The organism is Lysinibacillus sp. G1-3, assembly GCF_056322905.1.
Genome location: NZ_JBWHYQ010000001.1, coordinates 288,358 through 346,028, shown reverse-complemented (window position 1 = coordinate 346,028; position 57,671 = coordinate 288,358). Strand labels below are relative to the sequence as shown.

General features: G+C 38.2%; 56 protein-coding genes and 1 pseudogene (1 of these 57 running past the window's edge). All 57 read right to left on the bottom strand.

Features of this window, described 5'->3' with window-relative positions:
* Positions 1–604: 604 nt before the first annotated feature.
* Positions 605–3,532, bottom strand: a pseudogene (locus tag ACVYAD_RS01650) (PolC-type DNA polymerase III); the annotation flags it as partial.
* Positions 3,533–4,232: 700 nt separating this feature from the next.
* On the bottom strand, positions 4,233–5,939 hold the full coding sequence (locus tag ACVYAD_RS01645; RefSeq protein WP_476424169.1) for a proline--tRNA ligase: 1,707 nt from the start codon (positions 5,937–5,939) through the stop codon (positions 4,233–4,235).
* Between the two features lie 166 nt (positions 5,940–6,105).
* Complete coding sequence (gene rseP / locus ACVYAD_RS01640; protein ID WP_476424167.1) at positions 6,106–7,365, bottom strand: RIP metalloprotease RseP; 1,260 nt, start codon at positions 7,363–7,365, stop codon at positions 6,106–6,108.
* Between the two features lie 45 nt (positions 7,366–7,410).
* Positions 7,411–8,556: a 1-deoxy-D-xylulose-5-phosphate reductoisomerase gene (gene dxr, locus ACVYAD_RS01635; protein WP_349660880.1), complete on the bottom strand. Its 1,146-nt coding sequence runs from the start codon at positions 8,554–8,556 to the stop codon at positions 7,411–7,413.
* A 167-nt stretch (positions 8,557–8,723) separates the two neighbouring features.
* Positions 8,724–9,524: a phosphatidate cytidylyltransferase gene (locus ACVYAD_RS01630; RefSeq protein WP_476424164.1), complete on the bottom strand. Its 801-nt coding sequence runs from the start codon at positions 9,522–9,524 to the stop codon at positions 8,724–8,726.
* Positions 9,521–10,315 carry an isoprenyl transferase gene (locus tag ACVYAD_RS01625; protein ID WP_079560490.1) on the bottom strand — a complete coding sequence of 265 codons (795 nt, stop codon included), beginning with the start codon at positions 10,313–10,315 and terminating at the stop codon, positions 9,521–9,523. The genes ACVYAD_RS01630 and ACVYAD_RS01625 overlap by 4 nt, the downstream gene beginning before the upstream one ends.
* Positions 10,316–11,186: 871 nt before the next feature.
* Positions 11,187–11,744 (bottom strand): ribosome recycling factor, encoded by a 558-nt coding sequence (frr, locus tag ACVYAD_RS01620; RefSeq protein ID WP_053594236.1) that lies wholly within the window; start codon positions 11,742–11,744, stop codon positions 11,187–11,189.
* A complete protein-coding gene (pyrH, locus tag ACVYAD_RS01615; protein WP_249073104.1) occupies positions 11,744–12,469 on the bottom strand; it encodes a UMP kinase in 726 nt (241 codons plus the stop codon). Before pyrH ends, frr begins: the two co-directional genes overlap by 1 nt.
* A gap of 316 nt (positions 12,470–12,785) precedes the next feature.
* Positions 12,786–13,673 carry a translation elongation factor Ts gene (gene tsf, locus ACVYAD_RS01610; protein ID WP_349660878.1) on the bottom strand — a complete coding sequence of 296 codons (888 nt, stop codon included), beginning with the start codon at positions 13,671–13,673 and terminating at the stop codon, positions 12,786–12,788.
* A gap of 101 nt (positions 13,674–13,774) precedes the next feature.
* The gene (gene rpsB, locus ACVYAD_RS01605) at positions 13,775–14,494 is read right to left on the bottom strand and encodes a 30S ribosomal protein S2 (RefSeq protein ID WP_349660877.1); all 720 of its coding nucleotides are present in this window, start codon (positions 14,492–14,494) and stop codon (positions 13,775–13,777) included.
* Positions 14,495–14,651: 157 nt separating this feature from the next.
* Positions 14,652–15,242, bottom strand: coding sequence for a hypothetical protein (locus tag ACVYAD_RS01600; RefSeq protein ID WP_476424162.1), 591 nt, complete (start codon positions 15,240–15,242; stop codon positions 14,652–14,654).
* A gap of 9 nt (positions 15,243–15,251) precedes the next feature.
* Positions 15,252–15,560, bottom strand: a complete 309-nt coding sequence (locus ACVYAD_RS01595) for an RNA polymerase subunit sigma (protein ID WP_349660875.1) — start codon at positions 15,558–15,560, stop codon at positions 15,252–15,254.
* Between the two features lie 36 nt (positions 15,561–15,596).
* Positions 15,597–16,367: a FliA/WhiG family RNA polymerase sigma factor gene (locus ACVYAD_RS01590; protein WP_349660874.1), complete on the bottom strand. Its 771-nt coding sequence runs from the start codon at positions 16,365–16,367 to the stop codon at positions 15,597–15,599.
* 480 nt (positions 16,368–16,847) lie between these two features.
* Positions 16,848–18,173, bottom strand: a complete 1,326-nt coding sequence (locus ACVYAD_RS01585; protein ID WP_476424160.1) for a GntP family permease — start codon at positions 18,171–18,173, stop codon at positions 16,848–16,850.
* A gap of 141 nt (positions 18,174–18,314) precedes the next feature.
* Positions 18,315–19,028: a GntR family transcriptional regulator gene (locus ACVYAD_RS01580; protein WP_476424158.1), complete on the bottom strand. Its 714-nt coding sequence runs from the start codon at positions 19,026–19,028 to the stop codon at positions 18,315–18,317.
* An 11-nt stretch (positions 19,029–19,039) separates the two neighbouring features.
* Complete coding sequence (locus ACVYAD_RS01575) at positions 19,040–20,059, bottom strand: sugar kinase (protein ID WP_476424250.1); 1,020 nt, start codon at positions 20,057–20,059, stop codon at positions 19,040–19,042.
* Positions 20,052–20,807, bottom strand: a complete 756-nt coding sequence (dagF, locus tag ACVYAD_RS01570) for a 2-dehydro-3-deoxy-phosphogluconate aldolase (RefSeq protein WP_476424157.1) — start codon at positions 20,805–20,807, stop codon at positions 20,052–20,054. The genes ACVYAD_RS01575 and dagF overlap by 8 nt, the downstream gene beginning before the upstream one ends.
* A gap of 1 nt (position 20,808) precedes the next feature.
* Positions 20,809–21,912: a DgaE family pyridoxal phosphate-dependent ammonia lyase gene (locus tag ACVYAD_RS01565; protein ID WP_476424156.1), complete on the bottom strand. Its 1,104-nt coding sequence runs from the start codon at positions 21,910–21,912 to the stop codon at positions 20,809–20,811.
* Complete coding sequence (locus ACVYAD_RS01560) at positions 21,890–22,996, bottom strand: amidohydrolase/deacetylase family metallohydrolase (RefSeq protein ID WP_476424248.1); 1,107 nt, start codon at positions 22,994–22,996, stop codon at positions 21,890–21,892. The genes ACVYAD_RS01565 and ACVYAD_RS01560 overlap by 23 nt, the downstream gene beginning before the upstream one ends.
* Positions 22,997–23,406: 410 nt before the next feature.
* Complete coding sequence (locus ACVYAD_RS01555; protein WP_476424154.1) at positions 23,407–23,781, bottom strand: hypothetical protein; 375 nt, start codon at positions 23,779–23,781, stop codon at positions 23,407–23,409.
* Positions 23,781–24,284 (bottom strand): chemotaxis protein CheD, encoded by a 504-nt coding sequence (locus ACVYAD_RS01550; protein ID WP_349660913.1) that lies wholly within the window; start codon positions 24,282–24,284, stop codon positions 23,781–23,783. Before ACVYAD_RS01550 ends, ACVYAD_RS01555 begins: the two co-directional genes overlap by 1 nt.
* A 3-nt stretch (positions 24,285–24,287) precedes the next feature.
* Positions 24,288–24,920: a chemotaxis protein CheC gene (locus ACVYAD_RS01545; protein ID WP_349660872.1), complete on the bottom strand. Its 633-nt coding sequence runs from the start codon at positions 24,918–24,920 to the stop codon at positions 24,288–24,290.
* Positions 24,921–24,929: 9 nt separating this feature from the next.
* The gene (locus tag ACVYAD_RS01540; RefSeq protein ID WP_079560480.1) at positions 24,930–25,376 is read right to left on the bottom strand and encodes a chemotaxis protein CheW; all 447 of its coding nucleotides are present in this window, start codon (positions 25,374–25,376) and stop codon (positions 24,930–24,932) included.
* A 27-nt stretch (positions 25,377–25,403) separates the two neighbouring features.
* Positions 25,404–27,470 (bottom strand): chemotaxis protein CheW, encoded by a 2,067-nt coding sequence (locus tag ACVYAD_RS01535; protein ID WP_476424152.1) that lies wholly within the window; start codon positions 27,468–27,470, stop codon positions 25,404–25,406.
* 14 nt (positions 27,471–27,484) lie between these two features.
* Positions 27,485–28,639, bottom strand: a complete 1,155-nt coding sequence (locus ACVYAD_RS01530) for a protein-glutamate methylesterase/protein-glutamine glutaminase (protein WP_476424150.1) — start codon at positions 28,637–28,639, stop codon at positions 27,485–27,487.
* On the bottom strand, positions 28,640–29,515 hold the full coding sequence (locus ACVYAD_RS01525; RefSeq protein ID WP_427482578.1) for a MinD/ParA family protein: 876 nt from the start codon (positions 29,513–29,515) through the stop codon (positions 28,640–28,642).
* Entirely contained in the window at positions 29,512–30,708 is a 1,197-nt protein-coding gene (gene flhF, locus ACVYAD_RS01520) for a flagellar biosynthesis protein FlhF (protein WP_349660868.1), read from the bottom strand. The genes ACVYAD_RS01525 and flhF overlap by 4 nt, the downstream gene beginning before the upstream one ends.
* Positions 30,705–32,738, bottom strand: a complete 2,034-nt coding sequence (gene flhA / locus ACVYAD_RS01515) for a flagellar biosynthesis protein FlhA (RefSeq protein WP_476424148.1) — start codon at positions 32,736–32,738, stop codon at positions 30,705–30,707. The genes flhF and flhA overlap by 4 nt, the downstream gene beginning before the upstream one ends.
* A 26-nt stretch (positions 32,739–32,764) precedes the next feature.
* Entirely contained in the window at positions 32,765–33,853 is a 1,089-nt protein-coding gene (gene flhB / locus ACVYAD_RS01510) for a flagellar biosynthesis protein FlhB (protein ID WP_349660866.1), read from the bottom strand.
* A 1-nt stretch (position 33,854) separates the two neighbouring features.
* A complete protein-coding gene (gene fliR / locus ACVYAD_RS01505; RefSeq protein WP_197141921.1) occupies positions 33,855–34,631 on the bottom strand; it encodes a flagellar biosynthetic protein FliR in 777 nt (258 codons plus the stop codon).
* 4 nt (positions 34,632–34,635) lie between these two features.
* Entirely contained in the window at positions 34,636–34,905 is a 270-nt protein-coding gene (gene fliQ / locus ACVYAD_RS01500) for a flagellar biosynthesis protein FliQ (protein WP_197141919.1), read from the bottom strand.
* A gap of 13 nt (positions 34,906–34,918) precedes the next feature.
* Complete coding sequence (gene fliP, locus ACVYAD_RS01495; RefSeq protein ID WP_349660865.1) at positions 34,919–35,584, bottom strand: flagellar type III secretion system pore protein FliP; 666 nt, start codon at positions 35,582–35,584, stop codon at positions 34,919–34,921.
* A complete protein-coding gene (locus ACVYAD_RS01490; RefSeq protein WP_476424146.1) occupies positions 35,581–36,246 on the bottom strand; it encodes a flagellar biosynthetic protein FliO in 666 nt (221 codons plus the stop codon). The genes fliP and ACVYAD_RS01490 overlap by 4 nt, the downstream gene beginning before the upstream one ends.
* A 10-nt stretch (positions 36,247–36,256) precedes the next feature.
* Positions 36,257–36,619, bottom strand: a complete 363-nt coding sequence (locus ACVYAD_RS01485) for a response regulator (protein WP_079560469.1) — start codon at positions 36,617–36,619, stop codon at positions 36,257–36,259.
* Between the two features lie 21 nt (positions 36,620–36,640).
* A complete protein-coding gene (gene fliY, locus ACVYAD_RS01480; RefSeq protein WP_476424143.1) occupies positions 36,641–37,879 on the bottom strand; it encodes a flagellar motor switch phosphatase FliY in 1,239 nt (412 codons plus the stop codon).
* Positions 37,872–38,867 (bottom strand): flagellar motor switch protein FliM, encoded by a 996-nt coding sequence (gene fliM, locus ACVYAD_RS01475; protein WP_079560467.1) that lies wholly within the window; start codon positions 38,865–38,867, stop codon positions 37,872–37,874. The genes fliY and fliM overlap by 8 nt, the downstream gene beginning before the upstream one ends.
* 31 nt (positions 38,868–38,898) lie before the next feature.
* A complete protein-coding gene (fliL, locus tag ACVYAD_RS01470; protein ID WP_079560466.1) occupies positions 38,899–39,327 on the bottom strand; it encodes a flagellar basal body-associated protein FliL in 429 nt (142 codons plus the stop codon).
* The gene (locus tag ACVYAD_RS01465) at positions 39,317–39,538 is read right to left on the bottom strand and encodes a flagellar FlbD family protein (RefSeq protein WP_197141904.1); all 222 of its coding nucleotides are present in this window, start codon (positions 39,536–39,538) and stop codon (positions 39,317–39,319) included. The genes fliL and ACVYAD_RS01465 overlap by 11 nt, the downstream gene beginning before the upstream one ends.
* A 115-nt stretch (positions 39,539–39,653) precedes the next feature.
* Positions 39,654–40,619 (bottom strand): flagellar hook-basal body complex protein, encoded by a 966-nt coding sequence (locus tag ACVYAD_RS01460; RefSeq protein ID WP_476424141.1) that lies wholly within the window; start codon positions 40,617–40,619, stop codon positions 39,654–39,656.
* Between the two features lie 79 nt (positions 40,620–40,698).
* Positions 40,699–41,070 carry a TIGR02530 family flagellar biosynthesis protein gene (locus tag ACVYAD_RS01455; protein WP_476424246.1) on the bottom strand — a complete coding sequence of 124 codons (372 nt, stop codon included), beginning with the start codon at positions 41,068–41,070 and terminating at the stop codon, positions 40,699–40,701.
* 15 nt (positions 41,071–41,085) lie between these two features.
* A complete protein-coding gene (gene flgD, locus ACVYAD_RS01450; RefSeq protein ID WP_476424140.1) occupies positions 41,086–41,775 on the bottom strand; it encodes a flagellar hook assembly protein FlgD in 690 nt (229 codons plus the stop codon).
* Positions 41,776–41,777: 2 nt separating this feature from the next.
* Positions 41,778–43,061 carry a flagellar hook-length control protein FliK gene (locus tag ACVYAD_RS01445; RefSeq protein ID WP_476424138.1) on the bottom strand — a complete coding sequence of 428 codons (1,284 nt, stop codon included), beginning with the start codon at positions 43,059–43,061 and terminating at the stop codon, positions 41,778–41,780.
* Between the two features lie 21 nt (positions 43,062–43,082).
* Positions 43,083–43,691 carry a MotE family protein gene (locus ACVYAD_RS01440; protein ID WP_476424245.1) on the bottom strand — a complete coding sequence of 203 codons (609 nt, stop codon included), beginning with the start codon at positions 43,689–43,691 and terminating at the stop codon, positions 43,083–43,085.
* Between the two features lie 4 nt (positions 43,692–43,695).
* Entirely contained in the window at positions 43,696–44,145 is a 450-nt protein-coding gene (gene fliJ / locus ACVYAD_RS01435) for a flagellar export protein FliJ (protein WP_349660858.1), read from the bottom strand.
* 1 nt (position 44,146) lies between these two features.
* Positions 44,147–45,472: a flagellar protein export ATPase FliI gene (gene fliI, locus ACVYAD_RS01430; RefSeq protein ID WP_349660857.1), complete on the bottom strand. Its 1,326-nt coding sequence runs from the start codon at positions 45,470–45,472 to the stop codon at positions 44,147–44,149.
* A gap of 5 nt (positions 45,473–45,477) precedes the next feature.
* Positions 45,478–46,266 (bottom strand): flagellar assembly protein FliH, encoded by a 789-nt coding sequence (gene fliH, locus ACVYAD_RS01425; protein WP_476424136.1) that lies wholly within the window; start codon positions 46,264–46,266, stop codon positions 45,478–45,480.
* On the bottom strand, positions 46,259–47,272 hold the full coding sequence (fliG, locus tag ACVYAD_RS01420; RefSeq protein ID WP_349660855.1) for a flagellar motor switch protein FliG: 1,014 nt from the start codon (positions 47,270–47,272) through the stop codon (positions 46,259–46,261). The genes fliH and fliG overlap by 8 nt, the downstream gene beginning before the upstream one ends.
* Before the next feature lie 15 nt (positions 47,273–47,287).
* The gene (gene fliF, locus ACVYAD_RS01415; protein WP_476424134.1) at positions 47,288–48,877 is read right to left on the bottom strand and encodes a flagellar basal-body MS-ring/collar protein FliF; all 1,590 of its coding nucleotides are present in this window, start codon (positions 48,875–48,877) and stop codon (positions 47,288–47,290) included.
* Between the two features lie 342 nt (positions 48,878–49,219).
* Positions 49,220–49,525, bottom strand: a complete 306-nt coding sequence (gene fliE, locus ACVYAD_RS01410) for a flagellar hook-basal body complex protein FliE (RefSeq protein WP_197141891.1) — start codon at positions 49,523–49,525, stop codon at positions 49,220–49,222.
* Positions 49,526–49,548: 23 nt separating this feature from the next.
* Positions 49,549–50,010, bottom strand: coding sequence for a flagellar basal body rod protein FlgC (gene flgC / locus ACVYAD_RS01405; RefSeq protein WP_197141889.1), 462 nt, complete (start codon positions 50,008–50,010; stop codon positions 49,549–49,551).
* Between the two features lie 3 nt (positions 50,011–50,013).
* Positions 50,014–50,406, bottom strand: coding sequence for a flagellar basal body rod protein FlgB (flgB, locus tag ACVYAD_RS01400; RefSeq protein ID WP_386826810.1), 393 nt, complete (start codon positions 50,404–50,406; stop codon positions 50,014–50,016).
* Positions 50,407–51,347: 941 nt separating this feature from the next.
* Positions 51,348–52,127, bottom strand: coding sequence for a GTP-sensing pleiotropic transcriptional regulator CodY (codY, locus tag ACVYAD_RS01395; RefSeq protein ID WP_049668434.1), 780 nt, complete (start codon positions 52,125–52,127; stop codon positions 51,348–51,350).
* Positions 52,128–52,215: 88 nt separating this feature from the next.
* Positions 52,216–53,616 carry an ATP-dependent protease ATPase subunit HslU gene (hslU, locus tag ACVYAD_RS01390; protein WP_349660851.1) on the bottom strand — a complete coding sequence of 467 codons (1,401 nt, stop codon included), beginning with the start codon at positions 53,614–53,616 and terminating at the stop codon, positions 52,216–52,218.
* Positions 53,616–54,161: an ATP-dependent protease subunit HslV gene (gene hslV / locus ACVYAD_RS01385; RefSeq protein WP_323645175.1), complete on the bottom strand. Its 546-nt coding sequence runs from the start codon at positions 54,159–54,161 to the stop codon at positions 53,616–53,618. The genes hslU and hslV overlap by 1 nt, the downstream gene beginning before the upstream one ends.
* Before the next feature lie 20 nt (positions 54,162–54,181).
* Positions 54,182–55,081: a tyrosine recombinase XerC gene (xerC, locus tag ACVYAD_RS01380; protein ID WP_476424131.1), complete on the bottom strand. Its 900-nt coding sequence runs from the start codon at positions 55,079–55,081 to the stop codon at positions 54,182–54,184.
* A gap of 662 nt (positions 55,082–55,743) precedes the next feature.
* Positions 55,744–57,057: an FADH(2)-oxidizing methylenetetrahydrofolate--tRNA-(uracil(54)-C(5))-methyltransferase TrmFO gene (gene trmFO / locus ACVYAD_RS01375; protein ID WP_197141882.1), complete on the bottom strand. Its 1,314-nt coding sequence runs from the start codon at positions 57,055–57,057 to the stop codon at positions 55,744–55,746.
* Between the two features lie 18 nt (positions 57,058–57,075).
* A protein-coding gene (gene topA / locus ACVYAD_RS01370; protein ID WP_349660849.1) for a type I DNA topoisomerase crosses the window boundary here: on the bottom strand, positions 57,076–57,671 show its end. It continues 1,483 nt past the right edge of the window; only the last 596 of its 2,079 coding nucleotides appear in the window; its start codon lies beyond the right edge, outside the window; it ends in the stop codon at positions 57,076–57,078.

Below are 57,671 nucleotides of genomic sequence, written 5' to 3'. Positions count from 1 at the left end.
ATTGGTTATTCAGTCATCAACAGCATTTCTTCGTCAGTACTACGGCACTACTGCCACTCCTTTAAAGTATGTTATAGCCATTTTGCCTTTCCATACACCGTCGTCATTGAAGTGCAATCTTCTCTTACGTTAGGAGCTTCACACGTTCCACTATTTCTATCTGTACATAATTCCCTTAGGCTCCCTCTAAATTCCGCTAGGCTGGATTGTGCCTGTAACACAATATGGATTTTCATAACCTAACACTTACTCATCCACACCTAGAAGTCCTAACTGGACCCCGTAGCATTTCTACTACGTGACATTCACGAAAAGTCAGTCAAGGGTTCGTCTCGGTTATTCTACCGCTTCTAACCATAGGAATTTTATAGACACCAGGCCTATCATTCACAAGAGATTTCTATCTCTCTTTCCACAGCCGAACTGTTTGGGTGAACTTCAGCCCACTTTAACGAGCTTCAAACGTTTTTGGTGTTTGCAATACCATCTACGCTTGTCGTAGCTTCAGCGAGTGTGTTTCAAGGCGTTACTCTCTCATTCCACACTTCGAAATAGCAGTTCTACCAACTAAGGTGGTTAACCTTTTCAGTTAACAACGTGTCGCACTCAAATCTATATCAGGTACCTTGTCTCCTTTAAAGCCAAGGAACGTTTCGAATGGGATATCTTGTCCATCCTTTTTATACGGTGATCCACATTCCGGACAATCTTTATTTGGTAAGTCATAGCCCGAGCTTACTGAACCATCATTAAAAAACTCTGAATGCTTACAATCTGGGCAAATATAATGAGGAGGAAGTGGATTTACTTCAGTAATTTCCATAAAGGTTGCCACTAATGAAGACCCAACTGAACCACGGGAACCTACTAAATAGCCATCAGCTAATGATTTTTTCACAAGCTTCGCAGAAATTAAGTAAATTACTCCGAAACCATGGCCTAAAATCGACTTTAATTCTTTTTCAATTCGGGCCTTCACGATTTCTGGTAGCTCTTCTCCGTATATACTATGAGCCATTTCATAAGTTAAATTTGTGACCTCATCATCTGAGCCTTCAATTTTTGGTGTGTATAAATCATCTTTAATGGGCTTAACATCACCAATCATATTTGCGACTTTTTGAGAGTTGGTAACAACTACTTCTTTCGCTAGATCCGGCCCTAAAAAATCAAATTCTTTAAGCATTTCATCCGTCGTTCTGAAATGAACCTCAGGCAGCTTCGATCTATTTAATATGTTGGCACCACCTTGAGAGCCAATTAATATTTGTCTAAACATTCCATCTGTCGGATCTAAGTAATGAACATTACCAGTTGCTACAACAGGTTTATCGATTTTCTTCCCTAGCTTTACGAGCTTGCGAATAATATCTTCAAGTGTCCATTCATCACGTACGACATTGCGCTCAATTAACGGTGCATACACAGCCTTTGGTTGAACTTCAATATAATCATAGAATCTCGCAATTTGCTCTGCTTCCTCTGGGGATTTATTCATCATCGTCTCAAATAATTCACCATTATTACAACCTGATCCGATTAATAATCCTTCTCTATATTGTTCTAGAACCGCTCGTGTTACTCGAGGTACTCGATAGAAAGTTTTTGTATGGGAGTGAGTGACTAATTTAAATAAATTTTTTAGTCCAGCATTGTCTACTGCTAATATCGTGCAATGCATTGGTCGTCCTTTTTTATAAGCATCTCCGCCCCCGATATGCTTATTAAAGTCGTCGTGATATTTAATACCTAATTCATCCGCATCTTTTAACAGCTGTAAAAGTAAGAAGCCAGTTGCTTCTGTATCATAAATAGCTCGGTGATGCTGAGTTAAATCAATGTTGAATTTTTTACAAAGTGTATTTAAACGATGGTTTTTCATCGTTGGATAAAGTAATCGGGCTAACTCCAACGTATCAATAACTGGATGAATTGTTCCCTCTAGTCCATATTTTTTATAGCCTGTGTATAAGAAGCCAATATCAAATGATGCATTATGGGCTACTACTATGCCATCTCCGATAAATGCATGGAACTCCTTAATGACTTGTTCCACTTCTGGCGCGTTACGTACCATATCATCTGTAATACCTGTCAGTTCAATGGTCGTCGCTGAAAGTGGGTGATGGGGATTGGCAAAGCTTTCGTATTTGTCGATTACCTGCCCATCTTTAATTTTCACCGCGGCAAGCTCAATGATCGTATCGTAAGCAGTAGATAGACCTGTCGTCTCTACGTCAAACACGACATAAGTATCATCATCCAATAATCGATGCTCAGCTGCATAAGCAATCGGTACACCATCATCTACTAAATTTGCTTCCAAACCATAAATAACTTTTATACCATGTTTCTTCCCTGCTGCATAAGCCTCTGGGAAGGATTGTACAACAGCATGGTCGGTAATAGCCACGGCTGGATGACCCCACTTCGCAGCCTGCGAAACAAGTCTATCAACTGGTGTTACAGCGTCCATTGTGCTCATTGGTGTATGCAAATGCAATTCAACCCGTTTTTCTCCCTCTGGCGCCTTATCCTGTCGTGTTTCTTTTTTGATTTCATTAATATCGTTTGCCATAACGATTAAATCACGAATGAATGTGTCAGTTTGTACGGAGCCTCGAACTTTTACCCACATACCCTTTTTCAAATGTTGCATAAGTTCCGCATCATCATTATCACGTGAGAACATTTTTACAACGATGGAATCCGTATAGTCGGTAATTTTAATTTGCAATAAAGAACGACCGCTTTTCAGCTCTTTAACTTCTGCATCAAATACAAAGCCTTCAATGATCACACGACGTTCTTCCTCAACAATGCGTTTAATTTCCATTGTTTCATCATCTTTAATTAACATACCAAGCTGGAATGGTCGATCACCAAGATTCGCAATAGCAGGATTTTCTTTCTTCTCCTTCTCACGCTTTTGGTAATCTTCTATCGCTTGCTGAGCTAAAGCAGCTTCTTCTAAACGCCTCTGTTCCATGAAAGCTTCCTGTGCCGCAATCATTTCTTCTGTTTGATCTTGGAGCACGAAATCTAACACAATATGCGGAAAGCCGAACTGACTATAGCTTGCAGAAAGCTTTTCTGCATACTTTGTTTTCAGCATCATAAATTCCATTTCCTGCATGCAGGATAATGTAATTTTTTGCCCATTCCACATAGGCACTTGCGATACTAGGCAATTTTTCAAAGTGGGCGCCATCTCATCGATTTGCTCTACTACTGTTAACCAATATTGTTGAACTAGCTCCTCCGTCACATTTTTCTCTTCCGTATCAAAAGTTGTGTGGATTTCAGCGATAGCTGAAAATTTCTCAGCCAAACGAGTACGAAAAAGTTGGTATAGTGAAAAAGGAAGTATATCTCGTAATTTAATGGAAAAATTCCATAGCCTGTTCTTTTTGTGTACAGTTAGTCGTGATAATTCACCTTCCTCAAAAAAGGACATATACACATCATCTGTTAGTTCTAGTTGTTGCAAGAGCATTTGAAACCTTGCTCTTGCTTCTTGTTGCTGTTCCAATCTATTGACACCTACTTTCAAAAAGAGGCAATCTTACATGCCCCATGTTTTATTTCCTCACCAACGTCTACGATTTGAAGGAACAAATGCGCTAAAGCGTTCGTTTACATCAGACAAGTGCTGGAGAACCCGAAGCAAAAGTAAGCGATCTACCTTCTTTTGCCCAAGGAATCGAAGCGACCTCGAGGATGTAGCGCTTTAGCCTAGACGGAAAAAAATTCGCACCCTTTCCACGGGCGACCGTCAAGCCTCACAAATCCTAAACATCTATGAATTCATGCTTGCTCGCTGTCCCCGAGAAGTGGCGCGAATTTTTTATCTATTTAATACCTTTGGGACAGAGGTCCTTCTTAAAAATCAATGTTGCCTTGGCATAATTGCGTCCGGAATCGGCTTTGTGCTTAGGCCTGCGTGAGAGCCGACAGGACGTGGCGTTTTTACCGATGCAGGTCAGTTAGCCGTTATCGCACGGATGCGATGATTTTAGGCTAACATCCCCTAAGAACTCATTTCCGACTCCGTGACATCCGCCGGAGGCTTTGGGCCAACCACGATGTTGGTCACTCAGTCGTTGCCACAGGACGTGGCGCTCTTAGACTTAGTTTCTCTATTTCAGCGAGCGTTTTGATATCCACTGAAAAGTAGCTTAAACCCGCATTCACCTCACCAACATAGAGGTGGGTGACTTCGCTGAAAGGAGTTAATGTTTGCGGAAAAATTCATTCAAGCGATCAATGACCTCTTCTTTTTTCCATTCGAACGTTTCACCTGTTTGACGGAATTTAACCTCAACAATACCTTCAGTTGCTTTTTTACCTACAGTTACACGGACAGGTAAGCCAATTAAATCAGCATCTGCGAATTTAACCCCTGCACGCTCTGCACGATCATCTAATAGCACATCATAACGGTATGATTTCAATAAACCGTATAGCTCATCAGCTAAGGCAACTTGTGATTCATCTTTTGTATTAACAGGTACAACATGAATATCATAAGGGGCTAATTGTGTTGGCCAAACAAAACCATTTTCATCTTGGAAATGCTCTGCAACAGCAGCTAAAATACGTGATACTCCAATACCATAGCATCCCATAATAAATGGCTGTGCCTTACCTTGCTCGTCTAAGAATGTACCATTCATTTTTTCAGAGTAAGTTGTTCCTAATTTGAAAATATGACCAACCTCGATACCTTCTGCAAATTTGATAATACCTTGTCCATCTGGAGATGGATCACCCTCTTGAATAAAACGAATATCTAAGTATTCATTCACTGCAAAATCACGCTCTGGATTTACATTTACTAAATGGAACCCATCCTCATTTGCACCGGCTACACCGTTACGAATCGATTTAATAGCATTGTCAGCTACTACTTTTACGTCTACTGGTAATTTAACAGGACCGATTGAACCAACTCCACAGCCTAATAATTCGCGGATTGCCTCTTCACTAGCAAGTTCAACAGAACCAGCATCAAGTGCATTTTTCAGTTTAATATCATTAATTTCGTGATCTCCACGAGCAAGAACAACAACTAATTCACCATCTACGTCAAATACTAATGACTTGATGACATTTGAAGAGTCAACATTTAAGAAAGCTGATACTTCTTCGATTGTTTTTTGATCTGGTGTTGCCACTTTTTCAAGGTCTTTTAATGCTGCATCTGATGGTTGATAGTCTACAAGAACTTCTGCCATTTCAATGTTTGCAGCATAGTCAGATGTATCAGAGTATGCAATTGTATCTTCCCCAATTTCAGAAAGCACCATAAATTCATGTGTACCTTTCCCACCAATTGAGCCTGCATCTGCAATAACTGCACGATAGTTTAAACCAAGACGAGAGAAAATATTTGAATAGGCACGATACATATCATCATATGTTTCATCTAAACTTTCACGCGATGCATGGAAAGAATACGCATCTTTCATAATAAACTCTCTGCCTCGTAGTAAACCAAAGCGAGGACGCTTTTCATCACGGAATTTAGTTTGAATTTGATAAAGTGTTAACGGTAATTTTTTATATGATTTAATTTCATCACGTACTAAAGTTGTAATCACTTCTTCATGTGTTGGTCCTAATGCGAAATCACGATTATGACGATCCTTTAAACGCATTAATTCTGGACCATATTTTTCCCAGCGGCCTGACTCCTGCCATAGTTCTGCAGATTGTAATGAAGGCATTAAAAGTTCAATTGAATTGATTGCTTCCATCTCTTCACGAACAATATTTTCTATTTTTGTTAACACACGTTTTGCAAGCGGTAAATACGAGTATACCCCACTTGTATTTTGACGAATAAACCCTGCACGCAGTAATTGCTTATGTGATTTTACCTCTGCATCAGCAGGTACTTCACGTAGCGTTGGGATAAATGTTTTACTTTGCTTCATTCAGTGTTCCACCTTTTTAATAAATAAGTTTTATACTCTAATTAGCATAAACAAATTTAGCTTTGAACGCAATGTTTCAAAAAAATTGCGTTCAAAGCTATGTTTTCAATAATTTTCACTTTAGCGCAATGTCTCATTCGCTGGGGCTTTAACTAAGTTAACTTAGTTAAAAGAAAAATCGTTGGATGTCGTTCCATGTGACTACTACCATTAAGACCATTAATAGGACGATACCTACAAAATGGACCATACCTTCTTTTTGACGATCGATTGGTTTGCCTCGTACTGCTTCGAAACCAAAGAATAATAGGCGACCACCGTCAAGTGCTGGTAATGGCAATAAGTTCATAATTCCTAAATTGATACTTAACATAGCTGCAAAATTCATTAAAGCATAAATGCCCCATGTCGCAACAGTCTCGGTCGTTTTATAAATTCCAACAGGTCCTGATAGTGCATCAATTGTAAATTTCCCCGTAATAAGCATACCGAGTAATTCAAATATACGCACGGTCATGCTATACGTTTCTTGAGCACCGTAAACGACAGCCTTTAACGGATTGTGGACTTTAGGACTGGTCACCCCAATTTGACCATAAGTCTCTCCATTCTTTTCTTTCACCTCTTTTATTGTCATCGTAAGATTTTCCGTCCGTCCGTCTCGCTCTACTGTTACATTAATTGTCTTTCCAGGACGATTCCGTACAACAGAAACCAAATCCTGCCACTTTTCAACCGCTTGTCCATCTATCGTTGTTACTCTGTCACCTACAAGCATGCCTGCCTGCGCAGCTGGATTATTTTCTACCACCTCTGTAATAATTGGCTCATTTGTAGGTACACCATTTAATAAACCAATCATTACATAGATGAAAAATGCTAGTATAAAGTTAAATAACGGACCAGCAAAGATTGTCATAGCACGTTGACCGACTGTTTTAGCGTTAAATTGACGATCGTATGGTGCGATTAACGTTTCTTTACCGTTTTCTACGAGCATACAATCTCTTGCAACATTATAACGAACTAATTTTTCTTCTTCATCATAGCCTTCTACAAACAATTCCTTTTCTAAATCGGCACGCTCAACTTCTAAAAATAATAAATCTGGTAGTTGCTTATTATTTTGAGTAAAGATTATTTTCTTTACAACATTATCTTCATCTACAATAAGCCCTACTCGGTAACCCGGCTGTAGTTCGGTACCATCCATGTCCTCACCAGCCATACGAACGTAACCACCAATTGGCAATAAACGTATTGTATAGATTGTTTCACCGTGTGTTTTCCCATAAATTTTTGGTCCCATACCGATCGCAAATTCTCGAACCATAATGCCTGCTCGTTTCGCAAACAAGAAGTGACCAAATTCATGAAAGAATACAAGTAGGCCAAATATTAAAATAAATGCAATAGCTGTTTGCATAATACCCCACCTTTAAAAGCGAATAGTTAACGATATCTTCTCTCTTTATTTTACCATGTTTAACACTGTTTTTCTTGTTTCACTGTCTACATGCAAAATCGTTTGCAAATCTGGTACTACTATATTGTTATGTGCTTGCATTACACGCTCAATCGTTTCATCAATTTCAAGGAATGTTATTTTCCCTTGTAAAAATGCTGCAACTGCCGCTTCATTCGCTGCGTTCATCGCTGTTAAAATTGTACCACCTGTGCGCCCAGCCTCATATGCTAGACGTAATGCTGGATAACGTTCAAAATCCATTTCTTTAAAATGAAGTTGACCAATTTGTGCTAAATTAAGTCGTTGTCCGTTATGCAGTGGCATACGATCTGGATAGCTTAATGCATATTGGATAGGTACACGCATGTCCGGCGTACCTAGCTGTGCAATGACACTAGTATCATGATACTCAACTAGGGAGTGAATAATACTTTCTCTATGCAAAAGTACATCTATTTTATCATAGGGCATATCAAATAAGACATGTGCTTCAATAACTTCTAGTCCTTTATTCATCATTGTAGCTGAATCAATCGTAATTTTTGCACCCATTGACCAATTCGGGTGGTTTAATGCATCTGCAACCGTAACATGCTTCAATTCCTCGCGTGTTTTGTCACGGAAGCTACCTCCAGAAGCTGTAATAATTAATCGTTCAATATTTTTCGGATTCTCACCATTCATTGATTGGAAAATCGCGGAATGCTCACTATCTACTGGTAAAATTGTTGCATTATATTTCTTGGCCTCTGCCATTACTAAATGTCCAGCGGTTACAAGCGTTTCTTTATTGGCAATGGCAATTGTTTTGCCCATGCGAATTGCAGCTAATGTCGATTCTAGTCCAACGCTTCCAAGAACCGCGTTTACAAGCACCGCTGAATCAGGATGTGTAGCAACCTCTACAAGCCCTTTTGCACCAAACGTAAACTGTACTTGTGGATATTCTTTAGCGAGCATAACTGCATCTTCTTCTAATTGAACAGATACAAGCTCTGGCTTTAAAGTTTCAATCATTTCACGCGTTTTTTCGATATTTTTCCCTGAAGAAAACGCTACTAAATGAAAGGCATCGCGTTGTTCTTTTAAAATATCATAGGTTTGCCAACCGATTGAACCAGTTGCACCAAGTAAACTAATTTTTTTCACGACAAATTGTCCCCTTTTTCTATCTCAGCAAATGATATAGCACGATTATTACCTCTCTGTTTAGAGTAAAATGCTAATTATTATGGCTCATCGTCAGATCGTAGAGTTGATATCGGTTTCGACTGGGCGCTTTTTAAAGGCGTCCGATGAGCACCTATTGTTTTTAGTTACCAAAAAACATGTAAAAAATGTAGTAAAGGCACGACGAATAGTAGACTATCAAAGCGGTCTAAAATACCGCCATGCCCAGGTAAAATATTTCCTGAATCCTTTACGTCAAAATTTCGCTTTATAGCAGATTCCACTAAATCGCCCATTTGCCCAATAATTGACGCAATGATTGTGATGAAAATAAGTGAGACATAACCACCATTTGCAAACGGATAAATTGCTTGCATCGCGACAGCAAAGATTACAGCAATGACTATGCCACCTACAAAACCTTCCACAGTTTTCTTCGGTGAAATTTCTGGCCAAAGCTTATTTTTACCTAATTTTCTTCCAACAAAATATGCACCTGAGTCAGTTGTCCAAACTACTAGTAAACAATATACGACAAACTCTAGACCATAGCTTCGTGTTTCAATTAAGTAATGGAAACCTAATCCGACATAAAACGCACCTAATAAAATAAATGCAACTTCATCGAATGTAATTTTATTTTTCACAAGGACTACGTAAATGAGCAATAGCATCATTAGACCATACACAACCATTAAATCAGAGGAATAGCCAATTGCTTCTACTACTTTACTTGACCAGTCCTTTGGTATAACAAGGAGTATTAATGTTAGTAGCCCTAAAAAACCAGGCACTGAAAAAATTGAAATACCTTTCATTTTTAATATTTCATAAAAGCCAACAACAGCCATTGCAAGCACAAGAATTGTAAATGGCACTTCTCCATAAATAACAAATGGAATAAATAGCGCTGCTGCAATTATTGCTGTGATAATTCGTTGTTTCAAGTTGTTCCTTCTCCCTTCAACCCACCGTAACGGCGATTACGTTTCTGGTAGTTTTCCACCGCTTCCAGTAAGTTTTCCTCGCTAAAATCTGGCCACAATGTATTTGTAAACCAAAATTCTGTATAGGCGAGCTGCCATAACATAAAGTTGCTTAAGCGTACTTCACCGCTTGTTCGAATTAATAAATCTGGCTCTGGCAGATGAGCCGTCATTAAATGAGATGTCAAACATTCTTCTGTTATTTCTTGCATCGTTAATTGACCATCCTGCACCTTTTGAAGCATTGTTCTCATGGCGCTAACCATTTCGGAACGACTTCCATAATTCAGAGCAAAATTTAATATTAATCCTGTATTATGTTTCGTTTCCTCCATCGCCTCATACAACGCTTTTTGCGTATGTGCAGGTAATAAAGATGGATCCCCAATCATTTCAACACGTACATTACGCTCCATCATTTCAGGTAAAAAGGAACCTAAAAATTCTACAGGTAAACGCATTAGAAAATCGACCTCAGGTTTTGGTCGCTTCCAATTTTCTGTAGAGAACGCATATACCGTTAAAACTTTAATTCCTAAATCGGATGCAAATCTAGTTACCTTTCGGACTGTCTTCATACCTTCGTGGTGCCCAGCAACACGTGGCATAGCACGTTTCTTCGCCCAACGTCCATTTCCGTCCATAATAATCGCTACATGGGCAGGAATCGGCTCGTTTTTAGCAAGGGCAACACGTTCCTCCAATGATTGTGAATCCATATTTATTTGTTTACCTAATAGCTTTTTAAACATGCTAACTCCCCCACTACAACTAATCGGACGTATACTAACCTATCATAACAAACAAAAGCGCTTTTTGTCTTTTTTTCCCCTCTAAATTGACTATGTATGAACTATCTTATTTTAGAACTACACACATTTTAGGATGATCACCGAAACGTTGAATAAATTTTCATTCGAACAAGTACAGACGAAATGGAAAGTACTTTTCTTATGATATATATTGTAACTAAAATATCATCCCAACATAAGGCTAAAAAAGGGCTGTGCCTCTTTTTGTTCAATCTGCAATAATGTTTTTCGCTTTAGTAAAAAACAGTTCTTCTTAATCTTAAAAGAAAGAAAAAATAGATGAAAGGTATTTCCCTAAACTAATCAATTATGCTTCGGCATAATTGCGTCCGGAATCGGCTTTGTGCTTAGGCCTGCACGAGGGCCGACACGATGTCGGTCATTTCGGCAATGCCACAGGACGTGGCGTTTTTACCGATGCAGGTCAGTTAGCCGTTATCGCATGGATGCGATGATCTTAGGCTAACATCCCCTAAGAACTCCTCTCCGATTCCTGACATCCGCCGGAGGTTTTAGGCCAACACGAAGTTGGTCACTCAGTCGTTGCCACAAGACGTGGCGTTCTTAGACTGAGTTCCTCTATTTCATCAAGTGTTTGGACATCCGCTGAAAAGTAGCTTAAATCCACCCTCATCTCACCACCCATAGAGGTGGGGGACTGCTGATGAAAGAAGTTAAAGGTTAATGTATAAGACTTTACTAAACCTTTTACATAATCATTTAAAAGTAAAGAGAAAAGACGTCCTGATATGTATAGGACGCCTTCATCTCATCAAAAAGTTCCATCATAGATGTGCAAAGCAAATTATGCTTACACGTCTAAAATTTCTTTTTCTTTTTCTTTCGTTACTTGATCTACTTTAACAATGAATTCATCTGTTAATTTTTGAATATCTTCACCGTAGCCACGTAGACCATCTTCTGTGATTTCGCCAGCTTTTTCAAGTTTTTTCAGATCATCATTAGCATCGCGACGAACATTACGTACAGCAATTTTTGCATCCTCTGCTTCTTTTTTCACTTGCTTCACAAGATCTTTACGACGCTCTTCTGTTAAAGCCGGGATCATTAAACGAATAACAGATCCATCATTTGTTGGTGTAATACCAATATCTGATTTCATGATTGCTTTTTCGATTTCACCTAAGATTGTTTTATCGTAAGGTGTAATAACTAATAAGCGCGCTTCTGGTACCGATACACCTCCAAGCTGATTAATCGGTGTTGGTGCACCATAATAATCAACCGTAATGCGATCTAATAGTGAAGCATTTGCACGCCCTGCACGGATTGAAGCTAGTTCACGTGAAAAAGCGGCAATTGTTTTATTCATTTTTTCTTTAGCTTGTTCTAATACTTGTTTAGCCATTATGCGTTCCTCCTAACAACTGTTCCAATTTTCTCGCCTTGTACGGCACGTTTAATATTACCTGGTTCTGTAATTGAGAAGACAATTAACGGAATATCGTTATCCATACATAGAGTAGAAGCTGTTGAATCCATTACTTGTAAGCCCTGTTGAATAACGTCTAAGTATGTGAGTGTATCATATTTAACGGCAGTTGCATCTACTTTCGGATCTGCAGAATAAACACCATCTACATTATTTTTCGCCATTAAAATCGCATCTGCGTCGATTTCAGCTGCTCGTAATGCAGCTGTAGTATCCGTAGAGAAGAATGGGTTACCTGTACCTGCTGCAAAAATTACTACACGTTTTTTCTCTAGATGACGAACTGCTTTACGGCGAATATATGGCTCTGCTACTTGTGTCATTACAATTGAAGATTGTACACGTGTTTCAATTCCTAATTTCTCCAATGCATCTTGTAACGCTAAAGAGTTCATAACCGTTGCTAGCATACCCATATAGTCAGCTGCTGCACGATCCATTCCCATTTCGCTACCGATTTTTCCACGCCATATATTACCGCCACCTACAACAACAGCAACTTCTACATCAAGATCTACTACTTCTTTTACTTCTTCTGCAACAGCCTTGATTATTTTTGGTGATAAACCGAAGCCCGCTTCTCCAGCTAACGCTTCACCACTTAATTTAATAACTACTCGTTTATATTGTGGCACACTCATTGTAAACCTCCGTCAGACTTTATTTAAAACATCTCTATTCCCTTTTCCATTATAGTATAAATAACAATAATTTCTAGTTATGAATAAGGCAAAATAGAAAATTATGTGGCTCATTAACATAAAGTTGGTTGATTTCCGTTCCAACTTATATACATAGCATACGATTTAACAAATGTTATCCGCAACTTTTGGCGATGAGCCAATTATATCTTTTTTTCGCTAATTTCGGAAAAATAGGGAACACGCTATGTTGTGTTCCCCATTTTTTGTCTAGAAAATCTAGATATTATTTGATTAGGATCAAATGCAAGCTAAATTAGTTACCTTTAACTTGGCTCATTACTTCTTCAGCGAAGTTGTCTTCACGTTTTTCGATACCTTCACCAACAGCATAACGTACGAAGCCGTTTACTGAACCGCCAGTTGAAGCAACGAAATCACGTACTTTTTGATCTGAGTTTTTAACGAATGTTTGGTCAAGTAAGCAAACATCTTCGAAGTATTTACCAAGACGACCTTCAACCATTTTTGCTACGATGTTTTCTGGTTTACCTTCGTTAAGAGCTTGTTCAGTTAATACTTTACGCTCACGTTCAACTTCTTCTGCAGAAACTTCATCGCGAGAAACATAAGTTGGGTTGATTGCTGCGATGTGCATAGCAACATCTTTTGCAGCAGCAGCATCTGTAGAGCCTTCTAAAGTTACTAATACACCAATACGGCCGCCCATGTGTAGGTAAGAACCGAATGCATCTGCATCAGTTTTTGTTTTTACTTCGAAACGACGAAGAGTGATCTTTTCACCAATTGTTGCAATTGCAGATGAAATTTGGTCAACAACTTTTACACCTTCAGCATTTGTAAGCTCTAATGCAGCTTCAACTGTTGCAGGTTTAGCAGCAAGTAATTGTTCAGCTAATGAAGCAACTAATACTTGGAATTTATCGTTTTTAGAAACGAAGTCAGTTTCTGCATTTACTTCTAGGATGATTGCTTCGTTACCATTTTCTAAAATGTAAGTTGTACCTTCTGCAGCGATACGGTCAGCTTTTTTAGCAGCTGAAGAAAGACCTTTTTCACGTAGGAAATCGATCGCAGCATCTAAATCGCCATCAGTTTGTACTAACGCTTTTTTACAATCCATCATTCCAGCGCCAGTTTTTTCGCGTAATTCTTTTACTAATTGTGCAGTAATGTTTGCCATTTAGTGTTTCCTCCTCAAATTGGTTATACAAATTTTAGTGATAGGTTCTAAAAAAGGTGATAAGGGTTTTGAGCCACTTATCACCTTTTTCTAAACGTGAATTACTCAGCAGCAGCTTCTACAGCTGGAGCTTCTTCTTCACCTTGTTTTGACTCGATTAAAGCGTCAGCCATTTTAGCAGTTAAAAGTTTAACAGCGCGAATAGCATCATCATTAGCAGGGATTACGTAGTCGATTTCATCTGGATCACAGTTTGTATCAACAATACCTACTAGAGGGATGTTTAATTTAATAGCTTCTGCAACAGCAATACGTTCTTTGCGTGGGTCAACAACGAACATTACGTCTGGAAGAGCTTGCATATCACGGATACCGCCTAAGAATTTGATTAGACGTTCGTGTTCTTTTTTAAGTTGGATTACTTCTTTTTTAGGTAGAACTTCAAAAGTTCCATCTTCTTCCATTTTTTCGATTGCTTTCATACGTGCAACACGTTTTTGAATAGTACCGAAGTTTGTAAGAGTACCACCTAACCAACGTTGGTTGATGTAGTAGTTGCCTGAACGTTCAGCTTCATCTTTGATCGCTTCTTGTGCTTGTTTTTTCGTACCAACGAAAAGAACTTTACCACCGTCTTGACCAACTTGACGCATGAAGTCATAAGCTTCCTCTAATTTTTTAACAGTTTTTTGTAAGTCGATGATGTAGATCCCGTTACGCTCAACGAAGATATATTTCTTCATTTTTGGGTTCCAACGACGAGTTTGGTGACCGAAATGTACACCAGCTTCAAGTAATTGTTTCATAGAAATTACTGACATGTGTATTTCCTCCTAGTATGTTTGGTTTTTATCCTCCGCATTTATCACTTGCAACAAGCTACCCTAAGCTTAGAGCACCACTTACTACATCAAAATGCGTGTGTATTAATAACACCATTTGCAACTATATCATAGCTTTATCCTATTAGCAACTGTTTTAGTTATGAAATTTCAATAAAAGCTCGATTTCTGTTTTTCCTTTTTGAAGCTGTTTTGCAATTTCTTCGGATGTTTTACCTTGTTTCGCTAATTCAATAGCTTGTTGTTCCAATGTTAATGGCTTAGATTCTTCCTTTTCGGTTGCCTCACTTGGTTGTTGGGCCGAATGTACCACCTTAACTTCAGCTTTAGCTCCACTTTGCTGCTGACGTGAATAAGCATTCGCTACGATATTTTTGGGCACATAAATGCGCGGTTCCTGATCTAAACTAACAGAACCGTCTACTGTGCTTTCTTCCTTTATAAGAGAAGATGGCTGTTCCTGTTGTCTCACAATCTGTTCTTCCTGTTTCACAGCATTCATTGGAGTTCCAGACTTTGAAGCTCTTTGCAGCTCTTGAATGAGGCGATCATTTTCATCTTTCATCTCAGCTAAATAAACACTGATAGTGTCATCCATTTCACGCATTAAGCGCTCCTGTTTTTTTTCTAAGTCCTTAAATTTTGCTAGCTTCGTATTTAATATGATAAGGAAATAAAATGAAAGTAGCTGTAAAATAAATAGAACCGCAATTAGTATGATTGTCATAGTAAACTCCTATCCACTAAAATCCACGAAATTTCCTTTAAACGGGTGCTGCGCTTGCGTTTCTCGCTTCTCGTTATCCTTATTTTTCTTTTTTCGAGTACCTTTTATATACTCTCCACCTGCTTCTTCATCTTCACTAATCCCATCCATACCCTCTGAAGTATTCACAACCTTTTGCTTGCGTTCTACTTCTTTTTTCAACGCTTCATTTGCGTGTGCTTGCTGAGCCAAAGTTTGTTGTTGTGCCTGATCAGCCATTTTTCCTGCTTCAAATGTTTTTGGAATAGCTATTTGTAGTTCGACACCTTTTAAACTCATAAGACCCCTCCTTCAACGATATGTATATAAGGATTATTATGCATTAATCATTTCATTAGTTAATAATTTTCGTAGCTTTAATAGCGCCTTAGAGTGGATTTGTGAAATGCGGGATGTAGATAATTCAAGCATTTCTCCAATTTCTGTTAATGTTAATTCCTCCGTATAAAATAAACTAAGCACTAGCTGCTCCTTATCATTGAGCTTTTGGATATTTTCTGCTAAATCCCCAAGCAGTTCTGACTTAACGACAGCTTGCTCAGGTGTCTTCGTCGTATCATCACGAATAACAAATGACTTTCCATCAGCCTCCTCTTGATCTTGCTGCTCATTAATGGAAAGAACATTTGAAAAGAAATGCTCCTGTACAGTTTGGTAAACTTCCTCAACAGGTAAAGCCATATGTTCCGCAAGTTCCTCAGGTGTTACATGACGCATATATTTTTGTTCTAACTGCTCAATTTGTACATCTAACTTTTTCGCCTTTTCACGTGCTGACCGTGGCAACCAATCTTCTTTACGTAAACCATCAATAATGGCACCTCTTACTCTAAAAGAAGCATATGTATCAAATTTCAAGTCTCTATTAATATCAAATTTATTCAACGCATCAAACAGACCTACCATACCTAAGCTCATTAAATCGTCTCGCGATACACTCTTTGGTAAGCTCGCTCCAATGCGTTGTACATGATAAGATACTAGCGAAATATATTTTTTTATAAGCAAATCACCTGCATCTGGATCACGTTCATTTATCCAGCGGTTCCACAGCTTTTGTTCATCGTTCAGAATTGGTTGTGTCATGTAATCCACCTCTCTAAGAAAAACGCATTTATTTATGCGCCTGTTTGCCACTGTCTTATATCAATACAAAAAACATTTTTAGCTATCGTTTCACTTTCGCTACGTAAACAATCGTTGAAAGAAAATCCATTATGCCTCGGCATAAGCAACAAAGCGTAACTAGTTATTAGACATTAACATAAAAATCCATCTAATTCTTCCCTATATTATAACAAGAATCGACTATAATTTCATTTGTTTCTCTCAATATCTAATATATTCCTCGGATTTAATGTCGAATATAAAAACAACCTAATCATCTATAACATAGGTTACAGGGAATTAGGCGTTTTTATCTTTATAAATTATAAAGTTACGAGAATGATGAACAAGCTTTCAAATAGATGTCAGAAAAAAATAAATAAAAAAGAGGATATCGCCAATTAAACGAATATCCTCTAAATCATTATTGTAATAAGAAAGATTCAAATCAAATTTCTATTATATGAACATATCTAATAATAAAGTGATGCCAAATGCGATAAATGAAAGCAATGTCTCCAAGACCGTCCATGTTTTAAAAGTTTCTTTCACGGTTAGACCCAGATATTCTTTTACTAGCCAGAAACCTGCGTCATTTACATGAGAGAACATAAGTGATCCTGCACCCGTTGCGATGACCAGAAGTTCTAAGTTCACACCTGACATGTTTTGAATAATTGGTGATACAATACCAGCTGCTGTTGTAAGAGCAACCGTTGCCGAACCTGTCGCAATTCGTATTAACCCAGCTACCATAAAGGCTAACACAATTGGAGAAAGAGATAAATCCTCAGACATTTGTCCAATTGATGCTCCAACACCACTTTCAATTAAAATTTGTTTAAATCCTCCACCAGCACCTATGATTAATATAATAGAACCAACCGGCAGTAGACATTCATCCGTTAATTTTTTAATCATTTTCCCATCCATATTTAGTCTATACCCTAGGAAGTAAAATGCTACAATACAAGAAATTAAAAGGGCCATGAACGGGCTACCAACAAATGTAAGTAATTTTATCAAACTACTTGGTATTTGAAAATACGGCGCGATTACAGATAAAACCATTAATACAACAGGTAATAAAATAATAAAAAATGAAGTTCCTGTCCCAGGTAATTTTCCTGATACCTCGCTTACACTGAGAAACTCTGGCTCTCCTTCAGGAATTACGCGTTTATACACCCACTTTGCAAACAAAGGACCTGCAATGATGGCTGCGGGAAGCGCAATGATTAATGAATAAATAAGTACTTCTCCAAGATTCGCATTATAAATTCCGATTGCAGTCATTGCCCCAGGGTGCGGTGGTACAAGTCCATGTACAATGGACAATCCAGCGATAACCGGTAATCCTATTAATAATATGTTTTGTTTCGTTGCTTTTCGTATAGAAATAACAAGTGGTAGAAGAATAACAATCCCTACATCAAAAAATACTGGGATTCCAATAATAAAACCCGCGAATAACATTGCCCATGGTAATTTTTTCACACCGAAAAATCTAACGAAGAAATCTGCCACTTGTAAACCGGCACCCGAATCGGACATCATCTTTCCTAAAATACTTCCCAATGCTAGAATGCCAACTAAATGTCCTAAAACACTACCAACACCAGTTTCATAGGCACCAACAATTTTGTCTAGTGATAAGCCAGACATCACGCCTAAAAATAAACTTGCTACAGATAAACTAATAAACGCATGCCATTTCCACCAAGATACCCCTATAATAACAATCACAATTGCCAATAATGTAATGATCAATAAATAAAGATCCATTCTCCTATCCCCTTCTCCTTACAATAGTAAACGCTTACAAATCTAACAACGAAAGATGTATCGTTTTCTAAGTTCCCTTTTATGTTTAAAAGAAGGAAACCAGGTAAGAAGAATAAGGTGGTTTCCTAAACTTTTGGATAACTATACATCATAATTCACAATATATTGCTTCATCCCAGTGTTGTAATAACCTTCGCTATATTCGATCACATTTCCCATGTCATCATAGGAATAACGGGCACGTTTTAATAAAGAAGTTCCTTGTTTCACTTCTAACCGGCCCTCTACGATAGAAGACGCAACGGAAACAGCAAACTCATCACGAAATCGTTCTAAAGAAATCCCTTTCTCTTCAATTAAATCGTAAAGTGATTCGACATTTAAATCTGCTAATTTAGCGTCCTCCATTCGTAACGGTAAAAAATGCGTATAATGTATATACGGGACATCATCAAGATAATACAGACGCTCTATACATAGACACTGCTCCCCAAATAGCTGGTATGGTGTACTATTCTTTTGATTGCATACTACCTTTGTTTGAAGCCATTTTTTTTGAATTTTATGTCCTTCGTCCACCAAAACTTCGGTAAAACGTTTTCCTTTAGAAAGTTTTGAGGTTGCAGCATTTCGAATGACTTTTGTTCCTTTACCACTTCTCGTTTCGAGATATCCTTCTTGAACTAATTCTTTAATCGCAGTTCGAACAGTAATTTTACTTACACTAAATTCATCTTCTAATTGCGGTTCAGAAGGGATGTTCGTTCCAATAGGATATGTCCCATGTAAAATCCGATCTTTTAAGATGTTTTTCACCTGCAAATATAAAGGTCCTTTTTTTCTAGATACTTTCACTATTTCCTTCACTACCTTTCCACATCGCCTACCGTTTCTGTCATCGCGCGAAGTATATCACGCTCTGATGATATGGGGGTATCTCCTACAATTGTATGTGCAAGCATGCCGGCAGCTGTTGCAAAAGCAACTGTTTTTTCTGGCGCAAAGCTTGTCAATTCACCATGTATAATACCACTCGTATAGGCATCTCCAGCACCTATTCTATCATAGACGGAAAACGTGATTACGCTGGAAAATGTAAAGGTGTGATTTTTAAATAAAAAACCTCGTAATGAATGTGTATTATCATTTTTAATATACCGATGTGTACCTGCAATAACCGAAATATTATAGCGATTCGCAACAGCTGGTATTAAATCTTTTAGCTGCTCTTTACGCTCTTCTTTCTTTGTGTTCATGCCCAGAACGAACATTGCGTCCTGTTCATTCATCATAACAATATCAGCTAGCTCGAGCATTTCTTCATAATGCGGTTTCGCCTTCTCATAGCCTCCTTGAGAACTCCAAAGTGATGGACGATAGTTGCAATCGAAAACGACAGTTCCGCTATTCTTTTTAACTGCTCTAGCAAAAATTTTCATGTAATTGCGGATCGACTCATTCACCGCTAAGGTAATACCACAAAAATGTACAACATCAATATTTCGAGCAATGTCTTCAAAATCATACGCTGCTTCAGATGCAATATTGAAGCTAGTTTCTTGGCGACTGGAATTGGTCACACGACTTGGCCGTATACCGAAACCATTTTCTAAAAAATACATTCGAATATACTCGCCACTTCGATAAATGTATGAAAGGTCGATTCCAAGTTTATGTAGATTCGCTATCGCTGCATCCCCAAGTGCATTTTCTGGTATGGTTGACACTAGAAACCCTGTATGACCTAAACGTGCTAAAGCCGAGGCAACATTCACCCCTGTACCTGAGAACGAATAGTTTAAAGTGTTTGCTTGTGATAACAGTTCAACCCCAGGCACTTGAAGACGCATAACAACCTCTCCAAATGCTGCAATTCGTTTAGTCATATTCATCAACCAATCTCTTGACTATTTCTAGTAGTTCACGTATATCCTCAATCTTCGTGCTCCCCGTTTTTTGATCAACAATCGAGGAATATACATGAGGAATCACTTTTGGTACGTTCGCCTCCAAAGTGATGCGTAAGATTTGTTCGAAATTTTCTTTATCAATTCCACCTGTTGGCTCAAGCGCAAATCCTTCTTCTCCACATACCTTGGCTACTGCACGAAGTTCCTCTTCGCAACTTAACCCGTTCATTGGAAAATACTTTAATGCATTTCCGCCCATATCACGTACAAGGGCAATCGCTGTTTTAATCGGAACAATTGCTTTACAATTTTGCATAGAGCTTATTGGACCTGTTGAGATATTTACATAGCCCACTTTTCCTGTCGGCGACACTAAACTATTAATCCAGCTACCCTTCTCCCCAATGTTAGCTCGCGTAGCGCCAACAGCTGGGAATACCTGATTAATATGAGTGCCGGGATAATGTTTAGCAATTTCTGCTACCACCGCCGCTTGACGATTATCACCAGCTCCAAGCCCAATAGAAACGGCCTCCTCAGTTTCTTTACCATATACTTTCATTGCAGCTACCGCTTCCTCTACCGTTGGATAATCCTTTGAAAGAACCCCGACTAAGACATACCCTTCCGCTGCATTAAAGACTTCGTTGGCATTTTCAACGCTATTGGCTAATACATTTAATGCCACTCGATTTTTGTAAAAACGTTCTGCAATGTTTGACATATTACATCCCCCCTACTAATTCGCGGATTTTTGCTTCAATAACGTTAATGTCGTCACCTTGTAGCGGACGTGGATCAATATCGAAATATCCTTGTCTTACACCGTAATCACGTGGATAAATGGCAATTTCTCCTTTTTTCAGTCCTTCAACTACTTCTTTTGCAGTAATGTGTGCCTTTTCAGGGTCGATTTGAATACGTCCACGAAAGATTGCTCGTCCTGCTTCATCGTTTACAATTGTTACATTAACCCCGCTTATTTCTTTTAATGGCAATAATGTTTGTAATATTTCTTTTTCTTGCTTACTTTTTTCTTTTTTGACATCGTATTCATCAAGAGCTTGAAGCAAACCAAACGTCGTTTCTTTCCCGACCTTCATACTTCTTCCTATGCAATGCAATTGGACTTTTATCCACTCAATATACTTTTTCTTTCCCCCAACAATCCCTGATGTGGGTCCTTCGATAGCCTTAGAACCACTGAAAATTGCTACATCCGAATATTTCACATATTTTCTGATATCTTCTTCTGCTGCAGCATCGATAATCAGTGGAACATCATTGAGTTGTGCAATTTCCCAAGCTTCTTCCACTGACATCATATTTTTTTGAACTGTATGATGTGATTTCACGTAAAGAATGGCTGCAGTGTTCTCGCTAATAGCCTCTTGAATATGTTCGACTCTACCGTCATTCGCATAGCCCACTTCAACGAGTTTTCCACCGCCCAAATAAACCATCGTTTCAATAGGTGCTCCATATTGAACGTTGTGGCCCTTCAACAAAATAATTTCATTTTTTAATATGATATCTTGGTGAAGACGCTCACTTTTACGTTGGCTTCCTTCTGTCACAAGTGCCGCTACTGATAGAGCAATCCCGCTTGATGCAGAATTCACTACAACGGCTGCTTCACAATTGAGGATATTTGCAATATACTCGCCTGCTTTATCGACTAAATCTGCAATTTCCACATAATTTTGTCCACCGAATTTCATTGCATCCATTACCGCATCTGATGGCGTAGAGACGCCAAGAATGCTCATTCTCCCACTTGCATTAATTACGCGTTTTAGCCCATATTTAGCATTCAATGAACTCGCCATTTACAACCACTCCTTTTGCTTCGATACTTTGATTAGTCTCACGCTTTTCCCCTTCGGAATCAATGAGTATCATCGGTTTATGTTCAACCGAAAATAACGTTAAGTTTGCAACATCCCCAACTTTTATTCGACCTAATTCAGGTTTTCCGAGCCAGGTTGCTGCATTCGTTGTTACAGCTGCAATGACTTCATCTAGAGAGTAGCCAAGATAAAGGAATTTTGACAGTACATTCGCCATACTAAATACTGGACCGTTTAATCGATTTTTTCGGTAAATGTCTGTGCTGATTGTATTTAAAGCAATGTGATGTCGTTTGGCCGCTTCAGCAACTTGAAAGGAAAAACTTGCATTACCATGTCCAACATCTAAATGAACACCACGTTCAATCGCATCCGATAAAAGTTGTAACGGCTTTCCTTGATCATCGAAAAGGTTGTTCGTTTTCCCGTTCAAATAATGAGTAATGACATCGTGTTTTTCTAAAAGTGGTATAACTTCCTCAATACTTGGCGGAGCTGAACCGATATGCACCATTAATGGTAGCCCTGTTTCATTAGAAAGCTCCCGTGCAATATGCAATGGCTCAATACCGGTGTCATGGACAACGCTTTTACTAATTCGTGCCTTTAAGCCAACGATTGTATCACTATATTTGATGATTGCATGTTTAGCCTTTTCCTTATCAATCCAATCTAATTTAGATAATTCATCAATTCTCTGTAAACCAATCCTTGAAATATTTAAAAAGGCAAACAGATTCGTTTTAGACCTTTCTTTACTTTTGACTAATTCGTCTATTCGATCAGCACCACAGCTTCCAGCATCTACAATGGTTGTCACACCACGCTTAATACCAACTTCATCAATTTCATCACCATAAGGATTAAATTCTGGAAATGCGTGGACATGTAAATCAATCCAACCGCTCGACACATAAACATCTGCATCCGTATAGTCGAAAACTTTATTACGACGTCCACACCCTCCCTTCGTTATTTCGACAATCTTGCCATTGTCAATTACGATATCGATATTATCTCCTGTTACATGCTTTACATTACGTAATACAAACCGCTCATTCATTGATTTCACCTTTTCGTAGCTCATGTAATGACTCTAGCAATAGAGAATTGCTTATTATCAAATAGAGCTTTCGTTCAAACATTATAATGTTATATTGTTAAAGTACCATATAAATCTACTAATGTGAATATAACGTTATAATGTTTGTATATAAAAGAATTCTAAGATCGTGGGACATCTCTTCGCAAAAAAAGGATATGACAGACCCTAGATTTTTATTTACCCGAGAAACAGATTTGAAAACATCATGATTCAAAAGATAGGTTTTCATAACTAAAATACATATTAAATACACTCAAACAAGGATTTCTATTGATTTACTGAAAAATCGTAGCAACAAATTTATCTCGCAATATTGCAATATCCTTTCAATTTACACAAAAAAAGAGCCGCTACTTGCGACTCCTTTTTTAAGCATTATTTAATTGTTGATCCGCCTCACGATTCATCATCGTTCGTACAGCCTGAGCAATCTCTTCCGAGTTCTCATCTTGAAACTCTACGGTTGAATTAGCCGTCGGTGTTTCTTGATTTTCTCCCTCTATATTCTCAGATTCGTTTTCTTCATGCTCACCTTCAACGAGTTCTTCATCTCCCTCAGGTGTGAATAAAACGTAAGCAATTAATAATCTGACAATATACATGACGAAAAACATAATTATTCCCGCTACAAATGACCCTACGATAATACGTAGTGGTGTGTAGGGTTTTAGAAATGTACTAAAAAAATAGATAGAAAAGGCAATTAACGCACCCCATAGGTTATAAAAAATAGAACCGAACATTATATTTCGCTCACTCCTTGGTTAACCGTTCGAATATGTAATGTCGACGTCGCAGGATTAAATTCAATTGTTCTACCACTGTTGCCGCCTGTGTCTTCGGCAACTAAACGAATTCCATGACGCTTCAGCTCATGCTTTACAGCTTCTACATTACGTGGGCCGATGCGCATGGAGTCCTTATCTGAAGTGAATTGAAACATTTGCGCACCGCCCGCAATTTTTGCCTTTAGCTTGAATTTTTGAACGCCTTCTAACTTTAATAAGTCAATCATTGCCGCAATGCCTGTGTCAGCAAATTTAGCCACATTTATTGACTCTTGTCTTCCTAAACTCGAATCTGGCAACATCACATGTATTAAACCAGCAATTTTTTTTGATTCATCATATAAAATAACGCCTACACAAGACCCAAGTCCTGATGTTCTTATCGTATTCGGTAACTTTACTACATCCATTTGTGCAATTCCAACTTTTACAACTTGGCCATCACTACTATTTAGCATCATCTACAAAACTCCTAATGCTTTAAAAATAGCATCAAATGAGTCTGGATCTGGTAATAAGAAGAAATGACCTCTTACTGTTTCCTGATCTTCTACACCGTCTTCAAAAATGGATGTGTTTATGACGATAACATTATCGCTAACGTGTGATAATTCAATTAAACCAATACTAATAATAGCACCAAACATGTCAACACTTAGTCCTGGCACAGTTGGATAAATTTTTAAATTCGTAAAGTCAGATAATGCCGATAAATAAGAGCCTGATAAAATATTACCCATTTCCTGCATAGCTGATAACCCTAACTCTGAAACAGGTCGTTTTTTAAAGTCGAATGATTCATCAAATATGAGACGACGGATAAAACGATTTGCTTGTTCAATTGGCAGGATAAAGAACATACTACCTTCAGCATCACCTTCAATGCGTAAATAGATTCCTACTACGACATTTTCAGATCCTCCTGCAAGCTCCATCATGTCATTAAAGGATACCATTTCAACCTTTGGTACTCGCATATCAATTTTTTTACCAAGCAAATTGGAAAGTGCTGTCGCAGCATGCGCAGCACCTATATTACCAATTTCCTTTAATACGTCTAAATGTAGTGATGTAATCTTTTGATTATATGTCATTATCGATCCCTACTTTAGTGGATTTAATACTTTCTCTAAATGCAATAAAATTAATAATCGTTTATCTATTTTGGCTACTCCTGAAATAAACTCTTCTTCCAGTGAACCTACTACTTCGGGCTGTGGTTCAATTGAGTCAGCTGGGATGTCTAACACATCATTTGCAGAGTCAACGACGAAACCTACTTCCATATCTTCTAATGAAATAATGATGATGCGTGTTGTTTCTTCATGCTCAGAGATCGGTAATTCAAATCGTTCACGTAAATCAACAATTGGCGTTACGACACCGCGTAGGTTAATAACACCTTTTACGTATTTTTCCGTTTTCGGTACACGTGTAATATGCATTAGTTTTTCAATCCCTTGTACATGTGACACTGGAATCGCATATTCTTTATCTGCTAGTTGAAAAACAATTACTTTAATACTTTCTTGTTCCACTGCGTTTGTCATTGTCTACACCTCTCTTATTCATTCACCTTATTTAATAAGTGCGTTACAATCCACGATTAAGGCAACTTTCCCGTTACCTAAAATTGTTGCACCTGAAATTGCAAAGATATTCGTTAAGTAATTCCCTAATGATTTCAGCACAATTTCTTGTTGGCCAATGAATGAATCCACAACTAAACCAGCAAGTTTCTCACCTTTTCGAACGATGACCACTGAATGGAATTCGTCACCCTGTGGTTCTTTGCGCGGTACCTCAAAGATTTCTTCTAAAAATACTAGTGGTACTACTTTGCCACGGAAATCGATTACTTTTTGATTATGTGCATTCATAATTTCTGATGAACGGATAATTGAAGTTTCAATAATTGATGAAAGTGGAATTGCATAAATTTCTTTTTCGATTTCTACTAACATGACAGAAATAATTGATAATGTCAGTGGTAATTGAATCGAGAATACTGAGCCTACATCTTGTGTAGATTCAATCGAAATATTTCCACCCAATGATTCGATTGTTGTTTTAACAACATCTAATCCAACACCTCGACCTGATACGTCAGAAATAACATCTGCTGTTGAGAACCCTGAAGCCAAAATAAGCTCATTAATTTGCTTATCTGACATCGAATATGATTGTTCTTGTGTAACGATACCTTTAGAAATGGCTTTCGCCAGTACTTTTTCACGGTTAATTCCTGCCCCATCATCTTCAATTTCAATGAAGACATAGTTACCACTATGATAAGCACGCAATACTACTGTTCCTTCTTCTGGTTTACCTTTTGCAAGGCGAGTCGTAGGATTTTCGATACCATGGTCAACAGAGTTACGTATTAAATGAACAAGAGGATCCCCAATTTCATCGATTACTGTACGATCTAGCTCTGTTTCAGCACCAATAATTTCGAGGTTAATTTTCTTGTTTAGATCACGTGATAACTGACGAATCATTTTCGGGAAGCGATTGAATACTGTTTCAACCGGAACCATACGCATCGTTAAAATAATCGTTTGTAAGTCACCCATAACACGGCTCATGCGCTCTACTGTTTCATTTAACTCTCCATGATTAACCTCAGTTGCAATAGACTGTAGTCGTCCTCGATCGATAACTAGCTCTTCAAATAGATTCATTAATATATCAAGTCGATCGATATTCACACGAATTGTTTTATTACCAACAGGCGCATGGCTTTTATCAGCCTTAGCGGGAGCTGCTGCTGTTGTAGGTTTAGGTGCTGCACTATTTTTTTCTGGAACTGTAGCAGGTTTAGCCTCTACTTCCACCGTTGCTGTTGCTGCTACTTCTTGAATCGCTTGTTCTTTTTCACTATGTTGTTTTGGATCAATAGCAGCGACAATCACTTCATCAACTTCTGAAACTTTCATAATCTTTTTCTGCATGTCTTCAGCGGATTCTTTTGTTACAAAAGCTACGTAAAATTGTTGATCGAACTGTTCGTCTTCAAGCTTTTCTACAGATGGACTTGATTTAATAACTTCCCCATCTTTTTCTAAAATCTCAAACACCATAAATACTCGTGCTGCTTTTAAAAGACAGTCCTCACGTAATTTCACTGATATTTCAAATGCATTGAAACCTTGCTCAGCAGATTGTGAAATAACTGTTTGCTCAAAGCCGTCATACTCTAATGTACTTGCTACAACTGTAGTTGGTGTCTCAGTAGTTCCTACCACTTCAGGAATCGCCTCTTCACCTAATTCAATACGCTTTAATTGAGCAACAGTTGAAGATACATCACGTTTTCCATCTCCGCCATTCGCAATGTCCATCACCATTTCTTCTAGATGGTCTACAGACTCAAAAACAACATCTAAAATTTCAGGAGATACATGGATTTTTTCGTTTCGGATCGCATCCAATACATTTTCCATTTTATGAGTTAAATCCGCTAAATCTTCAAAGCCCATTGTCGCAGACATACCTTTTAATGTATGCGCAGAGCGGAATATTTCTCCGACAATCGCCAAATCATCTGGATTTTTTTCTAGTTCTAATAAATGTTCACTACATGCTTGTAAATGGTCTTTACTTTCTTCAATAAACATCTCTAAATATTGATTGACTTCCATAAGAGGACACCCCTTTAAGGCAAATATTTCATTATTGTTTGTGCAATATCATCTACATCTGCTACTTCATTGACAAGCTGCGTTTCCACAGCCGCTTTCGGCATACCATACACAATGCAAGTTTCTGCTGACTCAGCGATTGCCATCACATTTCCGGTACTTTTTAGTGCTTTTAGTCCGTCAGACCCATCATGGCCCATACCCGTCATAATAACAGCCACTTTATCAAAATCTTTAAATTGGCTAACATCTTCAAACATCACATCTACTGAAGGTCGATGTCCAGATCTAGGTGGTTCATTATTATCAAGGACTATGCCAAAGGAGGTACCTATTTTTCTAAGTTTTAAATGATACCCACCAGGGGCAATATACGCTACTCCATTTTGCAGAATATCACCTTGCTCAGCTTCTTTTACGGTAATCTCACTCAATTGATCCAGACGATTAGCAAGAGATTTTGTAAATCCTGCCGGCATATGCTGGACAATTAAAATGGGAGCTTGAATTGATTTTGGGATTTTTGTAATTACTTCTTGTAAAGCTCTAGGCCCGCCTGTGGAGGTACCTATCAGTACAATTTTCCGACCTACTTTACTCCATTCTACATGTGGCTTTGATAGTTCTGCCCTTGTCGGAAAAACATTGTCAGAAGGAGTCACCCTGTCTTCACTAAGTGAATTTCTTCTAATGATACTTGCTTGTAATGGCTGTTCTTGTTGTCTTTTAGTACTAGAAGGTTTCTTTAATTTCGAAATAGGTACCAACGATGCTTGTTCAACCTTGTGGACAAGTTCAGTTTGGATTTTATTTAAATCAAGAGAAATTGTTCCGCTCGGCTTTGCGACAAAATCTACTGCCCCAAATTCAATTGCCGATAAGGCATTTTCTGCTCCTCGTTGAGTTGTACTAGAGAGCATAACAACAGGTACTGGACATACAGTCATAATTTCTTTTAAAGCATCAAGCCCATTCATTTCAGGCATCTCAATATCCATCGTCACAACTGTTGGTTGCAATGTCTGAATCTTTTTTACCGCATCTTTCCCATTTCGTGCTGTTCCAACTACCTCAACCTTCGAGTTGCCAACAAAAAAGTCACTAATTAGCTTTCTCATAAAAGCAGAATCATCAACAACTAATAGCTTGCTTTTATGTAAAAAGTCCAATTAATCACGTCCTTTCGAAAAAATATTTCTTAATTTTGTTAAAAATTTACCTGCTGACTGATCATGTGCATGAACTTCTTCCACACGGTGTTCCATAAAACGCGCTACTATAAGTTGCAGTGTCTTTGTAATAAGTGCGTCTGGATAGGCAAGTGAAAAAGGCACCTGCTCACGCACAGCCTTACGCACAGCAGAATCTTCAGGTAATGAGCCTAGTATCGTAACCTCTTTGTCCAAAAACCGTTTCATCGTAAGCTTTAGTCGCTCATTGGTTTCCAGTCCTTCTTCTTTACTATAAGCTCGGTTACAGAGTACATAAAATTGCTTGTCCGCATCTCGCATATGAATATATTTCATCATTGAATAAGCGTCTGTTATAGATGTTGGCTCTGCCGTAGATAAAACAATAATTTCATCTATAGAAGTTAATAAATCTAATGACCAATTAGTAGCTCCTGCTCCCATATCGAACAAAATGTAATCAAAGGTTTGTTGAAGTTGCTCAAATGCGTGAACGAGTCGTTCAAACATTGCCTCTGACCATTCTAAGACGCCCGACATACCAGACCCACCTGAAATATACCTTAAATTGTAAGGACCTTCAAATATTACATCATCCAGTAACTCATTTCCTTCCAAGTAATCTTTTAAACTATAAGAAACATTTTTTCCAATTAAAATATTGATATTGCCCATACCAATATCCATATCAACGATGACAACTTTTTTCCCTTTATTGGCCAATGTAATGGCAAAATTCGTCGTGAAGTTACTTTTTCCAACCCCACCTTTGCCACTTACAACCGCAATTGCTCTACCTAATTCACCCTGCTGTTTCAACATTTTCAAGCGTAATGTTTCAGCTTGGTCTCTCATTTTTCTTCACCTTGAAAAAATAAATTTAGTACTGCTTCTAGATCAGCTTCTTCAATATCTTCTGGTACTTCTTGACCATTCGTATAGTAAGCAAGTCCCTTATTATATTTAATCATTAAATTAATCATTGTGCCAATAGAATTTGTTTCATCAATCTTTGTAAAAATGAATTTTTCAATTTGTAATTGCTTAAATTGCTCGATAATGTTTGCCATGTCCTTTTCTTTTGTTGTCATTGCAAGTACTAAGAAGGACTCTGCTTGATCATCAAATTTTATGAGACGCTGCAAATCATCTACATATTTTACTTCTTTATAATTGCGGCCTGCTGTATCTATAAACACTATATCTAAATGGGCCAATCGGTGGATTGCTTGTTCAAAATCTGTTGCATTATAGGCAATTTCGACAGGAGCCTGTAACAGTCCAGCATACGTTTTTAATTGCTCAATTGCGGCAATACGGTACGTATCGGTCGTGATAAATCCTACTTTTTTCTTTTTTTCTAAAACTGCTCTAGCAGCCATTTTAGCAATTGTCGTAGTCTTTCCGACTCCTGTTGGTCCTAACACATTAATATATTTTTTTTCATAGGATATACCTCCAACTGGTAGATCCTCTAATTCTTTGCGCAATAAACTTTTCGTAATCATCTTACATTGCGAAAAATTGATGTCTGACGCTTCTTTGACATGCGCAAAAAGCTCATCACCAATCGTTGTGATGAGCTCCTCACTTAGCTCTTGCTGTCTTAAGTATTCAATGAAGGATAAGAGTTCATCTGGATATTGATCTTGGATAGTCTTCTTATGCATCGAATGCATTAAAGATTTTAAATCTGCAATTTCCTTCCTCAAATCTTCAGAAATGCTAGCTTCCCCATGTAAGGGCGCATCATTCTGCGGCTGTACTTGGTGTATTTTAGCTTGAACAGCGTTCGTAATCTCTTGTAACCTTGCATTTTCATGTTTAGTTGTTGATGTAGGTAAAGCTACAGGTGCTGGAGCCATATTACTTGGCTCCATTGAATCAATACCTGCAACAACCTCAAAGCTCTTCTTTTTAATGATTCCAAAAAACTTTTTTGTAACGACTACTTTTGAGTTCAAAATGACAGCGTCCTCACCTAATTCAGCACGCACAAGCTTCATCGCTTCTGGTATGGAGGATGCATAATATTTTTTCATTTTCATTCAACATTCACCACCCCAACACTTTGAATTTCAACCGTAGCATCAAGTTCGTTGTAAGATAGAACTGGAATTTGCGGGAAATAGCGCTCCGTAAGTTGACGTAAATACATACGAACTGCGGGAGAGCATAAAATAATAGCAGATTGTTCCATAAAGGAAACGCGTTCCACTTCTGCAGCAATGGTCTCTAAAATCGTTTGAGAATCTTGTGGATCCATCGCTAAATAATTTCCATGATCCGTTTGTTGAATACTATCAGCAATTAATTTCTCTACTTTACCGGAGACAGTAATAACTTTTAATGATGAGCTGTCCCCTACGTATTGAGAAGTGATTTGACGTGCCAACGCTTGACGTACATACTCAGTTAATACATCAGTATCACTCGTTAACTTTGCATAGTCTGCTAGAGTCTCAAAAATAATTGGTAAGTTTCGCACTGAAACATTTTCTCGTAGAAGTTTACCAAGTACTTTTTGAATTTCTCCAGTCGATAATGGAGCAGGTGTTAACTCTTCAACTAAAATTGGATGCGTTTCACGTAAATGATCGATTAACTGCTTCGTCTCTTGACGACCGAGTAATTCATAAGCATTTGCACGAATCATTTCCGTTAAGTGAGTCGACACAACGCTTGGTGGGTCAACAACTGTGTAGCCAAACATTTCGGCATCCTCTTTCACTTGCTCCGTAATCCATTTTGCAGGTAGGCCAAATGACGGTTCAACCGTGTCAATTCCTTCGATAGAATCATCATCTCCTGGACTCATTGCTAAATAATGATCAAGCAGAAGTTCACCACGTGCCATTTCATTACCCTTTATTTTAATTCGATATTCATTTGGTTGTAATTGAATATTATCGCGAATACGGACAACTGGAATGACAATCCCTAATTCTAATGCTAACTGTCGACGTATCATAATAACTCGATCTAATAAATCGCCGCCTTGTGCAGCATCTACTAACGGTATTAAACCATAGCCAAACTCAAACTCGATTGGGTCCACATTTAATAAATTCACAACGTTTTCAGGGCTCTTCATGCCGTCTGTTGCCACTTCTTCCTCAATTTCAAGTAATTCTTCTTCATCCTCTGGTTTCTTATGATCCATCATATAAGCACCAGCAATTAGCGAACCACCAATTGGAATTGTTATCCAGATAGGTATAGGTGTGAAAAATCCAAGTAAAAGTATTGTTCCACCCGCTACATAAAGCAGTTTTGCTTGAGCAAATAACTGTCCCGTAATATCTTCACCAAGACTACCTTTAGAAGATGCACGTGTTACGACAATCCCTGTCGCTGTAGAGATCAGTAACGCAGGAATTTGTGAGACAATACCATCTCCCACTGTTAACTTAGAAAAATGATTTGCTGCCTCTGCAAATGGAAGCCCCATCTGTACAACACCGATGATGATACCAAATAATAAGTTGATAATAACCATGACCATTGAGGCAATGGCATCCCCTTTTACGAATTTTGTGGCACCATCCATCGCTCCGTAGAAATCCGCTTCACCCGCTACTTTCTCGCGTCGTTCACGTGCTTCCCGCTCAGAAATAACTCCTGCATTTAAGTCTGCATCAATACTCATTTGTTTACCTGGCATCGCATCAAGTGTGAAACGTGCTGCTACTTCTGCTACACGCTCCGCTCCTTTTGTAATAACGATAAACTGAATTAACACAAGAATTAAGAATACAACTAAACCAACTAGTACATTCCCGCCGACTACAAAGTCCCCAAACGTTTCTACAACAGAACCCGCATCACCTTTTGCTAAAATGGCACGTGTTGTAGAAACACTCAGTCCGAGTCGGAACAAAGTTAACAATAAAATAACTGAAGGAAAAATAGAAAAGTCTAGCGCTTCCTTCATACTCATTGCTGTTAAAAGCACTATTAATCCTAATGTAATATTAATGACGATTAAGAAACTTAACATCCACGGAGGAAGAGGGATGATGAGCATCGCAACGATTAAAATAACCGCACCTAATACCCCTATATCGCGAACTTTCATTTGTGTCCCTCCTACTAATAAAAGCTTTAAATTTTCCGCTTAATTCGATAAACATAAGCAAGCACTTCTGCTATTGCTTTGAAAAACTCTTCTGGTACTTGATCGCCAATTTCTACTTGATCGTACATCGCTCGTGCTAATGGTCTATTTTCAACCATAACCACATCATGTTCTTTCGCAATCAGTTTAATTTTTTGAGCGATAAAGTCCGTACCCTTTGCAACGATGCGTGGGGCATCCATACTTTCATCATCATATTTGATGGCAATCGCATAGTGAGTTGGGTTTGTTATGACAACATCGGCGTTTGGAACCTCTGACATCATTCGACGCATCGCCATTTCGCGTTGGCGTTGTTTGATTTTCGATTTTATCAGCGGATCGCCCTCACTATTTTTATATTCATCTTTAATGTCTTGCTTAGACATTTTAAGATTTTTTTCGTAATCATGTTTTTGATACATCCAGTCTAAAAGGGATACACATAGTAAGACGAGAGAAGCAGCAATCCCCATGATACCAACAAGCTTACCCACTGTAATAAGAGTCATCCATGGGCTTTTAAAGGATAACGCCAAAACTTCCGGCAAATTTGTCCAAACGATAATTGTCGTAACGCCACCTATAAAGCCAATCTTTAACACTGACTTAAGAAGCTCTATAATGGCTTTAACAGAAAATATTTTTTTCAACCCTTTGATCGGGTCCATTTTTTTTAAATCAAACTTCATCGGCTCTAATGTAAATAGGAAACCGAACTGTAGGAAGTTACCTACTAATGCTCCAACAAACGCAATTCCCATTATTGGGACAATAATAAAAGCCATTTGCACTAATGTTTCTGTAAATAAGCTCATCACACTATCAATTGTTAATGTTTCTACGCGTATGTTATGAATAAAAGTTTGCCTGAAAAAAGCTAAAAGATCGTCTCGCAATGAACCTGCAAAGAAGAATAAAAAGATAAATACCATGAGCATGACAATTGCACTGGAAATATCCTGACTTTTGACAACCTGACCTTTTTTTCGAGCATCTTGTCGTTTTTTAGGCGTCGCCTTTTCCGTTTTTTCTCCCGCAAAATACTGTAAATCTAAATCCAGAAGTAGCAACATTTTACCCACCACCTAAAATAGCCATTACATCACGCATAGCATAAATCATAATGGTAATAAGCTTTTGAATAACTTGAATCATTACAGCCATCATTGTAAATAACACTAGAAAACTAACGCCTATTTTAATAGGAAAACCGACAACAAAAATATTTAATTGTGGTACAGTTTTCGCTGTGATCCCTAGCGCCAAGTCGACTAAAAATAAAGTTGCTACAACAGGAGCCGCCATTTGAAAGGCAATCGCAAAAACAGCCGTAAATGTTGTGATGATAAACTCTATATAACCGTCATTTGCGAAATTAGGAAATCCTTGATCCATCGGTAAAAATTGATAACTATAATAAATTCCATCGAGAATCATATGATGTCCATTGATAGCTAGTAAGAAAAGTAATGCTAGTGTATTAAAAAATTGTCCGATCAATGGACTTTGTGCACCTGTTTGCGGGTCAATAATATTGGCAATGGCAAAACCCATTTGAAAATCTATAAAGCTTCCGGCAATTTGAATTGCCGACATGATGATATAGCCTACTAAACCGAGTAACAGTCCAATGAGCGCTTCTTTCATCACTAAAAGTATGTAATCACCATTAAATACAAATGGTTCGACGTCAATTGTGTAATACATCATCCAAGCTAAAACTAATGCGAGAGTTATTTTAACTTGTGGCGGAATCGTTCTGTACGAGAAAAATGGCACCGTGACAAAAAATGCCGATACGCGCACAAGTACTAATAAAAAAACCGTAAAATGCGGGATTAATTCATTCATCTACTCACCCTATATAACGCGTTAAATTCTCAAAAATGTCTCTCGCATAGCTAGTCACTTGTGATAACATCCAAGGACCAAAAAATACGATGGCTGCTAATACAGCGACGATTTTTGGAACGAATGCTAAAGTTTGCTCTTGAATCGATGTTGTTGCCTGAAAAATACTTACCGCTAAACCAGTGATTAAAGCAACTAATAGTAGCGGACCGCTTGTTAGAAGGATAATCATAATGGCACGCTCTGCAATTGAAATAACCAATTCACCTGTCATACTGTATCATCCCCTAAAAACTTTGTAGTAATGATTTCATCACAAGATACCAACCATCCACGAGTACAAATAATAAAATCTTAAACGGTAATGAAATCATAACCGGTGGTAACATCATCATCCCCATCGACATTAGCGTACTTGCGACAATCATGTCGATTACTAGGAATGGAATAAAAATCATAAAGCCAATTTGAAACGCTGTTTTAATCTCACTCAATGCAAAAGCAGGTACTAGCATTGTAAGAGGAATTTCTTCTACAGATGCTGGCTTTTCTGCCTTATTATACTTTAAAAATAAATCAAGATCCTTTTGCCTTGTATGCTTACTCATAAACTCTTTAAAAGGCTCACTGGCACGATCATATGCTTCTTCAAGGCCAATTTCCTCAGAAAACAATGGCTGTAATGCCTCTTTGTTGACCTCTTGAAATGTTGGGGCCATGATAAAGAAAGTTAAAAATAAAGCAAGACCTACAATGACCTGGTTTGGTGGCATTTGCTGTGTCGCCAATGCAGTACGCGTAAACGATAACACAATAACAATTCGTGTAAACGATGTCATCAAAATTAAAATACTCGGTGCCAGTGAAAGAACTGTTAACAGTAATAGAAGCTTCACAGAGCTGGAGACATTTGTCGGATCGCTGTTGGAAAAAATACTGATTACATCATTCATTTCTCATCATTCTCCTTTTGCTTCCATTTCTCCAGTTCTTCATTGCGCTCCTGTTTAATTTCGGTAATCTTTTTTTCAAACAGCTCACCAAAAGAGGTTTGTTTTTGCTGTACGGATGAACTCTCATTATTTTTTTTCTTAAACTTAGATAATACTTCTGCAATATACGGTGATGTTGCTGCAAGTTCTTGTCGTTCATTATATAGTGCTAAAAGTGTTGCAACTTCATCGGGATCAGTAATTTCACGTAATAGCTGGACATCCTCACCGACCCCAACTAAATAGAGTGTTTTACCTACTTGTAATAGTTGTACTGACTTTTGGGCACCTAGTGATAAACCGCCTAAATTTTGTACTAATTGATTACGTTGAAAGTTTAAATTTCTTTTATTTAAAAACTTCATTAATCCATAAAATAAAGCTACAACAAAAATAAGCGCCAATACCATTTTTATGTATTCCCACGCAGATAAGCCTCCAGCCGCTGGTATATCTGAATCTTTCTTAGCAGCTGGAGTACTATCTTCTTTACAATCTCCTTTAATGCAGTCGCTCACAAAATTCGTGTCAGATTCTGCATATACAGAAGTCGGTGTAGGGTACAAAAACAGGAAGGATACAAGAAATGCGAAAATCATCGTTAGACGAAATGATTTTAACATTTGCATTCAATCATCCTAGAGCTTTTTGAATCGCTTCAATTACACGATCAGCTTGGAAAGGTTTCACAATAAAATCTTTCGCACCTGCTTGAATTGCATCGATTACCATTGCTTGTTGTCCCATTGCTGAACACATAATAACAGTTGCATTTGGATGTGAGCCCTTAATTGCTTTAAGAGCTGCAATACCGTCCATCTCTGGCATTGTAATATCCATTGTTACTAAATCTGGCTTTAATTCGTTGTACTTTTCAACAGCCTGTAAACCATCAGCTGCCTCCCCAACAACTTCAAATCCATTTTTCGATAAAATATCCTTGATCATCATGCGCATGAATGCAGCATCGTCTACAATCAAAATTCTTTTAGACATGGTTAACTCCTCCAATTGAAACTATCTTAAATTATTCAAACGCTCTGCTTGACTTAAAACATCTGTAATACGGACACCGAAGTTTTCATCAATAACAACGACTTCACCTTTAGCTATTAAACGGCTATTAACTAAAATATCAACAGGTTCACCAGCTAATTTATCTAGTTCAATAATCGAACCACTAGATAGTTCTAATATCTCTTTTACAGAACGCTTTGTACGTCCTAACTCTACAGTAACTTGCAATGGAATATCAAGTAGCATATTTAAATTTCTAGCTTCAGATTGCGAGATAACATTCGGATCAAAACTAGCAAACTGTGCTTGTTGAACATTGACCGGTTGAACAGGTCTTGTTGCTTGCGGAATCGGCTGTTGCTCTTGATACATTGGTTGCTGCACCGGCGCTGGCTGCTGTTGATATACTGGCTGCGCAGGCGGTGGTGTTACAGGTGCTTGTGGTTGCATAGGCGCTTGTGGTTGGACAGGCGACGGTGCCACTGGCGCTTCAGGTGCTAGTGTTGCAGCCACAGGTTCTTCGATTGATTCTGTTTCTCCTAATAGAGATTTAACAATGTTTTGACTAAATTTCAGCGGTAATAATTGCATGATATTCGAATCAATTAAATTACCAATTCTCAATCTGAACGATACTTTTACGAGTAAATCATCTTCAGGAATATTTTCTCGTCCTTCATTTTGAGAAATATTCATTAAGTCGATAGTAGGTGGAGAAATATCCACTTTTTTATTAAATACTGTCGACATTGAAGTAGCCGCAGAACCCATCATTTGATTCATAGCTTCTTGCACGGCACTTAGCTGAATCTCACTTAAATCTGGTTTCGGATTTAAGCCATCTCCACCTAACATTAAATCAGCAATAATCGCTGCATCAGATTGCTTAATAACAAGTAAATTCATACCTGTTAATCCGATTGTATATTCAACCTGTACGGCTACATAAGGATGAGGAAATTCCTCTTCTAATTTATTTCGGTTAATCATTGAAATACTTGGGGTAGTAATATCTACCTTTTGCCCTAGTAACGCTGAAAGCGCTGTGGCAGAGCTTCCAAAAGATATATTTCCTACTTCACCTAACGCATCTTGGGCAAACGAATCGAGGTAATCCTCTACTCTTAAATCATTCATATCCTCATTTGTAGAAGCTTCAGTGCCGCTGTTTTTATCTTCCAACGTTTCGCCCCTTAATAACGCTTCAATTTCTTCTTGGGAGAGCATTTCATCACTCATCTTCGTCTCCTCCTTTCAAAGGGTCGATAATCTGGATTGCTAATTTTTTACCTTGTTTTCCTGGTTGAACCGTAAATTTCGGTAATGTTCCTACCTTTAATAGTAGTGGATCTTCAATTTTTTGTTCTAATTGAATGACATCCCCAATTTGCATTGTGAGGAAATCCTCAATGGTAATGTCGGTAATACCTAGTTCAACAGAAACTGGTAGTTGTGCTTGTTTCACGCTTGTTTCAAGCATTTTAGTTTGCTCTGGAGACATCTCTTTTGTATTTGCCTGCATCCAGTAGCGAACAGAAAGATTTGGAACAATAGGCTCCAATACAACATGCGGAATACAAATATTGATCATACCGCTTGTCTCACCGATTATCGTATTTAAGGAAATAACGACAACCGTTTCATTTGGAGAAATCATTTGTAAAAATTGAGGGTTGACCTCAAGTTCTACTAAAATCGGATCAATTTCCGCAACATTTTCCCATGCCTCGCGTAAATTGTCGAATGAGCGCTCAAAAAGGTTTGTCATAATTTTAGTTTCAATTTCTGTTAAGTTATCCACATTACTATGACTCGCCCCACTACCGCCCATTAAACGATCTAACATAGAGTAGGCAATGTTTGGGTTTATTTCCATTAAGATATTACCATCTAATGGCGGCACTTCAAACACATTAATGAGTGTCATATTCGGAATCGAACGTACAAACTCTTCAAATGGTATTTGGTCCACTGATGCAACAGTAATCTGCACATAGCTTCTCAGCTGTGCAGAAAAGAAGGTTGTCAGTAATCGTGCAAAATTTTCATGTATTCGGGTCAAACTTCGGATTTGATCTTTTGAGAAACGTAGTGCACGTTTAAAGTCATATACTTTAACCTTACGCACCTCGTCCTCTTTTTTTATATCATCAGCTGACATTTCCCCCGTTGATATTGCGGAAAGCAGCGCATCTATCTCTGATTGAGATAATACATCTCCTGCCATTTGCCCACCTCCATTTCAAGCAGTTTCTTTATTATTGTGTGATGAAGGAGGTAATATAAATTTCCTGAACTTCTCCCTCTTGCATCAATTCATTTAATCGTGTTTTTAATGATTGTTGGAAAATTTGTTTACCTTTCTTACCTTCTAAATCCTTTTGCTCCATTTCAGAAAGCTCTTGAATAACAATGTTTTTCACTTGGAAATCACGCTTCGTTAACTCAGTACCAGCATCTTTATTTGTTGTTTGAATTTTTAACGATATGCGTACAATTTTGTTATCAGCTAGATTTGTCGTAATTTCTGGAATTTCTACAGAAGCTTCTACGATTTCATCAATGGTTGGCTCAAGAGATCCTGCTGGCTTATTAAATTGGGTATATAACACAAACCCAATCCCCCCGATAAGTATGATTGCTACTAGTACGATGATAATCATCGTTAACACTTTGTTATTCTTCATCTTCTTCACCTCGTAGATGCGGGTTTGATAGTATTTGTATATTTTTATAAAAGGCTGTTACCTTTTGTCGCACCTCATCTTCACTCTGTAAAACAATGATTTTAGTTCCAGTCGTTAATGTAATGGTCGTATCTGGAAAAGATTCGACCGTTTCTATGTATAAAGCATTCAATGTAAATACTTTGCCATTTAAACGTGTTAGTTCAATCATTGAAATAGGGCCGGGTCTAGCACGAGAGCCGGCCCGACCCTCCCTCATATGAAATTATGTTTTTAGTTTTGACCACTTTGTAATCTTAACCAGTATTTCTTTACTTACAAATTACTTAGCGTTTTAAATTCACAAGCTCTTGAAGAATTTCGTCAGAAGTTGTGATAATACGTGTATTTGATTGGAAACCACGTTGCGCCACAATCATCTCTGTAAACTCCTCTGAAAGGTCTACATTGGACATTTCTAACATGCCAGATTGAACGGCACCCATCCCTCCTACTGTTCCAACTTGAGCGTATGGTTGTCCAGAGTTTGCTGAAGTTTGGTAGTAGTTACCGCCCACTTTTTCAAGGCCACCAGCATTTGGGAACTTTGCAAGTATAAGTTGACCTGCATATTGTCGGTCACCTTTATAGTCTACATACGTAACTGTACCATCTTGACCAATATTCATTGATTGCGCTGTTGTAGGGATACGAATCGGTGAAATATCAGTTGCGAAATCCATCCCCTCTGCGATATTACCTTCTAAATCAGCTAGTCCATTACCTTCTTTTTGTTCGTCAGCTGCAGAACCATCGATTGAATCGCCATCAGCAGAAATCGATAATTCATCACTAGCGTGACCGACTAAATATTTACCATCGGCATTCACAATATATCCGTTCCTATCCATGTAGAAGTTACCAGCACGTGTATAGAGAATATTGTTGTAACCCTCTGCATCTAGTACCCCATCTTCATCAGGTGCACCATTTGCATCACCTACCATGAAGAATCCATCACCACCGACGGCTAAGTCTAACTCGCGGAAAGTTGTTTGCATTGAACCTGAACCGTGAATTGTATCGATTGCAGCAAGTTGTGAACCTAAACCGATTTGTTTAGCGTTAACACCACCGCGAGTTTGAGTAGGTGAAGAGGCACCTGCTGACGTTTGAGAAATTAAATCTTTAAATACTACACGTCCTTTTTTAAAGCCGTAAGTATTAACGTTAGCAATATTATTCCCAATTACATCCAGCTTTGTTTGGAAGTTTTTTAAACCTGAAATACCAGAATACATAGAACGTAACATAATGTCGTTCTCCCTTCGTCTATTAATTGTATGCTTCTATCAATCAGCACACCTAGGCCTCCTATTACAGGTCCAGCCTTTACAGCACGATTGTGCCATCAATATTAGTAAATATTTGCTGTTTCGCTTCCGTGCGGTCCATCGCGGTAATGACAGTTGCGTTTTTAGCGCTGACAATTAAAGCGGCTTGATCCATCAAGACTAATGGTTGTTTGACACCTTTTGAGTGTGCTTCAAATACCTTTTCTGATACAACCTGCCATTCTTGTTTAGAAATCGCTATATTACGCTCGATAATACGTTCATGCGCATGCTTGCTCACTTTTAATTCTTGTTGCTTGGTAGCTTCCTGTAAATGAGCTTTAAACGATTGCTGTGCTTTTATTGGCGTAGGTTGTGTCTGGCGAATAGATGGATGCAATGGTACACGATGTATTGAAAACTGATCCATCATTTTTCTCCACCTCTATTCGCTAATTACGGTAAACTCTTTATCTGTTAATTTTTTATCATTGTCTAAGACATAATGAATTACGCCATCTTTATTCGAGACAGAAACGATACGTCCTTGTAGTTCTTGCTCGCCGTCTTTATAGGTAACTTTTTTTCCAATGAGCTTGCTTGCTTGTACAAGAGGAGATTCTTTTTCAGTATTGTTATCACTCGGATTCGTTCCAGAACCGCCTAAAATAGCTGAAATATTGCCAGGCGTTATTTCCTTACCATCCGCTAATACGAATACTATATCTCCGTCTACAAATTTCAACGATTCAATAATGCCTGTTCCTTCATTGATAATAGGCTTCTTGTCTTCATCCAACTCATCTGTTATCTCATGCCATTTTACTTCTTTTCCAACAAATGTTGCATAACTCATAAGCTGTGTTTGTTGCTGTGAAGCTAATAATGAATTCATCGCTTTTGTCATATTTTGCATTTGTTCTAAAGAAGAGAATTGCGCCATTTGAGAAATAAATTCTCGGTCGTCCATAGGATTTGTTGGATCCTGATGTTTTAATTGTGCAATTAATAATTGCAGAAAAGCATCCTTACCGAGTTCCTTATTACCCGTTTCCCTAACTGGCTTCTTATAATTCTGATAGTAAAAATCGTCCGTTATTTTTCCAGTCATTTTATCAGTCTTTGTATCTGCCATATTTACACCTCCTCACTAATTAGATAGTCATGAAAGGACTTGCCTTCATCGTCATCGTCGTTTTTTTGCTCTTCCTCATCTTGCTGTTGTTGCTTAAAGAAATTATTGAAGAAGCTTTGGTCGCGTTGTTGACGATCTGCATCTTGTAATGATTGGGCAATATCAAGACGATCCACTTGAATATTTTGCTGTACAAAGGCTTGCTTTAATTGGTGTGCCTGACTATCAAGTAATTCACGACCTTGAGCCGTTGAAGCAAGTAAGCGTGCTGTAATGACACCGTCATTTTGCACAAGCTCGATACGAATTGTCCCTAGATTTTCTGGATACAATTTCAATGTTAAACGTGTAATACCTTGTGCATTCGAGATTTGGGCTCTATTGATAATTGCTTGCATCTCTTTTAATAATGCCTCTGACTGCGCCGGTTTTGCAGCAGGTAGTGTCACTTGGAACGAATCTGCTTTTGTTTGGACTGTATTGGAAGTCACCATTTCATTAGCACTTGTGTCCGTCTGTTTTGTAACTTGAACTTGTTGAACTACTTTCTGAAAGCCTTGTAACGGAAGTGTTACTGTTGTTTTCGTCGTTACTTGCTGTGCCGTTTGAAGCGTCTCAACTTGTGTTTGCATCGTTGTCAAAAGACTCTTGACGTTAGTTAACACGTTTTCTTGTGAAGCTGTTAAGTCTGTTTTTTGTCCAACTAGCTGTGCTAACTTTAACACTTGAAGCAATGGCGCTATTTCTTTCGGTGTCACTTGTCCTTCACCTTGTATAGCTGCTATGATTTGTGTTTGGAGCATTGGTGCCTGCGCGTCTACTATTGCTAAAAGCTCCCATATATCACTCGCTTCTTGATCTTCCCCTAGCAACTGTTGTACTAATTGTTGGAGTTGCTCAGTATCAATCCCCAATGCATCCATTAAGTGATCAAGATTTAGCATTTCATCTATTGCAACAGCTTTACCTTCTTCACCAATTTGAAGCATTAACAAGCCATCGTCATGTGGGATACCTAGTACATCTAGTACTTCTTCTATAGACTCAGCATTTAAAACTGCTGCTAAGTCAGAGGTATCTTTTGTATCTGTTGACTGTGTTTGCTGCTGTATGTTATTTGAAGAAGAAATAACCTTTCCAAACACTGATCCAAACGTTTCTAACTTTTCTTTGTTCGACGGTCCATTTGCTTTCATATTGGAATCGCCTGTTGTTGAAGGCTTAGTAACCGCGTTTTTAGTTGGTATAGCCTTAGACATCATTTGCATCATTGCTACATCCATCATTTCACCTCCTTTCAGATGTTCTTATTGTTTAGCCATCATTTCTGTATATTTAGCTGCATCTTGTGGTTCCATTTTTTCTAGAACCGCCGCTAATTTATCTGGCTTTAAATTTGTTAAAATACGAAGTGCTTCTGTATCACTCATTTTAATTAGAACTGGCGCTGCTGCTTTAGGGGACATCTTATCGAATGTTTTTAAAATATCAGTAAAGTCTCGCTTTACGTCACTTTGCTCCCTATTTAATTTTTCAACTTCAAATTTCAGCTGTTCATTTTCTGTCGTTAACTTTTCTTTTTCAGCAGTTGATGTATCAATCTTTTTTTGTAGCTGTACAATTTCTGCTTCTTTTTCTTGTATTTCAGCCTGTAAATTTACAACCTTCGAATCATTATTGACTACGGCATCTTTTGCTTGTTGTTCTTCTGAAGGTACGAATGGTAAATTTTCAAATGCCTTCTTCCCTAAATCAAAGACATTCGTATTCATTAGGGTTGCAACAACAAGTAGAATTGCCGCTACAAACATAACTGGTATTACAAACCATGTAAAAAACTTTCGAATGCCTCCTGATTTACGTTTAGGCGGTAGTTCTTCTAATTCCATCTTAAGTCGATTGTCTTTTTTCGTCATGAAATCACCTGATTTCTCTCTTGTTATACGTAAGCGATGAAATCTCATCTAAAAAAATGCCTTCGATTCGATCCTGCTCTTGCTGGAACACTTTGAAATCTTTTTCTCGCATTTTTTCAAATTTACGTACTTCCAAGTTTTTTTCTAATAATTTTTCTTCGTGCCAGTTCATTTTCGCACGAGCTTGAACAACTTTCTGCTGTACATCAGCAATTGTTTTTTCGAGGCTATCAATAAAACGTGCATAATGATGAACTTCCTCTATTGATGAACCGACAGCTAAACGCTCCTGTTGAAACTCTATTAAATCTTCTTTCTTTTTTAACAACTCATATAACTTTGTCGCTACTTCTTCAAAAGAACGTACAGATTCTTTATAGGCAATTTCAGTTTCATTTTTTTCCTGCTCTCGAATGGTTAACACTTTTTCAAAACGATAAATATAACTTACCACCCTAACGTCCACCACCGTTCGATAATGAAATTAACTCATTCATACTTTCCACAAGGGTCACTTTATCTAAATAACCTTGCTTTAAATAAGCGGTAATGAGCGGTTCATAGTAAATAGCTTCATCAATTTCTTTTGACGTTCCTTTCTTATATGCACCGATATTAATTAGATCCTCAGACTTGTCATATGTATAATAAAGCTCTCTTAATCGTTCTGCAGCCTTTTTGTGCTCTGGTTCTGCCACATGATTCATCAAACGGCTGACGCTTTTTAATACATTAATAGCTGGATATTGACCTTTATTGGCAAGGTTTCGATCAAGGACTATATGACCGTCTAAAATCCCTCGCACAGTATCTGCAATCGGCTCATTCATATCATCACCATCTACTAATACTGTATAAAATGCAGTAATAGAGCCTTTCTCATTAGTGCCTGTGCGCTCTAATAATTTAGGTAAAATCGCAAAAACAGATGGTGTGTACCCTTTTTGAGCTGGAGGTTCACCTGTCGCAAGACCAATCTCACGCTGTGCCATAGCAACACGAGTCACAGAGTCCATCATCAACATGACATTTAAGCCACGATTTCTAAAATACTCGGCAATCGCCGTTGCGGTAAAGGCACCTTTAATACGCATCAGTGCAGGCTGATCGGAAGTGGCAGCAACAACTATAGAACGACTTAAACCCTCTGGCCCTAAGTCTCGCTCTATAAACTCACGAACTTCACGGCCACGCTCTCCAATTAGTGCGATTACGTTTAAATCCGCTTGTGTATTTCGCGCAATCATACCGAGCAGTGTACTTTTCCCGACCCCAGATCCTGCGAAAATACCAACACGTTGTCCATTACCCACTGTAAGCATGCCATCAATTGCTTTAACGCCTACTTCGAGTCTTTCATTAATAGGTGGGCGTGTTAGCGGATTTGGTGGATCCTGCTCTGTCGGAACTGACATTAATCCTTTCGGCAATAAAGTTCCATCAATCGGATTCCCCATAGAATCAAGTACTTTACCAATTAACTCGGGGCCAACTTTTACTTCAAGTGGTGCCCCTGTACCTTCAACTAGACAGCCAATTGATATTTCTCTTAGGGAGGTAAAAGGCATTAAGACGACAATTTCATCTTTGAAACCTACAACCTCTGCCAAGATAATTTGATGACCGTTTTTAGAAGTTTCCACATAAATTTTACAAACGTCACCAATGGAACTATCTGGACCTTGCGACTCAATCATCAAGCCGACAACTCTAGTAACTCTACCAAACTTTTTAAAGGTTGGTATTTGAGGAATTTGTTCGATTAATTGAGCCGTTTTCATCTAGATCATTCCTTACTTTCTAATATTTCATGTAATTTCAATCTTAGTTCGTTTAATTGCTCATCAATACTTACAACAATACGACCATGATTTGTTTCAATATAACAATCTGTTTCATTTTCTAAATCTTCATTTACAAAAATCATAAATGGTACGTCAGTTGGGAACATTTCAGCTAGTTCATCACGATTACCAGTTATTAATGCATAGTAAGTAGGTGAAACATAGATTTTTATTTCTTTCATTTCTCTTGCTTCTTTAAGTCCTCTACGAACGATTGACACAAATAATTCGTTGTCTCGCTCTAAAGATGTATTAATAATTCGCTCTGCGGCGGTTAAACCTAGCTCTAAAATAACCGATTCTTGATCTTCAATATATTTCCGAGCATTCTCCCCCGCTTGAATAATTATTTCATTGGCCGTTTGGAGAGATTGCGCCATCGCTTCATTCGCTTTGTTTGTCCCATCCTCATAACCTTGACCAAATCCTTCATCATAAGCTTCTTGCACTCGATTAGGTCGTTCTTCTTCCCAGTCTTGCTTTAAATGTTCAATTTCCTGGGAGAATATTTGCTTTTCTTGTTCAAAAGCCTCGCGTTCAGCCTGTATAGTAGCTCTAGCTTCCGCAAGCAAGCGCTCGCGTTCTTCTAGCACTTCTTCCATAGTAATCTGTTTTTGAGGTTGAATTTCTCCATCTTCTATCTCATGCAACTCAAACATTTCACGGATTTGAATCTTTTTGACATGATCGCCATTGGACTGTGTATGTACAGAACGGATGATTCTAGACAATGACGTCATCTCCTCCACCACGGGCAATAATAATCTCACCAGCATCCTCTAAGCGACGAATGACCGCTACAATTCGAGATTGCGCTTCCTCTACGTCACGCAGACGAACAGGACCCATAATTTCCATTTCTTCCTTAAATGTCTCAGCCATACGTTGTGACATATTGCGGAAAATAATGTCTTTTACTTCTTCACTTGAAACTTTCATTGAAAGCAGTAAGTCTTCATTTTCACAATCGCGAATAACACGTTGTATCGAACGATTGTCGAGCGTAACAATATCTTCGAATACAAACATACGTTTTTTGATTTCTTCTGCAAGCTCTGGATCTTGAATTTCGAGTGCATCGAGAATCGTTTTTTCCGTTTGTCGGTCTACACCATTTAACACTTCAACAACTGCATCAATTCCACCCGTTTCAGTGTAATCTTGTGTCACAGTCGATGATAGCTTACGCTCTAAAACGGATTCAATTTCACTAATAACTTCTGGGGAAGTTGAATCCATTACAGCAATACGCTTAGCAATATCAGCCTGTACTTCCTGTGGCAATGAAGATAAAATCACACCCGCTTGCCCTGCCTCTAAATAAGAGAGAATAAGGGCAATTGTTTGTGGATGTTCATTTTGAATAAAGTTAAAAATTTGTGCTGGATCAGCTCTACGCGCAAAGTCAAAAGGACGTACTTGTAAAGAAGATGTAAGGCGATTAATAATTGTTTGCGCCTGTTCTACACCAAGAGCTTTTTCCAATACTGTCTTCGCGTAACCAATACCGCCCTGTGTAATATAATCTTGTGCAAGTGCAATATTGTGAAATTCCTCAATAATTTCCTCTTTCACATTTGCTTCTACTTTTTTAACGCTTGAAATCTCTAATGTTAAACGTTCAATTTCTTCTTCTGTTAAATGTTTATAGACAGAAGCTGAAACCTCAGGCCCTAATGAAATTAACAAGAGAGCGGCCTTTTGTTTTCCTGTTAATTCCTTTTCTTTCTTGGACACAGCCGAACCTCCTAGTTAGTCTTCCGCAATCCAACTACGCAGTAACTTCGCAAAATCGTCTGGCTTATCTTTGGCCATTTTTTCAAGCTGCTTACGACGCATTGTAGCTTCCGTTTCAATTTCTTCATTTATATCTTCAATCATTAGTTCTTCTTGTTCATCTAGGATACTTAGTTCTTCTTCTTCCTGCGCACGTTTTCGTGAACGGACAATGAAGAATGCAAGCAATACTATGACAGCAAGTAATATGCCACCAATTACCCAAACCCACCATGGAATAACAGATTTTTCGCTAGCTGTCTCTGTTGCTTTACCATTTAAAGGATGCACTGAAACAGCTACTTTTTCATCGATTTGATCTTGAGTAAGTTCAGTTGCTACATCTTTAGAAATCGTCGTACGAACAATAGTACTTAAAATTTGCTGGATATCCTCACGAATACCATCTGGTAATGTTGCTGCGTCAGTTGCTGTCGGCGGTTCAACAATTACTTGGATCCCAATATCTTGAATTTTATATGGTGCCTCTTGGATTTCTTTGCGTATACGATTTACTTCATTATTAATTGTTTCTTCAGTACGTTCGGATTCTCCATTACCATTTACACCTTCGTTATAAGTTGTGAAGTTATCTGTAGTCGTTTCAGCTTCAGGTGTACCAGTAGCTGCACCCCCTCCAGAATATTGCTCTGTAATACGTTGAGCACTAATTTCTATTCCGGCCATATTCTCTTCGTCAACTGGCGTCACTAGGTTTTCTTCACGATTTTCTTTTTTGAAATCAATGTCTGTTGTCACAGAAACGACTACTTTGTCTTGTCCCATAAGCGTACCTAGCATACTTTGAACTTGTCGTTGCAGGTCACGTTCAACCAATTTTTTCGCTTGTAACTGACCTTCAGCTGTCGCTGTTGAAGTTCCATCAGTAGTTGTAGCATTTAGATCAAAGTACTCAGAAAATTGGTTAGAAATAACAATATCATCCGTCTTTAAATTCGGAACACTTTTGGCAACTAAATTGTACATAGTGGCAATTTGTTGCTCAGTAAATTTATAGCCAGGATCAGTATTCAAAACAATAGATGCTGTCGCATCTTCTTTTACATCCTTTAGGAAAACTCCCTCTTCTGGAACGTTGATCATTACCTTTGCATCTTTTACACCCTCCAGATTTTTAATGAGCTTTGCAATTTCTGTTTCAGTCGCTGCTTTTTTCAATAGGTTAAACTCATTATCTGTCATACCAAATCCAGAGCTATTTGCAAACGAGTAATCAATCGACCCTGTTTGCGGATATCCTTCCGATGCCAACTGTACTAACAATGAATCAACTTGTTCTTCAGGCACTAAAATCGATGTCCCCCCCGGTGCAAGTTCATATTTAACACCTTGGGTATCTAACGCTTCTTTCACTTGTCCGATTTCTCTTGTCGATAAATCTTTATAAAGTGGTACATATGTAATTTTTGTAGCAAAAAGTGTAATAACGGCAGCAAGTGCTAGTACCCCTATCACTGAACCAATCATTACAATTTTTTGTTTTTTACTACGACTTGTCCAAAATTGGCTGGTGTCGTTTTTTATTTTCGTCAATCGTTCATTCATTATGAATCCTCCGGTTATAGTGAACAACCTATCCATCTAATAATTCGCGAAAACAGTGATATCCCATAACATTCAATCATTATCATCACCATAACGTATTGATTTCCGTTTCGACTAGGAGCGTCCGATAAACCATTTGGGGCAATCAGGATGTTGGCCACGAAGGCATTATCACAATACATGATGTAAATGCCTTCGCTTTTCTATTGTCTCACTCACTTAAAGGCTATCACCTTCTATATCATGAACGTGATCCCTCTGGAGTCATCCAACCTCCACATCAATCATCCATTTAAAATATGGGATAAATTCTTTACTTCAATAGAGCTTATTCAATTAAAGTTAGACACTCATACGCATTATTTCTTGGTAAGCTTCAATCACCTTATTGCGAACTTCAATTGTTGCATTTAATGTAATGCTCGCCTTTTGTGATGCAATCATCACTTCGTGCAACTCTACATCTCCACCATTAATTAACTTTTGAGTAAGGTTATCAGAAGTAATTTGTTGATCATTAACCTTCGATATTGCTTCTTTTAACGAGTTCGCAAAGCTCTGTTGTGCTTCATAAGGTGTCACATTAAGTTTATTTGTTTCATTTACAACCTGCGTAGGTGTCATTTGTGAAACGGACGAAATTGTCATTATGTATCTTCCCTTCCTCTTATTTATCTTCCAATCTCTAAAGCCTTTGTCAGCATGGATTTATTTGCATTCAATACAGTTATGTTTGCCTCGTAGGAACGAGTAGCTGACATTAAATCTACCATTTCTTTTAATGGATCTACATTCGGCATATTTACATAGCCATCTGCATTTGCATCTGGATGAGTTGGATCATACACAAGTTTGAAAGGTGTTTCTCTATCTTCTTTTATTTGTGTAACTTTTACGCCGTTGCCAACACCGCTTTTTGCATTTTTGCCAACTGCGGCATTAAAGAACTTTGAAAACTGTCCCTCTTGCGCTGTAAACGTTACAGATTTTCTGCGGTATGGCTCCCACTCCCCGTTCACTTGCCTAGCACGGGTTGAATCCATGTTTGCCATATTTGACGAAACTACATCCATTCGTAAACGCTGTGCCGTTAATGCTGAGGCAGTAGTATTCATTCCATGAAAAATAGACATCTATTACTTACCTCCTTTAATAACCGTATTTAGAGTATTTAGCTTACCGTTCATGCGTTCAATTAATGCGTTGTAATAAATTTGGTTTTCCGCAAGCTTTGTCTGTTCAGCATCCATATCTACGGCATTACCATTATTTCGATAACGCAAGCCATTTATATTATTCACACCAGGCGTTGATTGTCGAATCGCGAAATCAAAATGTCTATTATCCGTACGATATGCCGAAATTGACATTTGTTGTTCTTTCTCCAACATATCTTTAAAACTTACATTTTTCGCCTTATAGTTCGGCGTATCGACATTCGCAATGTTATTAGCGATCGTTTTATGATTCAAAGTTGCATAAGAAAGTCCGTTTTCCAGCTTACTAATAGTTCCTCCAAACAAATCCAAAAAGCTCACCTCATTCTTGTACTTCTTATTTTATCCAATAATACAATTGTAATTAAGATGATACGTAGTGTCTATTGTCTTTTGTCACTTTTTGATAGTATAAACGACCCATTTTTACACGCAAATAACCAGGACAATACTTCTGCATCCCTTGATACCACTGGATTCATAGCCACCCTACCCAACACTAGTCAATTTACACCATTTCGACAGTGTTTACGGTTTTAGGATCTATTTTATTCCTTTTTTTACCAAAACAACAGTAGACACAATGTCTAAATTAGAGTTCCTTTTTACTATTTAAACATAAGGCTAAAATATTACACAAAATTCAGAATAGTTATTCCATACTGTCTTACAAGTAACAATTGGAGCATATGTTTTTATCTCCTACGCAAAAAGTAGCGCATATGTAAAAAGACAAATTTAGGGATAAAGCAATGACATTAGCGACTAAGAGGGTCGAAAACTTACCTATAAAAAATAAGCGAAAGGATTAAAAGATAGATGATTTCTCCCCCATATTTAGTACTAAAACATGATTCGACATAATTAAAGCATGTAAACCCAACCGCAAATTTCGTCGAAATTTCGTCGAATTACAAAAGGCATCTGAACAAGATTATCCCAGATACCTTTCTGTTTCCAATGAATTTTTTGTGTCAAATCCGCCGAAGGCTTTATTGTGAGAAAGCGTAGTGTTATTGTACCGACAGCGACACAGTTTTTTTGTGCGAAAGCGTAGTGCCAATATAGGGACTAAAGAGGAGGAAGTGGTGGTCGACGCTCGTCATAGGAAAGTAAGAAGCCCGGAAAGGGAATAGTAAGGCCACAACATTCACAAAGTTTCCTTTCGCCATTTTGATTCTCTATATGATAAAAGGCATCTGGAACAAAATTATTCCAGATGCCTCAGATCGTCCCAAAAGGACGCTATTTTATTATTTCATTTTAATTTCAGCTAATGCATTTAAGAATTTATCGTTCAGTACTTTAATGTAAGTACCTTTCATACCTAGAGAGCGAGATTCGATTACACCTGCAGATTCTAATTTCCGTAATGCGTTTACGATTACTGAACGTGTAATACCAACTCGGTCTGCAATTTTTGAAGCAACTAGTAAGCCTTCATGGCCATCAAGCTCTTCAAAGATATGTTCAATAGCCTCTAACTCACTGTATGAAAGTGAATTGATTGCCATTTGTACAACAGCTTTGCTACGAGCTTCCTCTTCAATTTCCTCAGATTTCTCACGTAAAATTTCCATACCAACTACTGTTGCACCGTACTCAGCTAAAATTAAATCATCATCCTCGAATTGTGAAGATAAACGAGCAAGAATTAATGTACCAAGACGCTCACCACCACCAACAATCGGTACAATCGTTGTTAATGCATTTTGGAATAACTCTTTGTTTTCAACTGGGAAAGCAGTATGTTCGTCATTAATATCTAAGTTTGAAGATGTCTCAGAAATTGTAAACAAGCTATGTGTATATTCTTCTGGGAATTGACGCTCTTCGAACATCTTTTTCATACGCTCGTTTTCAATTTGTTGGTGAATTGAAATACCTAAAAGCTTCCCTTTACGGCTTACAATATAAACATTACTGTCGATAATATCTCCTAATGTATCTGCCATTTCTTTAAAGTTTACTGGTTTACCAGCAGATGCTTGGAGCATCGAGTTAATTTTACGCGTTTTTTCTAATAAATTCATTATATGTTCCTCCTATAAATAATCCGAAGAGTATTTTTCTTAATATTCTAAATGTTTTTTCAACTGAATGAAACTATTCAGCCTTATCTTACAATATAAACTGTGACAAATCTTTGTTTTTTACTATACCCGCAAGTTTTTGATCTACATACGTAGCAGTGATTGGAATATTTGCAGGTGCAATTTCAGCAGCTTCAAATGATAATTCTTCTAATAAGCGTTCTAAAATTGTGTGCAAACGTCGAGCTCCAATATTATCAGTCTCCTGATTGACCTCAGTTGCAATTTCTGCAATTCGCTCAATCGCGTCTTCCGTAAAGTTTATCTCCACGCCTTCAGTTTCTAATAATGCCTTGTATTGCAAAATAAGTGATTGATCTGGCTCTTGCAAAATACGTACAAAATCTTGTTTCGTTAATTTTTCAAGCTCCACTCGAATCGGGAATCGACCTTGCAATTCAGGAATTAAATCTGACGGCTTCGACATATGAAACGCTCCAGCAGCAATGAAAAGCATAAAGTCAGTTTTTACAGCACCGTATTTTGTCGTTACAGTAGAACCTTCAACAATTGGTAGAATATCACGTTGCACACCCTCACGTGATACGTTTGCAGAGGAGTTACTATCCTTACTAGCGATTTTATCAATTTCATCAATAAAAATAATACCTGATTGTTCAGCTCTTGAAATCGCTTCTTGAGCAACTTCGTCTGCATCTATGAGTTTATTTGCTTCCTCGATCGTTAAAATACGACGTGCGTCTTTCACCTGTAGACGACGTTTTTTCTGCTTTTTAGGCATTAAACTAGACAGCATATCCTGCATACCATTGTTTGCAGACATATCCATACCCGTTCCTTGTAACGCATCAAAAATAGAAGGATTTTGTTCAGTTACTTCAACTGTAACCCATTCATTTTCTAATTTACCATTACGTAAATCGATAGCGATTTGCGCACGTTTGGAGCGTACTTCAGTTTCTTCAGAAGAAGAATCATCATTGGCTTGCTGTTCTTTTCCGCCAAATAACATTTCAAACGGATTTTGCATGGACTGTTTTTTTCGTAATGAAGGAACCAACAACTTAACTATAGCTTCGTTTGCTAATTCTTCGGCTTGGTCCTTCACAGACTCCATCATTTCTTCTTTTACAAGACGATGTGAAGCTTCTACTACATCACGTACCATTGACTCTACGTCTCGTCCTACATATCCTACTTCTGTAAACTTCGTTGCTTCAACTTTTACAAATGGTGCACCCGTTAGCTTTGCAATTCTTCGTGCAATTTCCGTTTTTCCGACACCTGTAGGTCCAATCATCAAAATATTTTTCGGAATTACCTCAGCCTTCATCTCATCACTTAGCAGCGAACGACGATATCGATTACGTAGTGCAATAGCTACCGCTCTCTTCGCTTCATTTTGTCCAACGATATAACGATCCAAATGCTCAGTAATTTGTCTTGGCGTTAAATTATTTTGTGTCATTAGTTAAGCGCCTCCACTATAATATTATGATTCGTAAACACACAGATTCCAGCAGCGGTTTCTAATGCCGCTTCTGCAATTTCACGAGCAGACATTGTATCACCTGCATACTTTTTCAGGGCACGACCTGCTGATAATGCAAAGTTACCCCCTGAACCAATTGCTAAAACTCCATCATCCGGTTCAATTACTTCTCCCGTACCCGAAACAAGAAGGAGTGTACTTTTATCCATTACAAGTAACATAGCCTCTAATTGACGTAGCATTTTATCACCGCGCCATTGCTTCGCAACTTCTACTGCTGCACGTTGTAAGTTGCCATTGTATTCATTTAACTTTCCTTCAAACATTTCAAAAAGTGTAAAAGCATCGGCAACCGATCCCGCAAACCCGGCAAGCACCTGACCATTAAACAGACGTCTGACCTTCCTTGCTGTACCTTTCATAACAACCGCATTTCCCAGGGTCACTTGACCATCACCTGCCATCGCGCAACCCCCGTTATGATGAACTGCAAATATCGTTGTCGCATGAATTTGTCCCATTCGCTTTCCTCCTTAGCTTATTATGCCCTTGGATGAGCATTCATATATGTTTGACGTAGATGCTCTTTTGTTACATGAGTGTAAACTTGTGTAGAAGTTAAATGAGCATGGCCTAATAACTCCTGCACCGTACGTAAATCTGCGCCATTATTCAATAAATGTGTGGCAAAAGTATGGCGAAGCATATGTGGATATATTTTCGTATGGAGCGAGGCTTTGTCAATCATTTCAGTTAAAATATGACGTACACCTCGTGGAGTAAGTTCCCCACCGCGCATGTTGACAAACAATTGCTGATGACTTGTGTTTTTCATCAATCGTGGACGAGCTTGTTCTATGTAATCCTGCATAGCTAAACTCGCAAATTGCCCGAATGGAATAATGCGTTCTTTTCGCCCTTTTCCCATTACCCTAATAATCGAATAATGGAAATCAACATCTTCTACTTGAATTGAGGTGAGCTCACTTACACGAATACCTGTCGCATATAACAGCTCCAATATAGCCATATTTCTTAATGATTTCAAATCATCGCCGACATTCGCATCAAATAGCTGCATCAATTCTTCTTCGTAGAAAAAACTAGGTAAACGTGATTCTTTTTTCGGATGATAAAGTGATCGAAATGCCCCATCATCTAATCCGTGCTGTTTATTTAGAAAGCGAAAGAAGGAGCGTATTGAGGAGATTTTCCTTGATACAGATGATCTTGCTCTCTTTTCATCGTACAACTTTGTTACATAAAGACGTGCATGTATATACTCAACACTAGCTAAATCATTTACGTCCTCCGCTTGCAAAAACGCTAAAAAATCTAGTAGGTCCGATTCATATTCTCGCACTGTATGAACAGAGAAGTTTTTTTCAATTTGGATATAAAGCATAAACTGTTCAAGTGCATCTTGGGACGAAACTAACATAAAAAGATTCACCACCAATAGATTTATTGATAATCTTCTCTAATTACAGGGCATCACCATAACGTGGGGTTGATTTCCGTTCCGGCTGGGCGCTTTGTTGCTGTCGCTACGCTTTCGCACAGTTAAAACATTTGTTGTTGCTGTCGCTACGCTTTCGCACAGAGCAAAGCTTCCTGGGGGCGTCCGATGAGCCGCTTGGGCCAACAGATATTTTTTGCGCGAAAGCGTAGTGCTAACGTAGCGACAGTGGCATAATGTTGGTCACGAAGGCGTTATCACAGGACGTGATACTCTTAGCCTTCGTTCCTCTATCTCGCTAATCCCCAAGGAGTCGCCCAGCCTCTACTCCAATCAACTTATATACATGGCATACGTTTTTTACAAATGCCATTCAACGTTGGCTGATGAGCCTAAAGTGCTTTCACTTGCCATTAAAAGAATGTCGATTTTCGATGATCCTCTTTAGTTTGTCACTTTGGGTATCGTTAATGTAGAAAACATACATATTGACACTATACCTATCTTCGTCATATAGCAAGTGAAAATGTTTATATTTTGAGAAAATCTCCATACAAAATAATAAAACACGTGTAAATTAGCATTTTGCTACAAAAAAAGAAAAAGCCTCTAAGAGTATACCAACTTTTAGAGGCCTTTTGCAATCAAATTGTTTGTGAATTCACAAAATTACGAATTGTGCTTATTGCACGTGTAGCATGCATCTCTGCACGCTCTGGCTTCGAACGACGTCCTGGTGGTAGTTCAGGGAAAATTCCAAAGTTAACGTTCATCGGCTGGAAATTTTTCGATTGCGCTTCTGTTATATAACGCGCCATACTACCTAAAGCCGTTTCAAATGGGAAGATAATTTGCTCTTGTCCTAATGCTAATCGAGCTGCATTAATACCGGCAATTAATCCACTACCAGCAGATTCAACATATCCTTCTACACCTGTCATTTGACCCGCAAAGAAAATATTTTTTTGCTCTCGAAGTTGGTACGTTTTCTCTAGAACCTTTGGCGAATTAATGAATGTATTTCTATGCATTACGCCATAACGAACGATTTCAACATTCTCTAATCCCGGAATTAATTGTAGTACTTCCTTCTGCGGTCCCCATTTTAAGTGCGTTTGGAAGCCAACGATATTGTAAAGAGTTCCTGCTGCATCGTCTTGACGTAACTGGACAACTGCATAAGGGCGTTTCCCTGTTTTTGGATCTTCTAGACCTACTGGCTTCATCGGTCCAAATAACATTGTTTTCTCACCGCGAGCAGCCATTACTTCGATAGGCATACATCCTTCAAAGTAAATTTCTTTTTCAAATTCTTTTAATGGCACAACCTCTGCCTCGATTAACGCTTGACGGAAACGATCAAATTCTTCCTTTGTCATAGGACAGTTTAAATAAGCTGCTTCCCCTTTATCGTAACGAGACTTTAAATAAACTTTTTCCATATCGATGCTATCTTTTTCAATAATTGGTGCTGCTGCATCATAGAAATATAGATAATCTAAACCTGTTAAGCCCTGAACTTTTTCAGCTAAAGCTTTCGATGTTAGTGGTCCTGTGGCAATAACAGTAATACCTTCTGGAATATCAGTGACTTCTTCATGAATAACTTCCACAAGAGGATGATTTTTCACCGCTTCTGTCACATAGCCTGCAAATTCATGTCGATCCACTGCTAAGGCACCGCCTGCTGGTACTGAACATGCATCGGCCGCCTTCATAATTACAGAGTCTAAAATACGCATTTCTTCTTTAATCACACCTACGGCATTCGTTAGTCCATTTGCACGTAGGGAGTTCGAACAAACAAGCTCCGCAAATTTATCAGTATGGTGAGCTGGTGTTTGTTTTACTGGACGCATTTCATAAAGTTTAACTTTTACACCACGTTGAGCAATTTGCCAAGCAGCCTCACTGCCTGCAAGCCCTGCGCCTATTACATTTACTACTTGTTCAGTCATGTCCTTACCATCTTTCTATCATTGAGTAGGTGTCTCTTCATAGTCACATTTCGTACACTGAATTTGAACACCTTTTTTAATTTTTTTCTCTACTAATAATGCACTACATTTCGGACAAGGTCTATTTATTGGCTTGTCCCATGAAACAAATTCACACTCAGGGTACTGATTGCAACCATAGAATAAACGCTTTGTTTTACTCTTACGTTCTACAATTTCGCCTGTTTCACAAGAAGGACACTTTACGCCAATAGGTTTCATAATAGCTTTTGTATTGCGGCAATCCGGGAAGTTTGAACAAGCCATAAATTTTCCGTATCGTCCAAGCTTGTAGACCATTGGAGATCCACAAAGCTCACAATCCTCGCCAGCCGGTTCATCTTTTATAACAACCTTTTCCATTGCCTCATCTGCATATTTTACATGGACCTCAAAATCCTTATAAAACTCATGTACAACTTCTTTCCACTGACGACCGCCTTCTTCAATATCATCCAAATCTTGTTCCATTTGTGCTGTGAATTCGATATTTATGATATCAGGGAAAAACTCAAGTACGAGTTGGTGCACGATTTCTCCTAGCTCTGTCGGCATAAATCGTTTTGCATCTAATA

Coding starts and splice junctions, on each gene's coding strand:
- ACVYAD_RS01645 (WP_476424169.1), bottom strand. CDS start 5,939: ATGAAGCAAAGTAAAACATTTATCCCAACGCTACGTGAAGTACCTGCT.
- rseP (WP_476424167.1), bottom strand. CDS start 7,365: ATGCAAACAGCTATTGCATTTATTTTAATATTTGGCCTACTTGTATTC.
- ACVYAD_RS01625 (WP_079560490.1), bottom strand. CDS start 10,315: ATGTTTAAAAAGCTATTAGGTAAACAAATAAATATGGATTCACAATCA.
- frr (WP_053594236.1), bottom strand. CDS start 11,744: ATGGCTAAACAAGTATTAGAACAAGCTAAAGAAAAAATGAATAAAACA.
- pyrH (WP_249073104.1), bottom strand. CDS start 12,469: ATGAGTGTGCCACAATATAAACGAGTAGTTATTAAATTAAGTGGTGAA.
- tsf (WP_349660878.1), bottom strand. CDS start 13,673: ATGGCAAACATTACTGCACAATTAGTAAAAGAATTACGCGAAAAAACT.
- rpsB (WP_349660877.1), bottom strand. CDS start 14,494: ATGTCAGTAATTTCTATGAAACAATTACTTGAAGCTGGTGTACATTTC.
- ACVYAD_RS01600 (WP_476424162.1), bottom strand. CDS start 15,242: ATGACAATCATACTAATTGCGGTTCTATTTATTTTACAGCTACTTTCA.
- ACVYAD_RS01595 (WP_349660875.1), bottom strand. CDS start 15,560: ATGAGTTTAAAAGGTGTCGAACTACAAATAGCTATTCCAAAAACATTT.
- ACVYAD_RS01590 (WP_349660874.1), bottom strand. CDS start 16,367: ATGACACAACCAATTCTGAACGATGAACAAAAGCTGTGGAACCGCTGG.
- ACVYAD_RS01585 (WP_476424160.1), bottom strand. CDS start 18,173: ATGGATCTTTATTTATTGATCATTACATTATTGGCAATTGTGATTGTT.
- ACVYAD_RS01575 (WP_476424250.1), bottom strand. CDS start 20,059: ATGACTAAACGAATTGCAGCATTTGGAGAGGTTGTTATGCGTCTTCAA.
- dagF (WP_476424157.1), bottom strand. CDS start 20,807: ATGTCAAACATTGCAGAACGTTTTTACAAAAATCGAGTGGCATTAAAT.
- ACVYAD_RS01565 (WP_476424156.1), bottom strand. CDS start 21,912: ATGGCGAGTTCATTGAATGCTAAATATGGGCTAAAACGCGTAATTAAT.
- ACVYAD_RS01560 (WP_476424248.1), bottom strand. CDS start 22,996: ATGAATGAGCGGTTTGTATTACGTAATGTAAAGCATGTAACAGGAGAT.
- ACVYAD_RS01555 (WP_476424154.1), bottom strand. CDS start 23,781: ATGTTCGGTTCTATTTTTTATAACCTATGGGGTGCGTTAATTGCCTTT.
- ACVYAD_RS01550 (WP_349660913.1), bottom strand. CDS start 24,284: ATGCTAAATAGTAGTGATGGCCAAGTTGTAAAAGTTGGAATTGCACAA.
- ACVYAD_RS01545 (WP_349660872.1), bottom strand. CDS start 24,920: ATGACATATAATCAAAAGATTACATCACTACATTTAGACGTATTAAAG.
- ACVYAD_RS01540 (WP_079560480.1), bottom strand. CDS start 25,376: ATGACAAACGCAGTGGAACAAGAAAGTATTAAAGTAATTGTTTTTCAA.
- ACVYAD_RS01535 (WP_476424152.1), bottom strand. CDS start 27,470: ATGGAAGTCAATCAATATTTAGAGATGTTTATTGAAGAAAGTAAAGAC.
- ACVYAD_RS01525 (WP_427482578.1), bottom strand. CDS start 29,515: ATGAGAGACCAAGCTGAAACATTACGCTTGAAAATGTTGAAACAGCAG.
- flhF (WP_349660868.1), bottom strand. CDS start 30,708: ATGAAAATGAAAAAATATTATGCATCCTCCATACCAGAAGCGATGAAG.
- flhA (WP_476424148.1), bottom strand. CDS start 32,738: ATGAAAGTTCGCGATATAGGGGTATTAGGTGCGGTTATTTTAATCGTT.
- flhB (WP_349660866.1), bottom strand. CDS start 33,853: ATGTTGCTACTTCTGGATTTAGATTTACAGTATTTTGCGGGAGAAAAA.
- fliR (WP_197141921.1), bottom strand. CDS start 34,631: ATGAATGAATTAATCCCGCATTTTACGGTTTTTTTATTAGTACTTGTG.
- fliQ (WP_197141919.1), bottom strand. CDS start 34,905: ATGACAGGTGAATTGGTTATTTCAATTGCAGAGCGTGCCATTATGATT.
- fliP (WP_349660865.1), bottom strand. CDS start 35,584: ATGAATGATGTAATCAGTATTTTTTCCAACAGCGATCCGACAAATGTC.
- ACVYAD_RS01490 (WP_476424146.1), bottom strand. CDS start 36,246: ATGTTAAAATCATTTCGTCTAACGATGATTTTCGCATTTCTTGTATCC.
- ACVYAD_RS01485 (WP_079560469.1), bottom strand. CDS start 36,619: ATGTCTAAAAGAATTTTGATTGTAGACGATGCTGCATTCATGCGCATG.
- fliY (WP_476424143.1), bottom strand. CDS start 37,879: ATGAGTGATGAAATGCTCTCCCAAGAAGAAATTGAAGCGTTATTAAGG.
- fliM (WP_079560467.1), bottom strand. CDS start 38,867: ATGGCAGGAGATGTATTATCTCAATCAGAGATAGATGCGCTGCTTTCC.
- fliL (WP_079560466.1), bottom strand. CDS start 39,327: ATGAAGAATAACAAAGTGTTAACGATGATTATCATCGTACTAGTAGCA.
- ACVYAD_RS01465 (WP_197141904.1), bottom strand. CDS start 39,538: ATGATTGAACTAACACGTTTAAATGGCAAAGTATTTACATTGAATGCT.
- ACVYAD_RS01460 (WP_476424141.1), bottom strand. CDS start 40,619: ATGTTACGTTCTATGTATTCTGGTATTTCAGGTTTAAAAAACTTCCAA.
- ACVYAD_RS01455 (WP_476424246.1), bottom strand. CDS start 41,070: ATGGATCAGTTTTCAATACATCGTGTACCATTGCATCCATCTATTCGC.
- flgD (WP_476424140.1), bottom strand. CDS start 41,775: ATGGCAGATACAAAGACTGATAAAATGACTGGAAAAATAACGGACGAT.
- ACVYAD_RS01445 (WP_476424138.1), bottom strand. CDS start 43,061: ATGATGGATGTAGCAATGATGCAAATGATGTCTAAGGCTATACCAACT.
- ACVYAD_RS01440 (WP_476424245.1), bottom strand. CDS start 43,691: ATGACGAAAAAAGACAATCGACTTAAGATGGAATTAGAAGAACTACCG.
- fliI (WP_349660857.1), bottom strand. CDS start 45,472: ATGAAAACGGCTCAATTAATCGAACAAATTCCTCAAATACCAACCTTT.
- fliF (WP_476424134.1), bottom strand. CDS start 48,877: ATGAATGAACGATTGACGAAAATAAAAAACGACACCAGCCAATTTTGG.
- fliE (WP_197141891.1), bottom strand. CDS start 49,525: ATGACAATTTCGTCCGTTTCACAAATGACACCTACGCAGGTTGTAAAT.
- flgC (WP_197141889.1), bottom strand. CDS start 50,010: ATGTCTATTTTTCATGGAATGAATACTACTGCCTCAGCATTAACGGCA.
- codY (WP_049668434.1), bottom strand. CDS start 52,127: ATGAATTTATTAGAAAAAACGCGTAAAATTAACTCGATGCTCCAAGCA.
- hslU (WP_349660851.1), bottom strand. CDS start 53,616: ATGACACAAAATAATTTAACGCCAAGACAAATTACTGAGCATTTGGAT.
- hslV (WP_323645175.1), bottom strand. CDS start 54,161: ATGGGACAAATTCATGCGACAACGATATTTGCAGTTCATCATAACGGG.
- xerC (WP_476424131.1), bottom strand. CDS start 55,081: ATGTTAGTTTCGTCCCAAGATGCACTTGAACAGTTTATGCTTTATATC.
- trmFO (WP_197141882.1), bottom strand. CDS start 57,057: ATGACTGAACAAGTAGTAAATGTAATAGGCGCAGGGCTTGCAGGCAGT.